This window comes from Thalassobellus sediminis, assembly GCF_044386045.1.
GTDB lineage: Bacteria > Bacteroidota > Bacteroidia > Flavobacteriales > Flavobacteriaceae > Thalassobellus > Thalassobellus sediminis.
The window spans coordinates 980,414-1,038,084 of record NZ_JBISCD010000040.1 but is presented as its reverse complement, the minus strand read 5'-3'; the positions used below and the strand labels follow the sequence as shown (position 1 = coordinate 1,038,084).

General features: G+C 31.1%; 49 protein-coding genes (2 of these 49 running past the window's edge). 26 read left to right on the top strand and 23 right to left on the bottom strand.

The features are described from left to right. The 3 genes from ACH5TW_RS11075 to ACH5TW_RS11065 all read right to left on the bottom strand — a co-directional run. Positions 1-160, bottom strand: partial view of an NADP(H)-dependent aldo-keto reductase gene (locus ACH5TW_RS11075; RefSeq protein ID WP_439336569.1) — the start only. The gene continues 878 nt to the left of window position 1, outside the view; the window shows 160 of its 1,038 coding nt (coding positions 1-160); its start codon is at positions 158-160; its stop codon lies beyond the left edge, outside the window. Positions 161-435: 275 nt separating this feature from the next. Continuing rightward, positions 436-1,395: an OmpA/MotB family protein gene (locus ACH5TW_RS11070; protein ID WP_439336568.1), complete on the bottom strand. Its 960-nt coding sequence runs from the start codon at positions 1,393-1,395 to the stop codon at positions 436-438. A 24-nt stretch (positions 1,396-1,419) separates the two neighbouring features. Then, entirely contained in the window at positions 1,420-2,181 is a 762-nt protein-coding gene (locus ACH5TW_RS11065) for an exodeoxyribonuclease III (RefSeq protein ID WP_439336567.1), read from the bottom strand. A 168-nt stretch (positions 2,182-2,349) separates the two neighbouring features. Here ACH5TW_RS11065 and ACH5TW_RS11060 point away from each other — a divergent pair, with 168 nt between their 5' ends. Beyond that, the gene (locus ACH5TW_RS11060) at positions 2,350-5,796 is read left to right on the top strand and encodes a DUF8818 domain-containing protein (RefSeq protein ID WP_439336566.1); all 3,447 of its coding nucleotides are present in this window, start codon (positions 2,350-2,352) and stop codon (positions 5,794-5,796) included. Here ACH5TW_RS11060 and ACH5TW_RS11055 read toward each other — a convergent pair. The 5 genes from ACH5TW_RS11055 to ACH5TW_RS11035 all read right to left on the bottom strand — a co-directional run bounded on the left by ACH5TW_RS11055 (position 5,793) and on the right by ACH5TW_RS11035 (position 12,171). Further along, positions 5,793-6,707, bottom strand: a complete 915-nt coding sequence (locus tag ACH5TW_RS11055) for a M28 family peptidase (protein WP_439336565.1) — start codon at positions 6,705-6,707, stop codon at positions 5,793-5,795. The two genes, ACH5TW_RS11060 and ACH5TW_RS11055, sit on opposite strands and share 4 nt — an antisense overlap. An 83-nt stretch (positions 6,708-6,790) precedes the next feature. Next, a complete protein-coding gene (locus ACH5TW_RS11050; RefSeq protein WP_439336564.1) occupies positions 6,791-7,531 on the bottom strand; it encodes a succinate dehydrogenase/fumarate reductase iron-sulfur subunit in 741 nt (246 codons plus the stop codon). 10 nt (positions 7,532-7,541) lie between these two features. Next, positions 7,542-9,554, bottom strand: a complete 2,013-nt coding sequence (locus ACH5TW_RS11045) for a fumarate reductase/succinate dehydrogenase flavoprotein subunit (protein WP_439336563.1) — start codon at positions 9,552-9,554, stop codon at positions 7,542-7,544. A gap of 12 nt (positions 9,555-9,566) precedes the next feature. After that, positions 9,567-10,226: a succinate dehydrogenase cytochrome b subunit gene (locus tag ACH5TW_RS11040; protein WP_439336562.1), complete on the bottom strand. Its 660-nt coding sequence runs from the start codon at positions 10,224-10,226 to the stop codon at positions 9,567-9,569. 118 nt (positions 10,227-10,344) lie between these two features. After that, a complete protein-coding gene (locus ACH5TW_RS11035; RefSeq protein ID WP_439336561.1) occupies positions 10,345-12,171 on the bottom strand; it encodes a T9SS type A sorting domain-containing protein in 1,827 nt (608 codons plus the stop codon). Positions 12,172-12,289: 118 nt separating this feature from the next. Between ACH5TW_RS11035 and ACH5TW_RS11030 the strand changes: the two genes are divergently transcribed. Continuing rightward, a complete protein-coding gene (locus tag ACH5TW_RS11030; protein ID WP_439336560.1) occupies positions 12,290-13,582 on the top strand; it encodes an aminopeptidase P N-terminal domain-containing protein in 1,293 nt (430 codons plus the stop codon). 63 nt (positions 13,583-13,645) lie between these two features. Here ACH5TW_RS11030 and ACH5TW_RS11025 read toward each other — a convergent pair whose 3' ends face one another. Further along, entirely contained in the window at positions 13,646-14,968 is a 1,323-nt protein-coding gene (locus ACH5TW_RS11025; RefSeq protein WP_439336559.1) for an aspartate kinase, read from the bottom strand. 185 nt (positions 14,969-15,153) lie between these two features. Here ACH5TW_RS11025 and ACH5TW_RS11020 point away from each other — a divergent pair, with 185 nt between their 5' ends. The 4 genes from ACH5TW_RS11020 to ACH5TW_RS11005 all read left to right on the top strand — a co-directional run bounded on the left by ACH5TW_RS11020 (position 15,154) and on the right by ACH5TW_RS11005 (position 17,245). Beyond that, positions 15,154-15,810 (top strand): hypothetical protein, encoded by a 657-nt coding sequence (locus tag ACH5TW_RS11020; RefSeq protein ID WP_439336558.1) that lies wholly within the window; start codon positions 15,154-15,156, stop codon positions 15,808-15,810. A 1-nt stretch (position 15,811) separates the two neighbouring features. Beyond that, entirely contained in the window at positions 15,812-16,597 is a 786-nt protein-coding gene (locus ACH5TW_RS11015; RefSeq protein WP_439336557.1) for an alpha/beta fold hydrolase, read from the top strand. Positions 16,598-16,647: 50 nt separating this feature from the next. Continuing rightward, a complete protein-coding gene (locus ACH5TW_RS11010) occupies positions 16,648-16,932 on the top strand; it encodes a DUF1660 family phage protein (RefSeq protein WP_439336556.1) in 285 nt (94 codons plus the stop codon). A 61-nt stretch (positions 16,933-16,993) separates the two neighbouring features. Beyond that, positions 16,994-17,245: a DUF1660 family phage protein gene (locus ACH5TW_RS11005; protein ID WP_439336555.1), complete on the top strand. Its 252-nt coding sequence runs from the start codon at positions 16,994-16,996 to the stop codon at positions 17,243-17,245. On the opposite strand, the gene thiL is transcribed toward ACH5TW_RS11005, so the two are convergent. Next, a complete protein-coding gene (gene thiL, locus ACH5TW_RS11000) occupies positions 17,235-18,281 on the bottom strand; it encodes a thiamine-phosphate kinase (protein WP_439336554.1) in 1,047 nt (348 codons plus the stop codon). The two genes, ACH5TW_RS11005 and thiL, sit on opposite strands and share 11 nt — an antisense overlap. Before the next feature lie 216 nt (positions 18,282-18,497). Between thiL and ACH5TW_RS10995 the strand changes: the two genes are divergently transcribed. The 17 genes from ACH5TW_RS10995 to ACH5TW_RS10915 all read left to right on the top strand — a co-directional run bounded on the left by ACH5TW_RS10995 (position 18,498) and on the right by ACH5TW_RS10915 (position 34,656). Beyond that, positions 18,498-18,827, top strand: a complete 330-nt coding sequence (locus ACH5TW_RS10995) for a HesB/IscA family protein (RefSeq protein WP_439336553.1) — start codon at positions 18,498-18,500, stop codon at positions 18,825-18,827. A 16-nt stretch (positions 18,828-18,843) separates the two neighbouring features. Next, the gene (sufB, locus tag ACH5TW_RS10990) at positions 18,844-20,292 is read left to right on the top strand and encodes a Fe-S cluster assembly protein SufB (RefSeq protein ID WP_439336552.1); all 1,449 of its coding nucleotides are present in this window, start codon (positions 18,844-18,846) and stop codon (positions 20,290-20,292) included. A gap of 57 nt (positions 20,293-20,349) precedes the next feature. Then, complete coding sequence (locus ACH5TW_RS10985) at positions 20,350-20,676, top strand: hypothetical protein (protein ID WP_439336551.1); 327 nt, start codon at positions 20,350-20,352, stop codon at positions 20,674-20,676. Positions 20,677-20,718: 42 nt separating this feature from the next. Beyond that, positions 20,719-21,471: a Fe-S cluster assembly ATPase SufC gene (sufC, locus tag ACH5TW_RS10980; RefSeq protein WP_439336550.1), complete on the top strand. Its 753-nt coding sequence runs from the start codon at positions 20,719-20,721 to the stop codon at positions 21,469-21,471. Positions 21,472-21,622: 151 nt separating this feature from the next. Beyond that, entirely contained in the window at positions 21,623-22,936 is a 1,314-nt protein-coding gene (sufD, locus tag ACH5TW_RS10975; protein WP_439336549.1) for a Fe-S cluster assembly protein SufD, read from the top strand. A gap of 91 nt (positions 22,937-23,027) precedes the next feature. Beyond that, positions 23,028-24,242, top strand: coding sequence for an aminotransferase class V-fold PLP-dependent enzyme (locus ACH5TW_RS10970; RefSeq protein WP_439336548.1), 1,215 nt, complete (start codon positions 23,028-23,030; stop codon positions 24,240-24,242). 57 nt (positions 24,243-24,299) lie between these two features. Continuing rightward, the gene (locus tag ACH5TW_RS10965; RefSeq protein ID WP_439336547.1) at positions 24,300-25,094 is read left to right on the top strand and encodes an META domain-containing protein; all 795 of its coding nucleotides are present in this window, start codon (positions 24,300-24,302) and stop codon (positions 25,092-25,094) included. Positions 25,095-25,132: 38 nt separating this feature from the next. After that, complete coding sequence (locus ACH5TW_RS10960; RefSeq protein WP_439336546.1) at positions 25,133-25,555, top strand: SufE family protein; 423 nt, start codon at positions 25,133-25,135, stop codon at positions 25,553-25,555. A gap of 75 nt (positions 25,556-25,630) precedes the next feature. Further along, positions 25,631-25,954, top strand: coding sequence for an SUF system Fe-S cluster assembly protein (locus ACH5TW_RS10955; RefSeq protein WP_439336545.1), 324 nt, complete (start codon positions 25,631-25,633; stop codon positions 25,952-25,954). A 17-nt stretch (positions 25,955-25,971) separates the two neighbouring features. After that, positions 25,972-26,307, top strand: a complete 336-nt coding sequence (locus ACH5TW_RS10950) for a cupin domain-containing protein (RefSeq protein WP_439336544.1) — start codon at positions 25,972-25,974, stop codon at positions 26,305-26,307. Between the two features lie 16 nt (positions 26,308-26,323). Next, positions 26,324-26,830, top strand: a complete 507-nt coding sequence (locus ACH5TW_RS10945; RefSeq protein WP_439336543.1) for a DUF2480 family protein — start codon at positions 26,324-26,326, stop codon at positions 26,828-26,830. A 73-nt stretch (positions 26,831-26,903) separates the two neighbouring features. Next, complete coding sequence (locus tag ACH5TW_RS10940) at positions 26,904-27,830, top strand: DUF3078 domain-containing protein (protein WP_439336542.1); 927 nt, start codon at positions 26,904-26,906, stop codon at positions 27,828-27,830. 213 nt (positions 27,831-28,043) lie between these two features. Beyond that, positions 28,044-28,415 (top strand): response regulator transcription factor, encoded by a 372-nt coding sequence (locus ACH5TW_RS10935; protein ID WP_439336541.1) that lies wholly within the window; start codon positions 28,044-28,046, stop codon positions 28,413-28,415. A 5-nt stretch (positions 28,416-28,420) separates the two neighbouring features. Next, positions 28,421-29,524 (top strand): HEAT repeat domain-containing protein, encoded by a 1,104-nt coding sequence (locus tag ACH5TW_RS10930; protein ID WP_439336540.1) that lies wholly within the window; start codon positions 28,421-28,423, stop codon positions 29,522-29,524. Positions 29,525-29,526: 2 nt separating this feature from the next. Then, complete coding sequence (locus tag ACH5TW_RS10925) at positions 29,527-30,957, top strand: glycosyltransferase family 2 protein (protein WP_439336539.1); 1,431 nt, start codon at positions 29,527-29,529, stop codon at positions 30,955-30,957. A gap of 21 nt (positions 30,958-30,978) precedes the next feature. Continuing rightward, the gene (locus tag ACH5TW_RS10920) at positions 30,979-33,393 is read left to right on the top strand and encodes a sulfatase-like hydrolase/transferase (protein WP_439336538.1); all 2,415 of its coding nucleotides are present in this window, start codon (positions 30,979-30,981) and stop codon (positions 33,391-33,393) included. Between the two features lie 12 nt (positions 33,394-33,405). Then, entirely contained in the window at positions 33,406-34,656 is a 1,251-nt protein-coding gene (locus ACH5TW_RS10915) for a YaiO family outer membrane beta-barrel protein (protein ID WP_439336537.1), read from the top strand. A 3-nt stretch (positions 34,657-34,659) separates the two neighbouring features. On the opposite strand, the gene hflX is transcribed toward ACH5TW_RS10915, so the two are convergent. Continuing rightward, positions 34,660-35,877 (bottom strand): GTPase HflX, encoded by a 1,218-nt coding sequence (hflX, locus tag ACH5TW_RS10910; RefSeq protein WP_439336536.1) that lies wholly within the window; start codon positions 35,875-35,877, stop codon positions 34,660-34,662. A gap of 174 nt (positions 35,878-36,051) precedes the next feature. Here hflX and ACH5TW_RS10905 point away from each other — a divergent pair, with 174 nt between their 5' ends. Further along, entirely contained in the window at positions 36,052-37,020 is a 969-nt protein-coding gene (locus ACH5TW_RS10905; protein ID WP_439336535.1) for an endonuclease/exonuclease/phosphatase family protein, read from the top strand. A gap of 113 nt (positions 37,021-37,133) precedes the next feature. Here ACH5TW_RS10905 and ACH5TW_RS10900 read toward each other — a convergent pair whose 3' ends face one another. The 3 genes from ACH5TW_RS10900 to ACH5TW_RS10890 are packed head-to-tail and all read right to left on the bottom strand — an operon-like array spanning position 37,134 to position 41,816. Next, on the bottom strand, positions 37,134-37,511 hold the full coding sequence (locus ACH5TW_RS10900; RefSeq protein WP_439336534.1) for a hypothetical protein: 378 nt from the start codon (positions 37,509-37,511) through the stop codon (positions 37,134-37,136). A 48-nt stretch (positions 37,512-37,559) separates the two neighbouring features. Then, on the bottom strand, positions 37,560-38,996 hold the full coding sequence (locus ACH5TW_RS10895) for a DUF5689 domain-containing protein (RefSeq protein WP_439336533.1): 1,437 nt from the start codon (positions 38,994-38,996) through the stop codon (positions 37,560-37,562). Positions 38,997-39,008: 12 nt separating this feature from the next. Continuing rightward, positions 39,009-41,816 carry a carboxypeptidase-like regulatory domain-containing protein gene (locus ACH5TW_RS10890; protein ID WP_439336532.1) on the bottom strand — a complete coding sequence of 936 codons (2,808 nt, stop codon included), beginning with the start codon at positions 41,814-41,816 and terminating at the stop codon, positions 39,009-39,011. Positions 41,817-41,938: 122 nt separating this feature from the next. Between ACH5TW_RS10890 and ACH5TW_RS10885 the strand changes: the two genes are divergently transcribed. Further along, complete coding sequence (locus ACH5TW_RS10885) at positions 41,939-43,012, top strand: endonuclease/exonuclease/phosphatase family protein (RefSeq protein ID WP_439336531.1); 1,074 nt, start codon at positions 41,939-41,941, stop codon at positions 43,010-43,012. A 19-nt stretch (positions 43,013-43,031) separates the two neighbouring features. Here the strand turns inward: ACH5TW_RS10885 and ACH5TW_RS10880 are convergent, their stop codons facing one another. Further along, entirely contained in the window at positions 43,032-43,466 is a 435-nt protein-coding gene (locus tag ACH5TW_RS10880) for a hypothetical protein (RefSeq protein WP_439336530.1), read from the bottom strand. Between the two features lie 270 nt (positions 43,467-43,736). On the opposite strand from ACH5TW_RS10880, the gene ACH5TW_RS10875 reads away from it, so the two are divergent. After that, complete coding sequence (locus ACH5TW_RS10875; RefSeq protein ID WP_439336529.1) at positions 43,737-45,638, top strand: endonuclease; 1,902 nt, start codon at positions 43,737-43,739, stop codon at positions 45,636-45,638. Between the two features lie 315 nt (positions 45,639-45,953). Here ACH5TW_RS10875 and ACH5TW_RS10870 read toward each other — a convergent pair whose 3' ends face one another. The 8 genes from ACH5TW_RS10870 to uvrC all read right to left on the bottom strand — a co-directional run. Beyond that, positions 45,954-47,780 (bottom strand): hypothetical protein, encoded by a 1,827-nt coding sequence (locus tag ACH5TW_RS10870; protein WP_439336528.1) that lies wholly within the window; start codon positions 47,778-47,780, stop codon positions 45,954-45,956. A 10-nt stretch (positions 47,781-47,790) separates the two neighbouring features. Then, complete coding sequence (locus ACH5TW_RS10865; RefSeq protein WP_439336527.1) at positions 47,791-50,340, bottom strand: TonB-dependent receptor; 2,550 nt, start codon at positions 50,338-50,340, stop codon at positions 47,791-47,793. 162 nt (positions 50,341-50,502) lie between these two features. Next, complete coding sequence (pgi, locus tag ACH5TW_RS10860) at positions 50,503-52,119, bottom strand: glucose-6-phosphate isomerase (protein WP_439336526.1); 1,617 nt, start codon at positions 52,117-52,119, stop codon at positions 50,503-50,505. 3 nt (positions 52,120-52,122) lie between these two features. After that, positions 52,123-53,439, bottom strand: coding sequence for a M23 family metallopeptidase (locus ACH5TW_RS10855; RefSeq protein ID WP_439336525.1), 1,317 nt, complete (start codon positions 53,437-53,439; stop codon positions 52,123-52,125). Then, the gene (locus ACH5TW_RS10850; protein WP_439336524.1) at positions 53,397-54,314 is read right to left on the bottom strand and encodes a tryptophan 2,3-dioxygenase family protein; all 918 of its coding nucleotides are present in this window, start codon (positions 54,312-54,314) and stop codon (positions 53,397-53,399) included. Before ACH5TW_RS10850 ends, ACH5TW_RS10855 begins: the two co-directional genes overlap by 43 nt. Positions 54,315-54,321: 7 nt before the next feature. Next, the gene (locus ACH5TW_RS10845) at positions 54,322-55,104 is read right to left on the bottom strand and encodes a DUF3108 domain-containing protein (RefSeq protein ID WP_439336523.1); all 783 of its coding nucleotides are present in this window, start codon (positions 55,102-55,104) and stop codon (positions 54,322-54,324) included. 190 nt (positions 55,105-55,294) lie between these two features. Next, a complete protein-coding gene (locus tag ACH5TW_RS10840) occupies positions 55,295-57,499 on the bottom strand; it encodes a patatin-like phospholipase family protein (RefSeq protein WP_439336522.1) in 2,205 nt (734 codons plus the stop codon). A gap of 46 nt (positions 57,500-57,545) precedes the next feature. After that, on the bottom strand, positions 57,546-57,671 hold the final stretch of the coding sequence (uvrC, locus tag ACH5TW_RS10835; RefSeq protein ID WP_439336521.1) for an excinuclease ABC subunit UvrC. Its footprint extends 1,668 nt past the window's final position; the window shows 126 of its 1,794 coding nt (coding positions 1,669-1,794); its start codon lies beyond the right edge, outside the window; its stop codon occupies positions 57,546-57,548.

The following is a 57,671-nucleotide window of genomic DNA, read 5'->3' as shown; positions in this document are numbered from 1 at the left end:
GATACACTTCGGCTGTATCAATAAAATTAACACCTTGGTCAAACGCATAATCTAATTGTTCGTGACCTTGTGCTTCGGTGTTTTGATTTCCCCAAGTCATTGACCCTAAACATATTTTACTAACTTTTATATTGGTATTTGGTAATGTTGTGTATTTCATTTCTTGATATTTTTATCATTTCCACGAAGGTGGAAATCTTTTAAATTAAACCTTAGTTCTAAACTATGGATTCCTGCATACGCAGGAATGACAAGTCTACTCTATTTTTACATGAAGTGTAAATATAAAAAACCTTTTAGAAATACATATTTCTAAAAGGTTTTTTATACGTTAGCGATTGCAACGTAAAGCCCACAGTGAGGTACGAACGAGGACTTGCAATGAAAAGCGTTACCTGTTCCTGAATTAATTCAGGAACAGGTAACGCCCAAAGACTAATTATCGTTTAACAAACGAGATAACTCATCTAATTTAGGGGTTAAAATAACTTCAATACGTCTATTTGTTGCGCGTCCTTCTGGTGTATCGTTAGTTGCAATTGGTGCAAATTCACCACGTCCTGCTGCTGTTAAATTTTCGGCATTAATAGCGTCATTTTCTCTTAAAATATTAACGATAGCTGTGGCACGTTTTGTTGACAAATCCCAGTTACCTTTTAATTGTCCGCTACCTTGATAAGGTACATTATCGGTATGCCCTTCAATTAAAACAGCAATATCTGGATTGTCACCTAATACGCTACCTAATTGTTTTACGGCGCGTCTTCCTTCAGCACCTACAGCCCAACTTCCGGAACTAAACAACAGTTTATTTTCCATAGACACATATACTTTACCATCGCGCTGTTCTACCGTTAAACCTTTACCTTCAAAATCGGTTAAAGCTTTTGAAATAGCATTTTTCAATGCTGTCATAGCAGCATCTTTAGAAGCTATAACATTTTCTAATTCGGCTACGCGATTAGAACGTTCTTCTAATGCTCTTTTAAGTTTTTCTAAACGTGCATTTTCGGCAGCTAAGGCTTGTTCTTTAGCTTCTAACTGTGCCAATAATTCTCTATTTTTTTGTGAATTGGCAGCAATGGCTTTCGAGCTATTTTTTTCTAAAGCATCATAAGAGGCTTTTAAATTATCTAAATTAGATTTTGTTGCATTATAATCGGCTTGCAATTTATCGCGTTCTGCTAAAGCTTCATCATAAGCAGATTTTAATTGCTTTAATTCATTTTCGGCTGCTGTTTTTGCACTTAAAAGCGATTCATTATCATCAGAAAGTTTACGATTTTCTTTCTTCAAATTATTATACTTCGATTCTAATTCTTTATAAACTTTTGGTGAAACACAAGAAGCTAAAAGTGTAATTGACAAGGCTAGTAATGAAATTTTTTTTATCATTTTATTAAATTCTATTTGGGTTATTTAATTTTCTATTTCTACTAAAATAGGACAATGGTCGCTATGTACTGCTTCCGATAGTATAACGGCTCTTTTTATGTTTTCTTGTAAAGGTTTTGATACCATAGCATAATCTAATCGCCAACCTTTATTGTTTGCTCTAGCATTAGCACGGTAACTCCACCAACTATATTGCTGTTTTTCTTGATTTAAATACCTAAAGGAATCTATAAATCCGCTATCAATAAATTCCCCTAACCATTCGCGTTCTTCTGGCAAAAACCCTGAAACACCTTTCATTTTTGGGTTATGAATATCTATTGCTTCATGACAAATATTATAATCGCCACAAACTACCAAATTTGGTATTTCTGCTCGTAATTCATTTAAATAATTATGAATCATATCCATATACTCAAACTTATGTTGTAAACGTGCATCGTTAGTTCCAGATGGTAAATACATGCTCATTACCGAAACACCATCAAAATCTGCACGAATATTTCTTCCTTCGAAGTCCATTGACTCAATTCCTGTGCCATACTCTACATGATTAGGTTCTATTTTACTTAAAATAGCAACACCACTATATCCTTTTTTTTGAGCACTAAACCAATAGTTGTATTTATAACCAGCTTCAATAAAAACATCTAAATCTAATTGCTCTTTTAATGCCTTAATTTCTTGCAAACAAATAACATCTGGATTGGCACTTTTTAACCAACCTATAAAGTCTTTTTTTAATGCTGCTCTTATTCCGTTTACGTTATAGGATATGATTTTCATAGTTTATTTCTTAAAGTTTGAAAAGATTCTGACCTACGTCAGGATAGATTTGTTTTATATTAAAAACAAATCTAATTTTAGCTAAAATAAATAATGCTTTACTTTTACACTATTATTTTGATTGCCTTTTAACAAAATATTTTAAACTATTTACAGTTTAAGTACCTCATGAAGTATACACTAACTTTTATTGGTTTACTTATTGGTTTTAGCGTTTTTTCGCAAAATCAATCTTCCAATTATAGAACTATAAAAGTTGCTGTAAAAGATTCTATTTATATTGATAGTGTTAGTATTAATTCAAGTTCATTTTCAATTAAAAGAAATGATGAAAGTAATATAGATTCAACATTATATCATGTTGATTTTGGAAAAGCACTTTTAACTTTCAAAAAACATATAGAAACCGATTCTATTATTATAAACTACCTAAAGTTTCCAGATTTTTTAACAAAAACCTATAAACAGTTAGACGAAAGTATTATTGTAGAAAACACAAATAATCTTCAAAAACTATATAAATTATCGCAACGCAATAATACTAAAAACACGATTCCTTTTGATGGTTTAACAACCTCTGGAAGTATTTCTCGTGGTGTTACAATAGGAAATAATCAAAACTCTGTTTTAAATAGCGAACTAGATCTTCAAATTACAGGAAAACTGAATGATAAAGTATCGCTTCGTGCTTCTATTCAAGATGCCAACATACCATTACAAGAAAGTGGATATTCGCAACGTTTAGATGAGTTTGATCAAGTATTTATTGAGCTATTTAGCGATAATTGGAATATTCGTGCAGGCGATATTGATTTACAAAACAACAACTCTTATTTTGCATCATTTTCTAAACGTGTTCAAGGTCTATCGGTAAATTTAAATCTAGGTGAAGACGATAAAAAAACAAATTTGTTCGCCGCAGGCGCCATAGTACGAGGGCAATTTACAACTAGCCAGTTTACGGCACAAGAAGGCAATCAAGGTCCTTATAAATTACAAGGGCAAAATGGCGAATTGTTTGTGCTTATTGTATCGGGTAGCGAAACCGTTTATGTAAATGGTATTCCTGCAAAACGAGGTGAAGACCAAGATTATATTATTGATTATAATGCTGGAGAAATTATTTTTAATTCCACCTACCCCATAACTTCTGAAATGCGAATAACTGTCGATTATCAATTTAGCGAACGTAATTATTCTCGATTAGTTGCTTATGGTGGTGGAAATTTTGAAAGTGAAAAATTAAAAATAGGTGTTTCTGTTTATTCTGAAAACGATTCTAAAAACCAACCGCTTCAACAAAACCTCTCTGAAGAACAGGTTCAAATTTTAGCAAATGCAGGCGATGATAAAACACAAATGGTAGCATCTTCTGAAATTAAAGAAGCTTTAAATGAAAATAGAATTCTATATAAAAAAGAACTTATTAATGGTGTTGAAGCCTTTGTTTTTTCAAATAATCCAGATGATGAATTGTACCGAGTTACTTTTACACAGGTTGGCACAAATCAAGGCGATTATAATTTAAGTAACATTAATGCCATTAATAATATTTATGAATACGCAGGTGTTTTACAAGGAAACTACGCCCCAATTATTCAACTTGTTGCCCCTACAAAACTTCAAATTGCCGTTGTTAATGGTAGCTATAAGCCAACAGAAAAAACACAAGTTAATTTTGAAGCTTCGGCTAGTAAGAATGATTTGAATTCGTTTTCTAATTTAAATGATGATGACAACGATGGATTTGCCGGAAAATTAAATTTTGAACAACGTATTATTAAAAACGATAGTCTTTGGAGCATAAACGCTTTTTTTGATAGCGACTATATTAGTGCTAATTATAGAAATATTGAAGGTTTATATAGCCCTGAATTTAATCGTGATTGGAATTTAGATCCATCGAATATTAATGGAATAGGAACTAATTTAGGAAATCAAACACTTTTAAATTCTGGAATCCGAATGTTCCATCCTAAAAAAGGTAGTCTTGATTATCAATTTGAACATTTAAATTATTCTGATGGTTTTTCAGGAAATAGACATATTGCTAATGCAAATTTACTTTTAAACAAACTAAGTATTATTTCATATTCAAGTTTCTTAAATGCCAATTCTAACACCAATACCTCAACGTTTTTAAGATCGTATAATACGATTACTTATGGCATGAAAAAAAGTTGGATAGGGACTAAACTAGCTATTGAAGACAACGAGCAAAAAAATATTTCAACTCAAGAATTAACAGCTTTAAGTCAGAAATTTAAATCGTACGAACTCTTTTTCGGAGTTGGAGATAGCACCAAAGTTTTTGCAGAAATTGGTTATAAAAACAGAGTAAATGATAGTATTAGAAATAACGAATTACAAAAAGTAAACACCTCTAATACTTTTTATTTAAACTCTAAATTAGTTCAAAATAAGAATACAAATTTGTCGCTTTACTTTAATTACAGAACACTAGATAATGAAGACGAAACTATTGATACTTCAACTTCGCTCAGTACAAGTGACGAGCGTTCCATAAACTCCAGACTGCAATACAATCAAAAACTATTTAAACAAATTATACAGTGGAATACTATTTTTGAAACCAATTCGGGCACATTGCCACAACAAGATTTTACGTATGTAGAAGTTGAAGCTGGACAAGGCACTTACACATGGATTGATTATAACGAAAATGGTATACAAGAATTAGAAGAGTTTGAAATTGCACAATTTCAAGACCAAGGCAAATATATTCGTGTGTTATTACCAAATCGAATTTTTATAAAAACGCATCAAAACAGATTAAGTCAAACACTTACTATAAATCCATCACAGTGGTCTGTAAGCGATAAAAAAACGCAAAAATTTTGGTCGCATTTTTATAATCAAACCTCCTATTTAATAGATAGAAAGTTAAAACGAAACAATAATAGCTTTAATTTAAATCCGTTTGAAACCAATTTAGAAAACCAATTAGGATTACAATTAAACTTTAGAAATGTCTTGTTTTTTAATCGTGGAAAACAAAATTACACAACGTCTTACACCTATTTATCTAACACTTCTAGAAACATACTATCTATTGGCTTTATTGAAAATAGTTTAAAAAGCCAGCAATTAAATTTTAACCATAAACTAGCTGAAAGTTGGTTGGTAAATCTTCTTACTGCTTTTGATACAAACGAAAGTATTAGCGAAAATTTTGCTAGCAAAAATTATAACTTTGAAGAAAGCCGTTTTAACCCAAAATTATCCTATTTATTTAACGATAATTCTCGTTTTGATATCTTTTATCAATATGCTTCAAAAGACAATACCATTGGTAGTTTAGAATCTTTAAAACAACAAAAGTATGGCGCTTCCTTTTCATTTGCTAACAAAGAAAAAGGTGCCATAAATGGTGAATTTAATTTTTTCTCTAACACATTTACAGGTAGTGCAAATACGCCTGTATCATACCAAATGCTAGAAGGATTACAACCTGGAAAAAACTTTACTTGGAGTTTATTGGCACAAAAAAAACTAACCAATTTTCTTGATCTTAACTTAACCTATTATGGAAGAAAAACCGAAACTAGCCAAACCATTCATACAGGTTCTGTTCAGTTAAAAGCTTATTTTTAAATTTTAGAATTGTCTATTTTTTCAAAAATTGAAATAATACCTTTAACAGCTTCTATATAAAATTCAGGATGAATATTTTCATAATCGTCTGTTGGTTCATGATAATCTTTATGGTCTTCAACTCCAAAATATAAGAAAGGAATCCCTTTTTTATAAAAATTAGCATGATCTGAAGCATACACCCAATTCTCTAAACCATCATATCCATCGTGTCCTAAAATAATTTTTATCTTTTCTGATTGCTTGACATTTTCAATAATATGTTTAAATAGTTTATTTATTGAAGCACCAACAGCAAATAATTCATTTTTATCGCTACGACTAATCATATCTAAATTAAGGTTTGCCTTAATTTGTTTTAACGGCACCACTGTTTGATTTACAAAATATTTAGAGCCTTGTAAATCTAACTCCTCACCATCAAAAGCTGCTAAAATTACCGAATGCTTTGGTGGATACTTTTTAAAATATTCAGCAAAGGCAAATAAGGCACTTATACCCGAAGCATTATCATCTGCGCCATTAAATATCTCTCCGTTTTTTATACCTTCATGATCGTAGTGCGCACTAATAACAATATATTCGTTAACTAATGCTGTTCCTTTAATAAGCCCTAAAACATTTGTTCCGTTATATTGTTTTCTATGGTTTATAAATGAAAAATGTTGCTCGTAAGATTTATTTATAGGTAAAACATCTAACTTAGAAAATTCATTAATAATAAACTTCTTAGCTCTTACTGCTCCTTGAGTACTGGTGCGTCTACCTTCATATAAATCTGAAGACAATGTTTTTAAATTCTGAAGTAGAGCTGCTTCACTAAAAGAAACAGTTTTTTCTTGAGTTAATGTTTGTCCGCTAATCTCAAAAAAAGAGAATAACAGAAAAAGACAAATTCCTTTTATATACATTAAAATAATTTAGATACTAAAGCTAAACAAAAAATCCCATACAAAATGTATGGGATTTTAATTTTATAAAATTAATAGCGTTTTTATAAGTTCGCTTTCATTAATTCTCTATTCATTCTAGCAATATTATCTAATGAAATTCCTTTAGGACATTCCACTTCACAAGCTCCTGTATTAGTACAGTTTCCAAAACCTTCTAAATCCATTTGAGCTACCATGTTTTTAACACGATCTGCAGCCTCAACTTGTCCTTGTGGTAATAATGCATATTGAGAAACTTTAGCACCTACAAATAACATTGCAGAAGAGTTTTTACAAGTAGCAACACAAGCACCACAACCAATACAAGTTGCAGCATCCATAGCTTCATCGGCAGCATGCTTAGAAATAGGTAGTGAATTTGCGTCTTGTGTATTACCTGATGTATTTACAGAAATGTAACCTCCGGCTTGTTGAATACGCTCAAAAGCCATTCTATCAACAATTAAATCTTTTATTACAGGAAAAGCTGCGGCTCTAAATGGTTCTATTGTAATAGTATCTCCATCTTTAAACATACGCATGTGTAACTGACAAGTAGTTACACCTCTATCAGGCCCATGTGCTTCACCGTTAATATACATAGAACACATTCCGCAAATACCTTCACGACAATCATGATCGAAAGCAACAGGCTCTTCTCCAGTATTTACTAATTGTTCATTTAGAACATCCATCATTTCTAAAAAAGACATATGCTCTGAAATATCAGTGACTTTATAATCGACCATTTGCCCCTTAGAAGAAGCGTCTTTTTGTCTCCAAATTTTAAGTGTTAAATTCATAGTGTCTTTATTATTTATATGAACGTTGTTTTAATTCGATATCTTTAAATTCTAATTCTTCTTTATGTAAAACCGCATCAGCTGGTTCTCCTTTATATTCCCAAGCAGATACAAAAGCGAAATCTTTATCATTACGTTTAGCTTCTCCTTTTTGTGGACCATCTTCCTCAGCAGATTCTTCTCTAAAATGCCCTCCACAAGATTCTTCTCTTGTTAAAGCATCTTTTGCAAATAACTCTCCTAACTCTAAGAAATCGGCAACACGTCCTGCTTTTTCAAGCTCTGTATTCATTTCATTAGCACTTCCAGGTACTTTAACTTCTTTCCAGAACTCTTCACGAATAGCTTTAATTTCTGCCATTGCTTCGGTTAACCCCTTAGCATTACGTGCCATCCCTACTTTATCCCACATTACTTTTCCAAGTTTTTTGTGGAAATAATCAACAGATTTTGTTCCTTTATTATTTACGAAGAAGTCAATTCTATCTTTTACTTCTTTTTCAACTTCATCAAATTCTGGAGTATCAGTTGGAATTTTTCCTGTTCTAATATCATCAGCTAAATAATCGCCAATTGTATATGGTAATACAAAATAACCATCGGCTAAACCTTGCATTAATGCAGAAGCTCCTAGTCTGTTTGCACCGTGATCAGAGAAATTAGCTTCTCCAATACAATAACATCCAGGAATGGTTGTCATTAAGTTATAATCAACCCAAACGCCGCCCATTGTATAATGAACTGCTGGATAAATCATCATAGGAGTTTTGTATGGATTTTGATCTACAATTTTCTCATACATTTGGAATAAGTTTCCATATTTAGCCTCTACTATGGCTTGACCTAATTCGTATATCTTTTCTGCAGATGCATTTTTAATATTATGAATTTTTGCTTGCTCTTTCCCGTAACGTTCAATAGCAGCTGCAAAATCTAAATACACCGCTTCTCCTGTTGCATTTACACCGTAACCAGCATCACAACGCTCTTTAGCAGCTCTTGATGCTACATCACGTGGCACTAAGTTACCAAATGCAGGATAACGACGCTCTAAATAATAATCTCTTTCATCTTCAGATAAGTCGGTTGGTTTTTTACTTCCTTCTCTTATCGCCTTTACATCTTCTATATTCTTAGGAACCCAAATACGTCCGTCATTACGTAACGATTCAGACATTAACGTCAATTTAGATTGGTAATCACCTGAACGTGGAATACATGTTGGGTGAATTTGCGTATAACATGGGTTAGCGAAATAAGCACCTTTTTTATGAATTTTCCAAGCAGCTGTTGCATTAGATCCCATAGCATTGGTTGATAAGAAATATACATTTCCGTATCCTCCTGAAGCAATAACTACAGCATGAGCAGAATGTCTTTCTATCTCCCCTGTAATTAAATTACGAGCTATAATACCTCTTGCTTTACCATCTACTTTTACAACATCTAGCATTTCATGACGGTTAAACATTTCAATTTTACCACGAGCAATTTGTCTATTCATTGCTGAATATGCTCCTAATAATAATTGTTGTCCTGTTTGACCTTTAGCGTAAAACGTTCTTGATACTAATACACCACCAAATGAACGGTTATCTAAAAGCCCTCCATAATCACGAGCAAAAGGAACACCTTGCGCTACACATTGATCGATAATATTTGCAGACACCTCAGCTAAACGATAAACGTTAGCTTCACGAGAACGGTAATCGCCTCCTTTTACGGTATCATAAAATAATCTGTATGTTGAATCACCATCACCTTGATAGTTTTTTGCTGCATTAATTCCACCTTGAGCTGCAATAGAATGCGCTCTACGTGGTGAATCTTGATAAGCAAATGCTTTTACATTATATCCTAACTCTGCTAATGTTGCAGCAGCTGAACCTCCAGCTAATCCTGTTCCAACAACAATAACATCTATATGACGTTTGTTTGCAGGATTAACAAGATTGATTTTATCTTTATAAGTTGTCCATTTATCTTTAATTGGACCTTTTGGTACTCTTGAATCTAAAGCCATACTATACTAAGATTAATGGTTAAAGTGATGAAAAAGTGCAATAATTATAAATCCTAAAGGAATTATAATTGAATACATTTTACCAATATTTTGTAATGTTTTCTTTCTTGATGCCGTAACTCCCATAGATTGGAATGCCGATGTAAAACCATGTGCTAAGTGTAACCCTAAAAACACGAATGCAACTACATATGCTGTTACTCTCCAGATAGGAACAAACTTATGCTGTAACTCACCAAAATATCTTGTTGGATCTTCTGGTAAAAACTCTATATATTTATGGTTTACCTCAGGCAACCAAAAATCAATAAAGTGTAAAAGTATAAATGCCAAAATGGCAAGACCACTATAAATCATATTTCTACTCATCCAAGTAGAATTTGCTGCACCATTATTTCTAGCATAAGCAACTCCTTGCGCTTTTTTATTTTTAATTTCTAATACAAAACCCAAAACAAAATGAAATACAACACCAAAAATTAAAACAGGTTGTAAAGCAAATTGCACTAATGGATTGGTTCCCATAAAATGGGATAACTCATTAAAAAGGTCTTCACTAAAAAGCGATGTTATATTAACCGCTAAATGAATAATTAAAAAGAAAATAAGGAAGAGAGCCGAAAGTGCCATGGCTACCTTTCTTCCAATTGAAGATTTAATAAATCCGCTCATATTTTATTAGTTATTTTATGTTATGCAAATGTAGGTCAGGGAGCTTTTATAGACAACAAACAATTGTCATGTTTTTGTTATTTAGAATGGTTTTAACTAAGTGTTTTGTTAACTCTTATTATTCAAAAACAATTTTTTTAGTAATAATAGCGTTCTCTGAATGGATGTTTACAAAATACATTCCTTTCGTAATACCTGTTAAATTAATTTCTTTTACTCTAGATGTATCGGAAATATTAATATTAGATATTAATCGTCCACTTACGTCATAAATAACTACTTTTTGTAAGTTAATAAAAGATTCATTTTTAATATAAAAACGCCCAAAACTTGGATTTGGATATACACTAATTGAATTAATTAATTCCTGATCTTCAACACTTAAGTTACAAGAATATTCTACCATTGGAGATTTTGATGAGAAGCATGAAAAAGAAGGAAGGTTTGACTCACTTCTACTTTGAACATCATTTGCTGCAGCAATATTATTTAACGACAATACTCTTTGTTGCTCATTTAAACCAATAGCGTAATGCATAACATCATTTCCATTATTACTAAAAGGGGAATTATCTATTACATGCCCTAATTGATGCGCATGTCCTAATTCATGAAGAGCCACACTCTCAAAATCAATTTTAAACCCCTGTGTACCTATACCATAGTACCAATCTTCTCCATCATCAAAAGCAATATCTATTTCAGCTGTATATACCTCAAAATCTTCAATTGTACTTCCGCAACCAGAAAAAGAATAGCTTGTTTGACCTAAAGTTCCTACAGGCAATTCCGATCCTACATCAAACCTTATAATATTTACACCATTTGAATCACTAGAAACAGTATTCCCAATGGTAAAATTTATTCCAGTTTCACATCTCCAAGTATCCAATGCTCTTAGAAATGCTGCTTTTGCAGATGTATTTGCATTAAAACTTGTTTGCATATTAAAAATATAACCTCCACTTCCATCATTATTAACATGCCTTGTTTGGTAAGCATAAATAATTCCAGAATCAGTAGGTAATTCAAATTCACCATTAATTTCTGAATAAGGAATCGTTAAATCTTCAACAGATGTTATACTATTTGAAGAATCATCAGTCACCATGATTTTTCCAGTACCTGCTCCAGATGGCACTTGAACAGTAATAGATGTGGAAGACCAGGTTACCTGTGTGTCTAAGGCGTCTATAAAAGTATCACCTCCATCATCTCCACTACTAAAACTTACCTTCCCTTTATTTACACCAAAATCTCCTGTTGAACCAGGAGGTATTGAAATTGTTATTGTTGATTTTGTTCCAGCAGTTATAGTTGTTGGAGAAAAACTAATAGCATTAGGAACTAATGTTTTACTTGTTTTTGAAGTTGTTTTAAGACTAGTATATTTTGATAATTCAGCATATTCTATGTATTCTTTTTTTGTAAGCTGCATAATATCATTATACAAAGTGCTTGAAGTGCTTTTTCCCGATTTAAATGGATGTATTATTTTATTATCATGCAGTTTATATTTATAAAATCCTTGCAAAGAACTATATACTGTAAAACTCTTTTTATTTGAAACTTTATTACTAAATGTAGTAGTATTATCATTTAATGTAAAAACACCTAAATCTCCTTTATTTAACTTTAAGTTAGGCACAATTAATTGATTTTGCATTCCTATAATACCTCCTCGAGTAATTATTTCTATTGTTTCTCTAGGTTGTCCTTTAAAAACCTTATATACTTTAACAATATTTGATGTAAATATCTTTTCATTTGTTTTGTCCCAAAATGATTTTTTAGATAGTACTTCTCCTTCTATAACTAGACTAGAATTCTCAATCTGTTGCTTTAAAGATACTTTTCTTAATAACTTTTGAGCATTTAAATTAGAACTAGCTAGAAAGACAAAACATAAAGCTATTATTAAAATTTGCGTAGTATTTCTTTTCATAATAATTAAAAACAATCATTTTGTTTAATTGTAATATTACCAAATATAACAATTATTAATATATTATTTATTTAGCTTTGTTTTTTAGTTAATGCATATTTAATATTTACAAGCAATTATGAAATACTTATCGATAAACAGCTCCCTTTTTGTAAAAAATAGAAAAAACTTTATCTCAAAAATGAAACCAAATAGTTTGGCTGTTTTTAATTCTAATGATATATATCCCATAAGTGCAGATAGCACTTTGCCTTTTCAACAACACAGAGATATTTTTTATTTAAGCGGTATAGATCAAGAAGAAAGTATTTTAATTTTATTTCCAGATTGTCCAAAAGAAAAACATCGTGAGATTTTATTTTTAAAAGAAACTAATGAACATATTGCTATATGGGAAGGTGAAAAACTAACTAAAGAAGCTGCTTTTATAACAAGTGGAATAAAAACTGTGTATTGGTTAAAAGACATGGAAAAAATTATGTTTGAATTAATGACTCAATGCGATACTCTTTACATAAACACAAATGAGCATTATAGATCATCGATTGATACCGAAACCAGAGAAGATCGCTACATAAAATGGTTAAAAAACAAATATCCAGCTCATTCTGTTGCTAAAAGTGCTCCTATTTTACAAAGACTACGTTCGGTTAAAAATCAAATTGAAATAGACTTAATACAACATGCTTGTAACATTACCGAAAAAGGGTTTCGTCGTGTGTTAAACTTTTTAAAACCTGATGTTTGGGAATATGAAATTGAAGCAGAATTTATGCATGAATTTTTACGCAATCGCTCAAAAGGGTTTGCTTACAGCCCCATTATTGCTTCTGGAAATAATGCGAATGTATTACACTACCTAGAGAACAATAAACAATGTAAGTCTGGCGACTTATTACTTCTAGATGTTGCTGCTGAATACGCCAACTATTCTAGTGATATGACACGTACAATTCCTGTTTCTGGTCGATATACACAACGACAAAAAGATGTCTACAATGCAGTAAACAGTGTGAAGATTGAAGCAACAAAAATGCTTATTCCTGGAACTGATTGGGCAGAATATCATGCAGAAGTCGGGAAAATAATGACTTCTGAACTTTTAGGTTTAGGACTACTTGACAAAGCAGATGTTCAAAATGAAAACCCTGATTGGCCAGCTTACAAAAAATATTTTATGCATGGAACATCTCATCATATGGGACTAGACACACATGACTACGGTATATTAACCGAGCCAATGCAAGCCAATATGGTATTTACTGTTGAACCTGGCATTTATATTCCTGAAGAAGGTTTTGGGATTCGTTTAGAAGACGATGTTGTTATTCAAAATTTTAGCGAGCCATTAAACCTTATGAAAAACATACCTATTGAAATTGAAGAAATTGAAGATTTAATGAATTCTTAAAAAAACAAAAGAGGGTTGTATTTTAAAATACAACCCTCTCGCTAGCAATACTAAAATTGTATTTTATAGAGTGACTAATTCAAATAAATAATCGTTTAGTTTTTGCAGCGTGTTAATTTTATCTTTAGAGTTTATTAACAAGGAAATATTATTATTACTTCCTCCATAAGATATCATTCTAATTTTAATATCCTGTAATATTTGAAATAACTTATAGGTGTTTTCATGGATAACCACTGAATGCCCAACAAGACAAACAATACTTTGGTTTTTATCCACTTCTACTGATGAAAACGCATCTAACTCAGCGACTATTTTATCTAAGTTTTTATCATCATCTATAGTTAACGACACTGCAACTTCCGATGTCGTAATCATATCAATAGAGGTTTCATAAACTTCAAAAATTTCAAATACTTTTCTTAAAAAACCATGAGCCTGTAACATTCTACCAGACTTAATTTTTATGGCAGTAATATTATCTTTTGCAGCAATGGCCTTAATCCCGTTTTCAGAAGTTTCACTTGAAATTAAAGTCCCATAAGCTTCTGGATCCATTGTATTCTTTAAACGCACAGGTATACAATCTTTTCTAACAGGCGTCACTGTTTGTGGGTGCAATATTTTAGCACCAAAATACGCTAATTCGGCAGCCTCATCAAATGATAAGTTAGAAATTGGCTTTGTATTTTCAACATATCTAGGATCGTTATTATGCATCCCATCAATATCTGTCCAAATCTGCACTTCTTCAGCCTTAATAACAGCACCTATAATTGTTGCTGTATAATCACTTCCACCGCGTTGCAAATTAGAAACTTCATCATTAGCATCTAAACAAATAAATCCTTGAGTAATATATATATCAGAATCTTCTGCATCATTTAAAACTGTTGCAAAATGTTCTTTTACATACTCAATGTTTGGCTCCTTTGCTTCATCAATACGCATAAAACTTAAAGCTGGTAATAATGCCGAACGAATCCCTTCTTGTTTTAAATATGCATTAAACATATAAGTAGAAAGTAACTCTCCTTGTGCAAGAATATTATTTTCTAAAACTGTTGAAAAAGACTTATAAGTACATTCAACTAAAAAATTGAAAATACTAGAAATATATTCTTTTACATTTTTATTTAAATCATCATTTATTATAAGACCATCAATTGTCTTATAATAAGTTTCATGTAAACCATTAATCTTATCAATAGCTTCATTAGGAAGCTTATCTTCAATATTTTTTGAAATAGATACTAAATGATTTGTTGTACCTGACATAGCAGACAATACAACAATCTTTTTTTTACCGTCGTTAATAATATTCTTAACGTTACATATATTTTCAATGGAGCCAACTGATGTGCCTCCAAATTTCAATACCTTCATTTTCATTAATTTGAGCGCTAAACTATAACTACTTTAAGCAATAAAGATATTTATTAAAAAAAAAGTATATTTTTGCACAAACTGTTAAATAATTAACATCTAGTATATTGTTTAAAGCTTAAAATGACTGAATAACTCAGAACAATAAAAGATGTAGACATTAAAAGACAATAAATATTATCCAAATGAAAACGGTATCAAACTGTGTTGAAGATATTTTAATAACACAACCTTATTTAGAAGAAGCACTATCAAGAAACATCATAAACTTTAGTGCTTTGGCTATTGAATTAACTGAGCCCATTAGCAGAATGCTAAAAAAGGAAGTTAAGCCAGGTGCTATTATGATGGCTTTAAGACGCTACAACCCTCCAGTAACACTTGGAAATTCGATAAAAATGAAAAAAGTGATTCAGAATTTAGGAGACATAACTGTTCGATCTAATCTTACTGATTTCACCATTAAAAACTCGGATACCATAATAGACAATCACGCTAAAATATTAGAAAAAATAAATCAAGAAACAAAACTATTTTACACGTTTACAAGAGGTATTCATGAAAGTAATATTATAATCTCCAGTATTTTAGATGACTTCACTAAAGAATGTTTTAAAAATGAAACGTTTCTAGCAACTCAAGACGGACTATCAGCTATTAGTGTAAATCTTCCACAAGACAACTCTAAAATAGCAGGTTTATACTATCAATTTTTTAAAAGATTAGCTTGGGAAGGTATAGTGCTTTACGAAGTTATTTCAACTACAAACGAATTCACAATCTTAGTTGAAGAAGAATTTGTAGATAAAGCTTTTTCTGCAATAAAAAAGGTAAAAGCTTAATATGAATATAATTTTCAAAGGAACCACTATTAATTACACTGATGAAGGCACAGGAAAAGCCATTGTATTGCTACATGGTTTTTTAGAAAACAGTAATATGTGGCTTCCATTTATCTCCGCATTATCAAAAAAAAACAGAGTCATTTGTATTGATTTATTAGGCCATGGTAAAACAGGTTGCCTAGGCTACATACATAGCATGGAACTTATGGCCGATGTTGTAGAGGCAGTTATTTCTCATTTGAAAATAAAAAAAGTAACATTTATTGGGCACTCAATGGGAGGCTATGTTGCACTCGCTTTCGCAGAAAAATACCCAAACAAAACAGAAGGTTTATGCCTTATGAATTCTACAGCACAAGCAGACTCTAAAGAAAAACAAATTAATAGAGACAGAGCTATTGCTGCTGTAAAACAAAACCATAAAACATTTATACAACTTGCTATATCTAATTTATTTATACCAAAAAACAGAACCATTTTTTCTAAAGAAATAAAACAAATAAAAAAGGAAGCATTAAAAACCCCATTACAAGGAATTATAGCCGCCTTAGAAGGCATGAAAATTAGAAAAAATAGAGATTTTTTATTACTTAATAATGATTATGAATTAATGATGATTATTAGTAAAAGAGATCCCGTATTAAATTATAATAATTTAGTAAGTCAAACAAAAAAATCACAAGTTAAAGTTGTTGAATTCCCAGACGGACACATGAGTCATATCGAAAATGAAAGTTGTTTCTTACAAGAAATAAATGTTTTCATCGAAAAAATAAGTTATTAAACGTGTTTGTTGTGTTTTTTTTCTATATTTAGGTCAAAATAGTTTTCATCATGGAAAAAAAAACTAATCAACCAACTTTAATTCCAAAAATATACTGTAGTGTTTTTGGACATGATTATCAAGTAACAAAAAAAGTTACTTATCATGTTAAAGAATATACTTGTTGTCATTGTAAAAAACAACTAACAACAAATAGTAATGGAAAATTAATTGAATTAACACCAAGGTTTAAAGAAATTAACGACATCCTTGAGCGTATTCACTCTAAAAGAATATTACGTTCAAAGACAAAAACAACCGCTTCATCGATTTACCTGCACGCAGTTAAAAATTAACGAATCTTTTTCAATACTTTAACATGCTCTAATTAAGGCTAATAAATAGTAAAGAAAATAAATGAAAAACATTCAGTGCAAAATGTTTGGTCACGACTTTCGTGTAACTAGAAATGTGACATATCATGTTAAAGAATACACCTGTAAAAACTGCAAAAAAGAACTTACTACAAATGGTAGTGGAAAATTAACAGAACTCACTCCCAAATTTAAAGAAATAAACGATGTGTTAGAACGCATTCATTACAAACGCAAAATTAGAACTAAAGAACAATCACTTATTAATAGTAAGTTATTAGTTTTTAGTCATTAATATTTTTCCAACCTTGTGCCTTTAAAGGTATTTTTGTATCTGCTCTTGTAACTAAATCAATACCTGAATTAGCTTCTTTCATAAAACCAATTACTGTAAAATTTGGATTTGCTTTAATTTTAGGAAAATCAGCTTGTGAAATTGTAAATAATAGCTCATAATCCTCTCCCCCATTTAAAGCTACTGTAGTACTATCAATATTAAATTCTTCACACACAGAAATCACTTGTGGATCTAACGGAATTTTAGTCTCATACAAATCGCACCCAACATTACTTTGCTTACATAAATGAATAATTTCAGAAGACAAACCATCACTAATATCAATCATAGCTGTTGGCTTTACATCTAAATCTTTCAATAACTCAATAATATCTTTACGAGCCTCAGGTTTTAATTGACGTTCCATTAAATAAGAATACATCTCTAAATCTGGTTGGTTATTAGGGTTTACTTTATACACTTCTTTTTCGCGTTCAAGCACTTGTAACCCCATATAAGCAGCTCCTAAATCACCAGTAACAACAAGTAAATCATTTGCTTTAGCGCCACTTCTATAAACCTCATTATCATGTTCAACTTCACCAATAGCAGTAATAGAAATTAATAACCCAGTAGTAGAAGATGTTGTATCACCTCCAACAACATCAATATTGTAAATACCTGCTGCCGTTTCAATTCCTGCATACAGAGCTTCAAGAGCTTCAAGCGGAAATCTATTAGAAACTGCAATAGATACAGTAATCTGTGTTGCTGTTGCATTCATAGCATATACATCGGAAAGGTTTACTACAACTGCTTTATACCCTAAGTGCTTTAATGGCACATAACTTAAATCGAAATGAACACCTTCAATAAGCAAATCGGTTGTTACAACAATTTTCTTTTTCTCAAATTCTAAAACTGCAGCATCATCACCAACACCTTTAATTGTTGACTGCTGTTTAATCATAAAATTTTTAGTCAAATGATCTATAAGTCCAAATTCGCCTAAATCACTTAATTGTGTCCGTTGTTGGTTTTTATCTTCTATCATGCTGCAAAAATAAGAAGCTTATTTTATAAACGAGTAATTTTTAGTAATTATGCTATTAAATGAATTTAACTTATCAGATCATTAGACAAACAGTGGTTTTTTAATCCATAACAAAAACCTATTAAACCATATGCTAATATAATGTTAGGTTGTATGGAAATCCATGACTTATATTGTATATTTGCAGTCTATTTAGACGAAATCTAATTAAAGATTATGATAAAAGTTTCTGATACAGCTAAGAAAAAGGTTATTGAATTAATGACTGATGACGGCTATAACCCAACCGAAGACTTTGTGCGCGTTGGTGTAAAAAGTGGTGGTTGTTCTGGATTGTCTTACGATTTAAAGTTTGATAACGAAAATAATGAAGGTGATAAAGTATTTGAAGACAATGGTGTAAAAATTATTGTTGACAAAAAAAGCTTTTTATATTTAATAGGAACTACACTAGAATATTCAGGAGGGTTAAACGGAACTGGTTTCGTATTTAATAACCCTAACGCAAACCGCACTTGTGGTTGTGGAGAATCGTTTTCATTATAAAAAATAAGAAGTAATTATGTCGAAGTATACAGAAGACGATTTACGCGAAGAGCTTAAAACAAAAGAATACGAATACGGTTTTTATACCGATATAGAATCTGAAACATTTCCTATTGGTTTAAATGAAGATATTGTGCGTGCTATTTCTAAAAAGAAAGAAGAACCACAATGGATGACAGATTGGAGATTAGAAGCCTTTAAGGTTTGGAAAGATATGACCGAACCAGAATGGGCGAATGTTAATTATGAAAAACCAGATTTTCAAGCAATAGCTTATTATTCTGCTCCAACAGCAGTCGATCCTAATAAAACATTAGACGATGTAGATCCAGATTTACTTGCTATGTACAAGAAATTAGGAATTTCGGTTGATGAACAGAAAAAAATGAACAATGTTGCTATGGATATTGTTGTAGATTCTGTGTCTGTTGCAACAACATTCAAGAAAACTTTAGGCGAAAAAGGCATTATTTTTATGAGTATTTCTGAAGCTATTAAAGAGCATCCAGAACTTGTGAAAAAATATTTAGGAACTATAGTTCCAACGAAAGACAACTTTTATGCAGCCTTAAATAGTGCTGTTTTTAGTGATGGTTCTTTCTGTTACATTCCAAAAGGCGTAAAATGTCCGATGGAATTATCAACCTATTTTAGAATTAACCAAGCAGGAACAGGACAATTTGAAAGAACTCTAGTTATTGCAGATGAAGGTAGTTATGTAAGTTACCTTGAAGGATGTACAGCTCCAAGCAGAGACGAAAATCAATTACACGCAGCCGTCGTAGAGCTTATTGCTTTAGATGATGCCGAAATAAAATATTCAACAGTACAAAACTGGTACCCTGGAAACGCAGAAGGAAAAGGTGGTGTTTACAACTTTGTAACCAAAAGAGGTTTATGCGAAAAAAACGCTAAAATTTCTTGGACACAAGTTGAAACAGGTTCTGCAGTTACTTGGAAATACCCATCATGTGTATTAAAAGGCGATAATTCAGTTGGTGAGTTTTACTCAATTGCAGTAACAAACAATTACCAACAAGCCGATACTGGTACAAAAATGATTCATTTAGGTAAAAACACGAAGTCAACCATTATTTCAAAAGGAATTTCGGCTGGGAAATCACAAAACAGTTATCGTGGTTTAGTTCAAATTAATTCAAGAGCTGATAATGCTCGTAACTTTTCGCAATGTGATAGTTTGTTAATGGGTAACGAATGTGGCGCACATACTTTCCCATATATAGAAGCTAAAAATAAATCAGCTAAAATTGAGCACGAAGCTACAACTAGCAAAATTGGTGAAGATCAAATTTTTTATTGCAACCAACGTGGTATAGATACAGAAAAAGCCATTGCATTAATTGTAAATGGTTTTAGTAAAGAAGTATTAAATAAGCTTCCTATGGAATTTGCTGTAGAAGCACAAAAACTATTAGAAATAAGTTTAGAAGGAAGTGTAGGTTAATTATCATTCCTGTGAAAGCAGGAATCTCATTATATTAAATCGGAAACATTGATTAAAATGAAAAAAGCATTTTTTATTGTATTTATTCTAACAACTATTTTAAGTTGTAAAAACGAAACCAAAGAAGTTAAAGAAGAAATAAAAACATTAAAAGGTAATTATGTTTTTTATGATGACGCTGCTGTTCTACAAACCAATTCAGAGATTTATGGCGTATTTTTAACAAACAAAACACAGGAACTTAACAGATTAACAGAAAAGCACAAAACAAAACCTACTGATATGGTTACTGTTGAATTAAAAGTAAAAATTACTAATAAAAAAGACGATAAAATTCTTTGGGATAATAAAATTGAAATTATCGAAATATTAAAAGTCAATTAAACCAACGAAATTAAAAATAGTAAAATTTAGGAAACAAATAGTATGTTAAAAATAACCAATTTACACGCAAGTGTTGAAGATAAAGCCATTTTAAGAGGCATTAATTTAGAAGTAAAACCAGGAGAAGTACATGCTATAATGGGGCCTAACGGCTCTGGAAAAAGTACTCTATCTGCTGTTATTGCAGGAAAAGAAGAATACGAAGTTACTGATGGTAATATTCTTTTTAACGAAGAAGACATTAATGAATTAGCCGCAGAAGAACGTGCTCACAAAGGTGTATTTTTATCATTTCAATATCCAGTTGAAATACCTGGAGTTTCTGTAACTAACTTTATAAAAACAGCTATTAACGAATCTCGTAAAGCAAAAGGTTTAGAAGATATGCCTGCTAAAGACATGCTAAAACTAATTCGTGAAAAAGCAGAATTGTTAGAAATCGATAGAAAATTTTTATCACGTTCTTTAAACGAAGGATTTTCTGGAGGCGAGAAAAAACGTAACGAAATTTTTCAAATGGCTATGCTAGAACCAAAACTAGCCATCCTTGATGAAACTGATTCAGGGTTAGATATTGATGCACTTCGTATTGTTGCTAATGGTGTAAACAAACTTAAAAGCAAAGAAAACGCTGTTATTGTAATTACACATTACCAACGTTTATTAGACTATATCGTTCCAGATTTTGTACACGTACTTTACAATGGTCGTATAGTAAAATCTGGCGGAAAAGAATTAGCACATGAGCTTGAAGAAAAAGGATACGATTGGATTAAAGAAGAAGTAAACGCATAATTAGTTTCAGTATTCAGTTAGCAGTTAGCAGTAGCTTCCTCAAATTCTGATTACTCTTACTAATCTATTAAATAATAAAACAGTTATAAATTATACAGACTTAGAAGTGCATTTAACTGCTTAATTAAGACTGACCACTGAAGACTGAAATATGGATTTAAAAGAAAAATTATTATCATCCTTTTTAATTGTTGATAATCAAGTAGACATAGAGTCCTATGTACACGATGTTAGAAACGATGCTATAAAAATATTTAAAGAAAAAGGCTTTCCATCTAAAAAAGAAGAAGCTTGGAAATACACCTCTTTAAATAAAATTTTAAAAGAAGACTATAGCGTTTTTCCTAAGCAAGAAAATGTTATTGAATATAGAAATGTTCAAAAATATTTTATTCATGAAATAGACACCTATAAAGTTGTGTTTGTTGACGGAAAATATGCGTCACATCTATCTAGTACAACGCACGATGGTATGGATGTTTGCCTTATGTCTTCAGCTTTAACAAAACCTAAATACCGTTTAATTATTGAAAACTATTTCAATAAAGCTGCAAGTACAGATAGTTTAACATCATTAAACACAGCATTTGCAAGCGAAGGTGCATACATATACATACCAAAAAACAAATTGGTAGATAAACCTATTCAAATTATAAATTTCTCTACAGGAAACGAATCGGCAACAATGTTACAACCACGTAACTTAATTGTTGTAGAAGAGAATTCGCATGTACAAATTATAGAGCGTCACCAAAGCTTAACCAAAAATGCGGTATTAACAAATAGTGTTACCGAAATTTTTACAAACAAACGTGCTATTGTAGATTATTATAAAATACAAAACGATAATAGCGACGCATCCTTAATAGACAACACCTTCATCAAACAAAAACGAGAAAGTGTAGCATCAGTACACACTTTTTCATTTGGAGGTAAATTAACACGTAACAACCTTAACTACTATCAAGAAGGCGAGCGAATCGATTCTATATTAAAAGGTGTAACCATTTTAGGAAACAAACAACATGTAGACCACAACACTTTGGTACATCATATCGAACCTAATTGCGAAAGTCATCAAGATTACAAAGGCATTTTTGGCGATAATTCAACAGGTGTTTTCAACGGAAAAATAGTTGTAGAAAAAGAAGCGCAAAAAACAAACGCCTTTCAATCTAACAACAATATTTTAGTAAGCGATAAAGCATCTATAAACACCAAACCACAACTAGAAATTTTTGCCGACGATGTAAAATGTTCTCACGGTTGTACCATTGGTCAATTAGACGAAAGCGCTATGTTTTACATGCGTTCGCGCGGTATTCCAGAAAAAGAAGCCAAAGCACTTTTAATGTATGCCTTTAGTAATAACGTATTAAGTTCGGTTAAAATACCAGAAATAAAACAACGTATCACCAAAATTATCGCTAAAAAATTAGGTGTTAATATTGGATTCGATCTATAAAATTATTTGAAGCTATTTCCCGCTATCCGCTATATCTTTTTTGAAAAAAACAAAAAAGGATGCCGCTACTATCGGGGCTAGACATAAAACTATGTTCAAGGTAAACGACATAAGAAAAGATTTCCCCATTCTTTCTCGCAAAGTAAACGGAAAACCATTAGTGTATTTCGATAATGCAGCAACATCACAAACACCACAACAAGTTATAGATGTTATTGTAGATTATTATTCAAACTACAACGCAAATATTCATCGTGGTGTACATACCTTAAGTCAAGAAGCAACCGATTTATACGAACAAGCACGTATTAAAATTCAAAAGCATTTCAATGCAAAACATGCGCATGAAATCATTTTAACATCAGGAACCACACACAGTATAAACCTAGTTGCAAACGGATTTTCTGCCTTATTAAAAAAAGGAGATGAGATTATAGTCTCAGCTTTAGAGCATCATAGTAATATTGTGCCTTGGCAGATGCTTTGCGAACGCACAGGAGCCAGTTTAAAAGTCATCCCAATAAACCAAGATGGTGAATTGGTCATGTCTGTATTTGATAAATTACTATCAGAAAACACAAAACTTGTTTTTGTAAATCACGTATCAAATGCTTTAGGCACTATAAACCCTATTGAGAACATTATAGAAAAAGCACACCAAGTAGGCGCAGCTGTTTTAATTGATGGCGCACAATCTGCTCCACATATAAAACCAGATGTTCAAAAATTAGATGTCGATTTTTACGTTACCTCAGCTCATAAAATGTGTGGACCAACAGGTGTTGGTATGTTGTATGGAAAAGAAGCATGGTTAAACAAATTACCACCCTATCAAGGCGGTGGCGAAATGATTGCCGAAGTCACATTCGAGAAAACAACCTACGCTGGTTTACCTCATAAATTTGAAGCTGGCACACCAAATATTTGTGGAGGTATTGCCTTTGGAGCTGCAATAGATTATATGAATACGATTGGTTTTAATGCTATTGCAGAGTATGAGCATAAACTTTTAGAATATGGTACTAAAAAACTTCTAGAAATAGAAGGTTTAAAAATTTACGGCACTTCAAAACAAAAAGCATCGGTTATTTCATTCAATCTAGAAGGTATACATCCTTACGATGTAGGCAGTATTCTAGATAAATTAGGTGTTGCCGTTAGAACAGGTCACCATTGTGCACAACCTATTATGAATTTCTATTGCATTCCAGGAACTGTTAGAGCTTCGTTTTCGTTTTATAACACAAAAGAAGAAATTAATATTTTAATTGAAGGCATTAAGAAAGCAAAAATGATGCTCTCTTAAATTAAGTTTGGCTTCTTTTTTGTACTTTCCTTTTTAAAATTAAAAACACCTTAGTATATGAAATTTTTTCTAATGCTTTTCAGCATGATTATATTACGATGCTGTGGAGATTCAACAGATTATTCTATGATGATACAAGAACAAAATGATGATACCCTTTTAAAAGAACTGCATGGCACATATCAAATAAACATATTAAATGAGAAAGATGTCTCATCAAGTAAACTCAACATAACGTTTAACGATAGTACGAAGCAAGTTTCAGGGTTTTCAGGATGTAATCGGTTTTTCGGATCTTATTCTTTAAACAATTTAGCATTAAAATTTAGTGATTTAGGCTCCACCAGAATGTTATGTGAAGAAAACAAGAACGATCTAGAAACTAATCTTCTTAAAGCATTTAAAAAAACCAATTTAGTAATTTTTACAGAAAACGGGTTTTCGTTTTATAATAAAAAAAAGTTGCTATTATCTGCTACTAAAGAAGTGGAAAATCAAACAACGAGTTTTGAATATTCTGCATCTTCAAGGGGTACATATAAATATATCAAGATTACTAAAAAAAGTATTTCTATAGCTTCAAAAAGAGATGGTAAACCTGTTATAAAGCAAACTAATAAAGAAAATTGGAACGCCATTTTAAAAACTATTAAAACATTAAATATTGAAGCCATTTCAACTCTTGAAGCACCAAGTAAAAAGTTTCAATTTGATGGTGCTGCATTAGCGCATTTAAAAATAACTAAAGGAGAAGTAACTTATGAATCATCCCCTTTCGATCATGGTAATCCGCCTAAAGAAATTGAAGCACTTGTTAAAGAAATTCTATCAATTTCAGAAAAGATTGAATAGGAACGTTTGATGTTGTATTTTTACATAAAATTTTAAGTATGAGTATTGAAGACATTCAAAACGAAATAATAGACGAATTCTCAATGTTTGAAGACTGGGAAGAACGTTATCAATACATGATTGATTTAGGTAAAGATTTACCTTTAATTGACGAACAATATAAAACCGACAGTAACATTATAAAAGGTTGCCAAAGCAAAGTATGGGTTCATGCAGAAATGAAAGGGGATAAAATAGAGTTTACTGCCGATAGTGACGCTATTATTACTAAAGGTATTATTGCTATTTTAATTCGTACGTTTTCAAATCAGCATCCAAAAGATATTATAGACGCTAATACCGATTTTATTGATCAAATTGGTTTAAAAGAACATTTATCACCAACTAGAGCAAATGGCTTAGTAAGCATGGTGAAACAATTAAAAATGTATGCCATAGCATACCAAACACAATTGAAATAAGGTTAATTCGTTTAACGTTTAGCTGTTTATAAAACCTCTAAACGACTAAACAAATAAACGCATAAACATTAAAAAATGAGCAACACAATAGACACTGCTGAATTAGGTGAAAAAATAGTAAATGTTTTAAAATCTATTTACGATCCAGAAATACCTGTAGACATCTACGAATTAGGTTTAATTTATGATGTTTTTGTAAACGAAGATTACGACGTAAAAATATTAATGACTTTAACAACGCCTAATTGTCCGGTAGCTGAAACTTTACCCTTAGAAGTTGAAGAAAAAGTAAAATCTTTAGACGCTGTAAAAAGCGCAGAAGTTGAGATTACTTTCGATCCGCCATGGACGCAAGAACTTATGAGTGAAGAGGCTAAATTAGAATTAGGAATGCTTTAAAATTAAAACTAAACACCATGATAAAAGAAGTTATAAAACAGGAAGAAGACGTTGTGGCATTAAGCCCTACTTTAAATAGAAAAGTGGTTCATTTAAAAGATTTAATGATTACTGTTATTGAGTTTACAAATGGACCTATGGCACAACCTGATCCACCACACAATCATCCGCATGAACAAATTTCATATGTTGCAAGTGGATCTCTTAAATTATTCATTGAAGATCGTGAATACCTTTTAAATGAAGGCGATGTTTTTAAAGTAGAATCTAATCTTAATCACTGTATTCAAACATTAACAGAGAATGTTAAACTTATTGACGGATTTGCTCCAATACGAGAAGATTTTCTTTAAAATTTAAAAACACATAATGCCAGACGAAATTATAAATCGCGTAGCGAATAGCAAATTAATAACTTTAAACCTTGAAGATTATTATCCTGAAGGTAAACGTATCCTTTTTGATATTAAGAATTGGTTATATGAAGGGTTTGTTTTGCGTGAAAAAGACTTTCGTAACCAAGTAACCGAATTTGATTGGTCGCAATACAAAGATTGTTATGTAGCATTAACTTGTACTTCAGATGCTATAATTCCTGGTTGGGCTTATATGCTTATAAGTATTCATTTAGAATCTTTTTCTAAAAAAACTGTTATTGGTAATCTTAACGCTTTAGAAACAGCTATATATCAAGATATCTTAAACAATTTAAATATTACCGAGTTTAAAGACAAACCTGTGATTATAAAAGGCTGCTCAAAAAAACCGGTGCCTCAGAATGCATATATTATGTTGGCGACAAAACTAAAACCTATTGCTAAGTCAATCATGTATGGTGAAGCTTGCTCTTCTGTTCCGCTTTACAAGAATAAATAATATTTAGTGTGACCAAATACTCCAATAAGGTGTCTAACTATTTATATTTGCAAAAAACATCAAACTTAAAAAAATGAAAAAAGTATTATTATTGCTTATCTTATTTATTGGAATTTCAACAATAAATGCACAAACTAAAGAAGAATTACAAACACAAAAAGCAGAAAAACAAGCTGTAGCAGATGCCGCTCAAGCAGAAGCAAATACTTTACAAGCTAAAATTGATGCCCTTCCAGGATGGAGAAAAGGTGCTTTTGGTACTATTGGCGGTAGTTTATCTAACTTCAATAATTGGTACTCTCAAGGGACGCCTAATAATGCCTCAGGTAATATTGGGTTTACTTTAAATGCCTATGCTAATTTAATCGAAGAAAAATTCTTTTGGAGAAACTCATTAAACACTAATTTGAATTGGGTAAAATTGGATAACAAAGATGATGCTACTGATGATGATAGCTTCAATCCAACAACTGATGTCTTTAATATTTCATCATTATACGGAAGAAACATAACTAAAACACTAGCAGCTTCTGGATTAATGGAATACAGAACAACGTTGCTAGACAACTTTAACGACCCTGGCTATTTAGATTTAGGTATTGGTGCAACTTGGACGCCTATTCAAAATTTAATAGTTGTTATTCATCCTTTAAACTATAACTTTGTTTTTAGCGATAATGATACTGTTTTTGAATCTTCATTAGGAGCCAAAATTGTTGCAGATTACACAAGACAAATAGGAGCTATAAACTTTAAAACAAACTTCTCTACGTTCCAAAGCTATAAAAGTAGCGATTTATCAAACTTTACATGGACAAACTCATTTGGTTATACTTTATGGAAAATGATTGGTGTTGGTTTTGATTTTGGTTTAAGAAGTAACAAACAAGAAGCTTTAAACTACGCTTTAACTCAAGTTCCTGCAACAGCAACTTCTTTTGATGATTTAGACAACAAATTACAAACCTATTATACTATTGGATTAAGCTATAAATTCTAATTAAAAAATATTTTTACTTAAAAGCGCACCTTATAAAGTGTGCTTTTTTTATATCTTAATATTAAGTATAATTAGAAAAAATATGTATTTTAACTGATTTATTTGCATTTAATCGAATTAACGTTTATATTGCGCTCGATTACTAAAGATTCATTTCTCTCTACTTTGGTTTCATATAACTGTTTTGCCCTGAACACTAAATGAACTTAACCGATGAATGAAAATAATACTACCATTGTTTTAGCAGAAGACAACACAACACTTTCCTTACTGCTAAAATTTAGATTAGAAAAAGAAGGATATCAATTATTCATAGCTAAAGACGGAAAAGAAGCTATAGAATTAATAGAAGAACATACACCTGATTTAATTATAACCGATATCATGATGCCCTTTATAAGCGGATTAGAGGTTATTAGTCACGTTAGAATAAAACTAGAAATGGACGCTCCAATAATAGTTTTTTCAGCGGCTGGTCAAGAAGAAATGGTTCTTAAAGCTTTTAATCTTGGCGCTAATGACTTTATGGGTAAGCCATTTAGTCCCAATGAATTAATGATACGTGTAAAACGACTTTTAGGATAAAATTTATGCTAGAATACGACACATATATTAACTACTTAAAAGACAGCCCAACACTGATAAAAGTTGCTTGGAGTACTAGCTGCTTTTTATTATTATTGATTGTGTTGCTCTCCATCTATTTAAAATCTGTAAGAACATATTTAAGAATAAAAGAGTTAGAAGATTTACAGTTTAAAAAAGAATATGAAGCATCACTAATTGAATATCTGTATTCAGGAGATGATAGTGGAAATATTAATTCAATACAAGAATCAATTATTGAAAACATTAAAGTTTCAGTAAACAACAAATCAAAACGAAAAATAATCATAACTGTTCTATATGATTTAATGAATGAAGTTTCAGGAGAAATGTCTGATTCAATAAAAACATTTTATTATAAAACAGGACTTATAAATGATGCACTAAAACGTTTAGAAAGTAAAAAATGGCATATTATAGCAAAAGGTATTGGAGAATTAACACGCTTTAAAATTAATGAGGTACATAATAATGTTTCAAAGTTTATAACGCACCCAAAAAAAGAGATCCGAAAAGAAACACAATTATACCTTGTAAGTCTATATAAATTTGAAGGGCTTTCATTTTTAAATAACATGACAACGGCTTTATCTGAATGGGCTCAAATACAATTACTTGAAATTTTACAAAACTTTGACGATCAACAAATTTGCGATATCAAACCTTGGCTAAAATCATCAAATGATAGCGTGGTATTATTTTCTTTAAAATTGGCGCAAATCTATAATCAATTTGAAGTTCAAGAAACTTTGATAGAATTACTATCGCACACAACTAAAAAAATTAGAATTTCGGCTATAGAAACTTTAACACATTTATATGGCCTTGAGGCAAAAGAAATGCTAAAAGCTAACTTTAATGAATTAAGCTTAGAAGAACAAATTTCATTCTTTGGTATGCTTGAAAAATTAGTAGTCCCTTCAGACGAACCTTTTGTAGAGAAATACTTATTTCATAAAAACTTTGAAATACAGCTTTTAGCTCTCAAAATATTAAAATCAATTAATCTTGATAAATATATGGGCTTAAGCAAAATGCCTATTGACGAAAAAAATTCTTCAATGTTAAAACTAGTAGACTCGTTATAATTATGGATACAAGTAGCGTTCAAATAATCTTAAAATTACTGCATTTTATCTTTTTTGGGTATGCATTTACAGCCATATTATCGTATATTATTTTATCAGTAATTTCAGGAAAAGAAACCATTGAGTATCTTAAAAAAAACAGCTTTGTTAATTATAAAGACATACTGTCTTCTACAATATCGCCTTCGATAACTATTATAGCCCCTGCATATAACGAAAGCCTTAATGTTGTAGAAAACGTAAGATCATTATTATCTAATCACTATGTTAATTACAGTGTTATTATTGTTAATGATGGCAGTAAAGATGATAGCTTAGAAAAGCTAATTGAAGCTTATGATTTAGAAAAAATAGAGTATTTAATTAATAATAAAATTAAAACGAAACCACTAAGAGCTGGAGTTTTTAAATCTAAAAACCCTGCTTTTGAAAAGTTAATGGTGGTTGATAAAGAAAATGGAGGAAAAGCAGATGCACTAAACATGGGCTTGAATATTAGTAAAACAAAATATGTAGCCTGTATAGATGTAGATTGTTTATTACTAGAAGATGCGCTTCAAAAAATGATAAAACCTTTTCTTGATGAAACAGGAACAAAAGTTATTGCTGCTGGAGGTGTTATTAGAATAGCAAATTCTTGTATTATAAAAGGCGGAAAATTAATAGATGTTAATTTACCAAAAAACCTACTTGTTCAATCTCAAATTTTAGAGTATTTACGAGCATTTCTCCTTGGAAGAATGGCTTGGAGCAGACTAAATGGATTGTTAGTAATTTCAGGAGCTTTTGGCATATTCGATAAAGAAATTGCCATAGCCGTTGGAGGTTACGATACTCAAACTGTTGGTGAAGATATGGAGATTATAGTTAGAATGCGACGCTATATGGAAGAACGAAATGAAAAATATAGAGTTTCATATATCCCAGATCCGTTATGTTGGACAGAAGCTCCAGACAGTTATAAAATATTTATATCGCAACGAAATAGATGGACACGTGGCACCATTGAAACTTTAAAAAAGCATAGAAAAATTGGTTTTAATAGAAAATATGGATCATTTGGATTATTAAGCTACCCATATTGGTTAATTTTTGAGCGCATGGCTCCAATTATTGAAACAGTAGGACTTATCTATTTTATTATTTTGGTTGCCTTGCGAGAAGTAAAATGGGAATATGCACTTTCATTTCTAGTATTATCATATTTATTTTCAGTATGCTTTTCTATTATCGCCATTTACTCTGAAGAATTAACTTTTCATCAATACAAAAAAAGAGGTACTGGATATAAACTAGTTTTACTAAGTGCGTTAGAACCTTTTGTATTACACCCATTCATATTATATGCAGCTATTCGAGGTAATTACGATTACTATTTTAATAAGAAAAAGAAATGGGGAAGCATGGTAAGAAAAGGATTGTCAACTGTTTAACTACTTTAAATAAAAATATTCATGCCATATCGTTTCCTAAATAAAGACATTTATAAATATATCAATCTAACCATGGCAATGATTGGTACATTTTGGTTTATGAGCTTATTTGAGCTTATTATGACTAAATCAAATCACACTAACTTTTTATTAGCAGTTATATTTAAGTTTATAAACGACTTTTGGTGTGGTATAATCATTGGATTATTACTATTTCCTATTTCATACTTATGTAATTTATTTCTAAAAAAACACGTTTTTACTTTAGTTAAAGTACTTTTTGTTCTTTTTGTAATTATTCAATTTTCATTAGTAAAGTATAGCTTAACTACATTACTAAACTTAGGAGCAGATCTTTTAGGATATTCCTTTGATGATATTTTTAATACAGTTTCAGCGTCAGAATCATTTTCGATTACTTATTTTATTCCTTATATAGCCTTTCCGCTTCTATTCTTCTTATTATTCTATTTAATAACAAAATATTCAAACGAACGCATCTTAATTGGTGCAGGCGTTATTGTTTTCTTACTATTTGGAAGTTTAAAATTAGTACTAACAAATATATCTGATGTTAATTATCAAAACAAAATAGTTTTTTTAACCTATGACATTTATAAATTTCAAAATGAAAAAAACAAATTAAATGCTTATACCACAGATAGAAATGACTACCCTTTACTAAAGCCTTTTAGTAATTCTAAAGATGTTTTATCTCCTTTTTTTAATACCAAAGAAGAAAAGCCAAATATTGTTGTTATAATAGTTGAAGGTTTGGGAAGCGAATTTATGAATAACGGAAGTTATAGTGGCTTTACACCTTATTTAGATGGGTTAGTTTCAAAATCGTTATACTGGAATAATTTTGTAAGTACTACAGGAAGAACATTTGGTGTTGTGCCATCATTGTTGGGCTCTTTACCATTTGGTGAATCAGGTTTTTTAGAATTACCTAAAACACCATCTCATATTTCATTAGTAAGTATTTTAAAAGCTAACGGATATTCAACTTCATTTTATTCTGGAGACCAATCTAGTTTTGATAAAAAAATAAACTTCTTTGAATATAATGACATTGATAATATTATAGACGAAAACAAATACGGTCCTGAATACACTAAAACACAAGCTAACTCTGGTGGGTTTTCTTGGGGCTACCCAGATTCCGAAATATTCAGAAAAACTTTAGCATCAATAGATAATACAGAAAAACCAAGATTAGATGTTATTATGACGCTTTCTAACCACGAGCCTTTTAATTTTCCTAACAAAGAACTTTACGAACTTAAAGTTGATAGTATTTTAAATACCAATAGAAATCTTAAAATTTCAAAAGAAGACGTATTAAATAATAAAAACATTTATACAAGTTTATATTACACAGATGCTTCTATAAAAGGTTTTATGACTACTTACGAAAAGCGTAAGGATTTCAATAATACTATTTTTATTATTACAGGAGATCACAGGCTTATCCCAATTTCACAAAAAGATAAATTATGCAGATTTCATGTACCATTATACATTTATAGCCCACTTTTAAAGCAAGCAGAAGTATTCAAATCGGTTTCATCACATTGGGATGTAACTCCTAGTATACTATCTTTTTTAATGAAAAATTATAAGTTTAACAACCTTCAAGAAACTGCTTGGATGAGCGAAGGTTTAGATACCGCCAAACAATTTAGAAACATTCACAAAATACCTTTAATGCGTTATAAAGGGAGTATTAACGATTATATATACAAAGACTATCTTTTTTCTGATGGTGAATTATATAAAATAAATGAAAACTTTGGCACATATAAAGTTCAAGAAGAAGCGCTTTCTAAAGAAATAGCAGATTCCTTAATGGCCTTCAAAAAAATGAATGCCTATGTTACACAACGAAATAAAATTTTCCCCGATTCATTAAATATATATGTAAAACCTCATATGGAGTTTTCAAAAGAACAATTAGCTATGATTAATACAATGGCAAAAGACTTAACTTTTGACCAAACTTTTGAAATAGCTAGAGAAAAAGCTTTTAACAAAAAACGTAAAGAATCTAGATTACTTTGTGATTATATTTTAAACGAACTCCCAAATCATTCAGATGCTAGAACTCTAAAAGGTAGAACTTATGCATGGGATGGTAATTACGAAAAATCCGAAACCGAATTATTAAACGTTATTAAAAGATCGCCTTTCTATTACGACAGTTATATGGCTCTTTTAGATTTATACTGGTGGTCTAGTCAAGATGAAAAATCGGAAACAATATACAAACAGGCATTAAAAAATAAAATAACAGAACCCGAACTTAGTCTTAAAATGGCTAAAGCTTATGTTAGAATGCAAAAAACAGAAAAAGCTATTAAATTAATGGATAGTATTACTAGTAAACACCCTAGCAATAGTGATTACAAAATTTTTAAATCTACCTTAAAATAAAAGGTTCCTACTATGAAAAAACACATCTCTATAATATTAATGCTTATTAGTTTTTGTTTTTACGGACAACAAAAAGTATATAATGGCAACCCAGATACTTCCTTTAAATTAGCAAGAGAGCTAGCATTTAATAACAATCGAAAACAAGCGCAAGACACCTTACTATCTATTTTAACAAAATACCCAAACTACAACGATATACGTTCTTTTCTAGGAAGCACTTATTCTTGGGATGGCAACTATAAAAAAGCAAAAGAAGCCTTTAGTTATGTTTTAAAGAATGACCCAAAAAGATTAGACACATGGGAAGCAGCAATTAAAAATGAATTGTATAGCGAAGCACCATTTAACGCATTAAAATTAGCAAACACTGGCTTAGAACATTTTCCTGAAAGCCCAGAATTACTGTACTTAAAAGCTAGTGCCGAAGAAGCTTCAAACAAACCTGAAGAAGCATTACAAACTATTGAAAAACTATTAGAAAACAACCCCAAAAACGAAAAAGCACTAAGTTATAAAACCACTTTATCCAACACTCTCAGACACAATATAGTGGGTATTAGAAATTCTTTAGAGCTATATTCTGATGTATTCGATCCGATGCAATATTATTTCTTCAAATATGTAAGACAAACTAAATATGGATCCTTACATGCTAAAGTAAATTTTAGTCGTCGATTTGCTTCTAACGGAGTACAATTTGAAGTTGATGCATACCCAAGGATTGCTGAAGGCATATATGCTTACTTAAATTTTGGAGTATCTAATTCTTTTCTGTTTCCAGATATTAGATATGGTGCCGAAATATATAAATCATTACCTAAAAGTTTCGAGGCATCATTAGGGTTTCGATCTTTAAAATATAGTGAAACTACAAATATTTACACAGGTTCTTTAGGTTGGTATACAGGCAATAATTATTGGTCTTTTAGAAGTTATGTTACACCAGGCGATTCAGGATCTAGTATGTCGGGAACACTTACCTTTAGAAGATATAGAAGTAATGCCGATAACTTTTTTAGCATAGAAGCAGGCATAGGCTTTTCTCCCGAAATTTATCTTTTTGAATTTGAAGGCAATGAAAACACTATTGTAAATTTAGATTCTCAAAAAGTAAATTTAGGCTACTTTTTTACTTCAAAAAACAATAAAAATGCTTGGGGTATACGCACAGGCATCGTACATCAAGAAATTAGTTTCGACCCAGGAACTTATTTCTGGATTTTTGATGTTGGTCTTTCTTGGGAACTTAAATTTAGATAAAATTTATTGCATCTCATTTACATCATAATCAGGATACAAGAATTTATTATAAGGAAAACGTGTAACATGAATTTCACGAACCTCATCGTAAACACGCTTTTTAAAGTCTTCTAAATTTTGCTTATTTAATGCCGAAATAAACAAGGCATTATTACCTACTTTACTCATCCACGTACTTTTCCATTCCTCTAACGAGTTATGTCTTTCGGTACGTTCTGTTTCTAAATCATCCTCATCAATATGCTCTTGCTGATACGCATCAATTTTATTAAAAACCATAATGGTTGGTTTATCACCACTTTTTATTTCACCTAAAATTTTCTCAACAGACGCAATATGCTCTTCAAAATTAGGATGAGAAATATCAACTACGTGTAATAATAAATCGGCTTCTCTAACTTCATCAAGTGTACTTTTAAAACTATCTACCAATTGCGTTGGTAGCTTTCTTATAAATCCAACTGTGTCAGTTAATAAAAATGGTAAGTTTTGTATCACCACTTTTCTAACGGTAGTATCTAAAGTTGCAAACAATTTATTTTCGGCAAAAACTTCACTTTTGCTTATTACATTCATTAAAGTAGACTTCCCAACGTTAGTATACCCAACTAATGCCACACGCACCATTTTACCACGATTACCACGTTGCACAGACATTTGTTTATCAATGGTTTTTATTCGCTTTTTTAGTAAAGCAATTTTATCGCGTACAATACGTCTATCAGTCTCAATTTCAGTTTCACCAGGACCACGCATTCCAATTCCCCCTTTTTGACGTTCAAGGTGTGTCCACATACCACGTAATCTAGGTAACAAATACTCACATTGCGCCAATTCTACTTGGGTTCTTGCATAACTTGTTTGCGCACGTTGTGCAAAAATATCAAGGATTAAGTTGGTTCTATCTAAAACCTTAACATTAAGAATTTTACTAATATTTCGTTCTTGCGCTGCCGATAATTCATCATCAAAAATAGCGGTTCCAATATCATTTTCTTCAATAAACACGCGAACATCTTCCATTTTACCGGTACCTATAAACGTTTTAGAATTAGGCATGTCCATTTTTTGAGTAAAGCGTTTAATCGCATACCCACCCGCAGTGAATGTTAAAAACTCCAACTCATCTAAATATTCTTTAGACTTTTCTTCATTTTGTTCTTTAGTTATAACACCTATTAAAACAGCGCGTTCTAAAGATAAATCTTTCTCTTCTATCATATAAATAAGTAATATGCAAAGTTACATAATTGTGAGCGTTTTATTTGAAAAAGGACTCCAAGATATAAAACATCAACGTTTCCTTTAAAATTGTTATTCTCGCTAAAGCGGAAATCTAAAATATAGAATTTAAGAAAATTATATTTTTAATATTTTTAAACCTATTTTTGATCTATGACAGAAACTTTTGAAGACATTCCGGTAAGACCCGATTTACAAACCATTGCTTTTTATAATATTGAAAATTTATTTGACATTTACGATGATAAGCTTACTAATGACAACGACTTCCTGCCTACTTCTGTAAAAAAGTGGACACCAAAACGTTATGATAATAAACTTAGAAAACTAAGTTTTGCCATTTCTAATATTGGAAAAAAAGAAACAGGTAAACACCCTGCACTTATTGGACTAGCTGAAGTTGAAAATGCTAAAGTTATTGAAGATTTAATAAGCTCAAAACATCTTGAAGATTGTAATTATGGCTATGTACATTACGATTCGTTAGACGAACGAGGTATTGACGTAGCGCTGTTATACGATAAAAATGCTTTTGATGTATTAACATCTGAACCTTTTACTATTGAATTAACTGATGATGATGGATCGCCTGATTACACAAGAGACATACTACTTGTTACAGGTTTATTAGATGGCGAAAAAATACACGTACTTGTTAATCATTGGTCGTCTAGACGTGAAGGCGAAAAGGAAACCGAATTTAAACGCATTGCTTCTTCTGATAAAGCAGGAGAAATTATTTCTAACATACGCTTTGAAGATGAAAACGCTAAAATTGTAGTAATAGGCGATTTTAACGATGACCCTTCAAGCAATAGTATTAAACGTTTGGTAGAAGGTTTTGATTTGTTTAACCCTATGGAAACTTTACGTTCTTATAACCGAGGGACCACAAACTACAACCGCCAATGGAACTTATTCGATCAAATAATAATTTCTACTAATTTTTTTAAAAGCTCTGATAATTTATTTGAATACAGTACTGCCAATATTTTTGATGAAGATTTTCTAAAACTTTTTAACGGAAAATTTAAAGGCACGCCTTTTAGAACCTACGTTGGTAAAAAATATAAAGGAGGTTATAGCGATCATTTTCCTGTGTATGCTATTTTTAAGAAGTAATTTATAAAACCTATAATGCAGTTTTTGTCATGTCGACGTAAGGAGACATCGCATCTGGCATATAACCCTTATTATGTGATGTCTCCTTGCGTCGACATAACAAAAAACGTCATTTAAATAGCCATAGAAAGTACATAAGCCAACCCTAAAACAAGAATAGGCAGCAAGAATAATAACCAAATATTATACGTGCTAGACTTCTTTTTATTCATTTTTGCATTAATCATCATGCGGCGTTTACCAGTATATACTAGCCAGTTTTTAAAGCATACAAAGCCTGAAACCAAAACAAATATAATCCACGCTTTTTCCTGAGACATGGTACTCACATGCATTTGACTAAAAAAACCTGTAAAAAAAAGACCTAAAAGCAATAACAATGCGCATTGTACAACAGACACATATAGTATAGCAATAGTATTAGCTTTTTGCTTGTATTTAGGTTTGAAATATGAAAAGATATTGTAAAATAGTATGTCGAATGTGTTCATTTAAAATATTTCAAGCGAAAATACTATTAAAATTTATAAAGCTTATTATCATTCCACATAATCAACACTCACTTCATCCAACTCATAAACCCCATCAAAAGTATCTTGACCGCTACCTGTAAATTTAAAGGCTACATACATAATTCCCATAGCACAAGATAAATCAACCGTTCCAGAATTAAACCATGGTACAAACGAATCGGAATCTTTAACCACATAGGCATCAGAAAGCACACCCCAAGTTGCAGAGATAATATTTTCTTCGGTACCATCCCAATCTAACGAATACAAGACTTCCATAAAACTACTATCAGCTAAACTATTTGAAGTTTTAAAACGAAGAGTAACACTGTTATAAGTATCTAAATTAATGGCTGGCGTAATTAACCAACCTATGTTACTAGCATCACCAGAACTAGCCGATTGAAATCTTGCCGATCTTCCTAAAGACGCATTAGAACTTGTAGAGGAGAATCCTTCCCATGCTTCCCTTCCTGCTTCTATATAATTTGTCCAATCATCAATTGTTATAGGTTTATTGTTTTTTTGAGATTCAAAATCTTCATAAAACAAATTACTACTTCCTATACTTGATGCTAATCCGCAATTTAATTCCATAGGATCGCACCGTTCACTACTATCAAGATTTACATCTGTAACACTATTTACAATTATTACGTTAAAATCATCTCCAAAATCTCTACTAAAAACACCAGTAATAGATCCTTTCCCTTGCGGCACAATAACCGATTTAAAATCTGAAAACGTGCTAGTTTGCATAAGTATGAAAACTCCAGAATCGCAACTTTCTAGATTACGCAAGCCATCATATTCATCAATAGATTCGCTAGCATACGAAGCGCCTAATTCAAACCTATTAAGTTGCATATTGTCTAGTTGTATTAAAGTGTTTAAATCAGCATCCGTTAAATTTTCGGGACTTACTATTTTCGGAACTATAGTTGCCACCTCATTCGTTCTTATAACAATATCGCGATATTCGGCTGGTTGAATTTGTTTTACTTTAACGGCATCGCCTTTTCCTATGGTTATCACACCGTTTGTTTCACCAATGGTTAAACCTGCTAATTTGATATATACTTTTCTTCCAAATTCATAAGTATCAGACAAGCTACTCACATTAATATCGACCTTTAATCCTAATCTTGGATCGGCATCTGTACTGCTGCCATCTATTTTATTTTGAATAATCAATTCTTTAAAAAAGTTACCAGCAGCATCACTTGAAACTACGTAGCCTTCAATATAAATATCTTCATCGTCATAAATTCGAGCAATTAAATCGCCGTTATTTACAGCTTGCTTATATCGTTGATGAATAACTCTAAACGTGGTTAATTTATTACCTGGAATGCTTATATTTTCTGAATCACTGGGTGATGGAATATTATAATCGTCATCATTTACACAAGATGTTATCATTAAAATACCTAAAAAAATAAATAGTTTATATACCTGTTTCATACTCTTATCTTTTTAAAATCTCACATTCAAATTAAGGAAATAGGTTGCCCCACGTCCGTACCAATATTTAGATCCAAATACAGGTTTATCAAGTGCTTTATCATCTCGTAATTGTCTATAATTAGCATTCCGACCTTGTTCGAAACCACCTGTTTTGTAAACTTCATCTAACAAATTATTTACACTTGCAAAAAGGCCAATATAATAGCCACCAACGAGCCACGATTTACCTCCGGTTAAGTTTACAGACATATAATTATCAAAGGCTTCTTGTTTTAAAAGGTCTTTAGCAATGACTTCATCATAATCTATAAAAGGTTGTCCATCAACATCGGTATAAAAATTATTGGTTCGCGTTAACGGACTAATATCTATATATGTTTTATCGAAAAAATTAACTGTAGCACCAAACCACCAATAATCAGGATCACGATACTCGAATCCAACCGAATACGCTTGATGTGGTCCCACCGCTAACTTATAATCTTTTAAATATGATTTACCTAAATACACATTCTCGAATCTGTCTGAAGACAGATATAAATCGGGATTATTAGCATAAGTATATTGTCCGTAGGCCACCGCACCTTTTAATTTAATTGTAGTTGTAACTTGTGCTTCAATACCTAATTCGGCACCTAAATGGTTTTTATCAACGCCCTGCAAAATTTCTTGAATAAACTCAGTATCATCATTTCCAGATTGTTGTGTTCCCGACTCTGCAATAACATTTCCAATACCATCGGCGAAGAAAAATGAAATTTCGTTAGCGTCTTTCAACATTGTATAAAATCCTGTTAATTTTGCTTTTACAATAGCAGACCGATAAATATAACTCGCATCAAAAGACATGATTTTCTCTTCAGTAATATTTGGCACAATGTTATGATTAGATCTAGAATTTGAATAACTATTTCTAATGGAAGGCGCTTTGGTAATATATCCTGCATTTAAATCTATAATATGCTTTCCTGATATTTTATAGGTTGTTCCTGCTTTCAAACCCATTCCCAAAAAAGATAAACTTTCTCCTTTACCTAAAGAATTATTTGCAAACGATTCATTTTGAAACAAACCTTCTCTTTGATATTGTGTATTTGCAACATTAGCCGAAGCATAAAAATCAACTTTATTATATTTAAATTGTGCTTGTACATAGCCCGAAAAAACACTAGCAAACATATTGTAATTGTAACCATAGGTATCGCCTACTTGTGCAATAGCATTGGGTTTTTGTAAATCGTACTGAATACCATCAAAACTATCGACATTTAAAAAGCCTGTACCTCCTAGTAAATCTAAAACCTCTGCATAATTTTCAGATTTTAAAGTTTTATAATTCAACGCAGCATTAAATAATAGATGCTCATTAATATCATTTTTATAAACCGTATTTATTGATAGTTGTTTATCATCTACTCTATCTTCATACAACATGTATGTGGCATTTCTTCCTAAGGATGTATTAATTGCATTAGCTTCATATAATTGTTGCCAATTAAGTTGTCCGTTATTTAAAAATTCTTGTTGCGCTTGGTATGCAAAACCTAAATCGTTTGGAAAATTTCGTTCAAAATAACTTGGTAGTTTTTGGTAATAACTAGGGCTTGGATTTGTGCCGCCACTTTCAAAAGTATCTTGCCCATCGTTTGTAGTAACTAGATTCGCACCACCATAAGCCAATCGGCTATTTCCAAATTTCCCAAATTGATAACCAATGTTTGTATTTAATGATGCTTTTGAATTGATGTTCCAATAATGATTTAGCATCATAATAGGCTCAATGACTTCTTTAATACGTGAATTTCGTTTTTCACCATTTTGATAGCCCCAATATTCATTATACTTAATGCCTTTTAAATCGTAAACTTCTTGTGTATTGGCAGATGATTTCCCGCGTCTGTTAGGTGCATAAATCCCTGTAAAACTTAAACTGTGTTTCTCATTGAATTTCTTTTCCGCGGAAGCGAAAAATGAATTAGAATCGTAAAGTGTCGCATCTTGATAACCTTCATTTCCCCAACGGCGACCTAAAGACAGCGTGTATGCCCAACCACTTTTTAAAAGCCCTGAGGCATAAGTTGCAATAAGTCTGTTTGAATAACTTCTGTTTGAAGATGAATAGGTAATACGTCCGCCAGATCTCATTTGAGAAGCTCTTGTATTCATATTATTTGTTCCTAAAAGTCCTCCAAAATTATAGTTTGATGGCGTTAACCCCGTGGTTAATTCTTGATTACGCAAAACATCATTCATACCGCCCCAATTACTCCATTGCGGGCGACCGTTATATATTTTGTTCATTTCAATACCATTAATTAAAACAGAACTATTATCTGAATCTAAACCTCGAACCCTGAAAAAAGAGGAGCTAAACTCGAAGGCTGCAGTGCGTTGAAAAACATCTAAAGATGATGAAAGTAAACCAGAAATATTACCGTAACCACTTTCGTCTCCATCTAATTCATCATCAGATAATGTAATAGTAAACACATCTTTAGAAGACGTGTCAAGATCTAAAGTCATATCCGTAATATTGACTATTTCACCTTCATTTACAATAATTGGATATCGTTTTGTAAGGTATCCTAGCTTAGAAATTTTCAGAACTTGTTCTCCCAAAGGCAAATTTTCAATAAACTGAAACGTACCTAGTTCATTGGTTAATTGTATTTGTTTAGTAGCTTCAATAGTAATTGTAACATTTGAGATAGGTTGAAAAGAATCGCCATCAATAACACTCCCTTTTATTAAGGTTTGTTGTGAACTAGCAATAGTTGTAAACTGCCAAAAAAACAAAAAGAACAAAAGTTTATTCATACTAAATTCAAACACAAATTGTTTTAAAAACAACTACAAAAGTAAGAAATTTATATTAAATAAATATTTTTGAAATAAATTTTGTATTATAGAGACTACAAATAAAGTAATATCTTGTTAATATGAATTGTATTAAACCATATGTTTTCCTTATCTTTTTATGTGTAATTATTAGCATAAATGCACAAGAAAAAAGATTCAAAATCCATACCATAGCATTCTATAATTTAGAAAACTTATTTGATACCATAAACGACCCAAATAAATTTGATGAGTACAGTCCAATGATGGAACTTAAAACAGGTAGAAGTGAGGTTTACAAAAAGAAAGTAAAGAATATGGCGCGTGTTATATCTGAAATTGGATTAGATATAACGAATAACGCTCCTGCTATAATTGGGGTTTCAGAAATTGAAAACAGACAAGTTTTAAATGATTTAGTGAACGATTCATTATTATTAGCTAAAAATTATAGCATTGTTCATTTTGATTCTCCAGATGCTAGAGGTATTGATGTAGCTTTACTATATCAGCAAAAATTGTTCACCCCCATTTCAACTAGTAAACATGAATTAAGAATTTATGATAGTGAAACTAGAAAACGAATTTACACCAGAGATCAATTATTAGTTAGCGGAAACTTAGATGGTGAACTAATTCATGTTATTGTTAACCATTGGCCCTCGCGTCGTGGTGGTGAAGTACGAAGCAGAGCAAAACGTGTTGCTGCTGCTAAAGTTAGTAAACATTTAGTCGATTCGCTTCAGGTAATAAACCCATACGCTAAAGTTTTTATTATGGGAGATTTAAACGACAACCCAACAAATAAAAGTGTAAAAGATATTTTAAAAGCTAAAAAAGACAGAAAAAAAGTGGGATTAAAAGGCATTTATAATCCTTTTGAAAGGATTTTTAAAGATGGTGTTGGAACAACAGCTTATAGAGATTCATGGAGCTTATTCGATCAAATTATGTTTACCAAACCATTACTAGAGAAAGATTATTCGTCTTTTAGATATTATAAAGCCGGGATCTATAACAAAAATTACTTAATTACTAATAATGGGAAATACAAAGGCTATCCTCACAGAAGTTGGTCTAATGGCGGTTTTGATAATGGTTTTAGCGACCATTTTCCTGTTTATACTTATATAATAAAGGAAGTCCCTTTATTCTCAAATAACAAAGAAAACTAATGCTTAAATAGTTTCGAAATTACATCCAAGTACTCCAAGGAATTCTAGACAACAATAACACTAAAGCAATTGTGTAAGAAACAGCAATGGTTTTTAATTTTGCATTAGATGTTAATTTATTTTTATGTTTAGAGTAACCAATAGTTATTAATGCTACTGCAATAATATTTACAAACGGATGTTCAACAAGGTATAATCTTGCAATAGAATTACTCATAACGCCACCTCCTAGCTCACTCCATAATTCAAATCGAGGTGAGACAAAATAAAGTATCAAACCAATTAGTAATTGAATATGAGACACTATTAAAGTGAACAATGATATTCTGAAATCTTTTGCTTCGTATTCTTTATCTCCTAAAGTTTTAATTAAAGCATTTGCAACAGCTATAATTAAAATAAAAAGCACCAAATATGCCCAATATGAATGAATTGATAATATAATTTCGTACATATATAACCTTTTTTTAATTAGAATAACAAATGTAATAATTAAAAGTATAAAAAAACCGCTTCGATTGAAGCGGTTTTAAAATTCATTATAAAGTTGCAAAATTATTCTTATACTTTTTATAGCTTAATTACTATTTAAAATAAAATCACATATAAACACAGGCTAATATTATATTAAAAGGTATAAATAATTAAAATAATTAATTAATTTAAAGATATAAACAATAAATTTGTAACAACTACATAGTCTAATTAACTTAAGATTCATTTCATGAAAAACCTATTCATTTATGCACTCATATTTTTATGCACAATTTCTTCTTTTAGTCAAATTCAATCTTATTATAATGGCCTCGATTTGACAAACACAGGTGAAGATTTGTTTATAGAATTATCAACTAGAGTAAAATCGACTCATATATCAATTCCTTACACATCTTCAGCCACTGATACTTGGGATGTTTTAAAGCAAGCGGAAGAAGACCCAAATAATCCTTCTAATGTATTATTGATTTATGGTTTTGATGATACAGATGGCGATTATAAAACAGATAGAACAAGATTAAAATCTGAGACTGACACTGGAGGAGGTGTTCCAGGTAAATGGAATAGAGAACATATTTTCGCCAAGTCTCTAGCAAAACCTGTTTTAGTAACTGATGATCCAGGTCCAGGAACAGATGTACACAATTTAAGACCAGCTGATTCAGAATGGAACTCTCTACGTAGTAATCGTAAGTTTGCAGATGGAAATGGGGATTCTAAAATTATAGCAGGCAATGGAGGTTGGTATCCTGGTGATGAATGGAAAGGAGATGTTGCACGTGCTATTATGTACATGTATTTACGGTACAATGGTGATGGATCTAAGACTTCTGAAACACAATGTTTACCAAAAGACATAGGTTATGGAAATATACTATCTGCAGACATAAATATGATAGATTTATTTTTAAAATGGAATGCTGAAGACCCTGTCTCAGGTTTTGAAGACCAACATAACCCTGTTGCAGAAGGAATTCAAGGTAATAGAAATCCTTTTATTGATAATCCTTATTTAGCTACACTTATTTGGGGAGGTTTAATTGCTGAAGATCGTTGGAATTTAAATGATAATTCAGATACAGAAGCTCCAAGTATTCCTCAAAACTTAATAGCAACAACTATTAAAGATGATGAAATTGAAATTAGCTGGGATACTTCTACAGATAATGTTAATGTCATTGATTATTTAATTTATTTAGATGGTGTGTATTTACAGTCGACATCATCAACTTCTAGTTTAATTGAAAATTTAACCGCAAACACAACATATCAAATTACTATTAAAGCTAGAGACAATTCTTCTAACTTGTCTGCTGCCAGTGAGATTTTAAATACTACAACCTTACAAGGACCAATAGTTTTATTTTCAGAAGATTTTGAAAACTGTAATGATTTAAATTTCATTACATATAGTGAAAGCAGTACTAAAGATTGGGCGTGTAGCCCACAATATGGAGAGAATAATTCAGGTTCTATTGGGATTAATGGCTACCAACAGGTAACTTTAAGTAAAGACTGGCTAATCACATCTAGTCCAATTGATTTTGATACAAGTTCTGGAGAAAAATTGAGTTTTTATACTGATGCCGCTTACGGGACATCTACATTAGAATTGGTGTATTCATCAGATTATGATAATACCGATAGTCCTGAAAAATCGACTTGGATAGCTGTACCAAATGTTACAATTCCTTTACATTCTGATGGTTCTGGAACCGAGGAAGTGTATACCTTTGAAGATATAGATATTAGCGAAATTATTGGTTCTGTTTACTTTGCATTTAAATACTATTCAAACAACGAGCCTACTCGTTGGACTGTTGATAGTTTTGAAATTATAGCTGGCAGTTTACTTGGTATTGATGATTTAAATACTGAAAATCTTAGAGTAAAAGCCTACCCAAACCCAAGCAATGGTAGTTTTAGCATTTCAGTTCCTCAAACCGAAAAAGTAGTAACTATTGAATTATACTCTATACAATCACAGTTAATTTCTAAAAAAACATACAACGTTGAAAACGGAAAGGTAGAAATGGATATACAAGATGAACCAGCTGGCTTATACATAGTTAAAGTGAATTCAAAAAACAAACGTAATAATGCCACTCTTAAACTAGTAAAAGGATAAAACTATTTCTAGTATGTTAATACTGCTAAAATATAAAAAAGCCCATTTGTTACAAATGGGCTTTTTTAATTAATTAAACAGAATAAAAGTAAATTAAAGCTTAACATTCAAAAAGTATTCAACTACTACTAAGAATATGGTACAACATAATCAAATAGGTATTATATTTTTTTAAGATTTATAAATTTAGTCTACTTACTAAAAATTAGTTTAACCTAGAACTGAATTATTATTTAGTTTAAAATAAATAATTACAATATAAATAAAAAGACCGTCTTAAAGACGGTCTTTTCTATTGTTTAATAGAATTGTAAATTATTCATTAACAACCCACTCACCACCAGTTTTAATAAGACTGAAATTCTCAACCCCACTACTTCCGTTATAAATATCTACAGAAACGATATATTTTTGGCCTTCAGCAGCACTAGGGTCTAAACTATCTAGTACAACTCCAATACCAGTAATCATCTGATCATCTGTCCAGCCAGAATTACCTCCTGTTCTATTAAAGTTTCCAAAATTTGATAAATTTCCAGCAGCATTTTCAAAACCAGATACGTTTAGTAAAGTTTCTCCAACCAAAGTATAATCATCTGATGTAAAAGTATACCTAATAGTATTATCTGGTACCCAAACCCCTGATTCTAAACCAAACTGAAGTTTTGAGTCAATTGTTGATTCATAAGCAACCCATTCTCCTTCTATTTTTGTGTATAAATTACCTCTTGTCTGTGCTCCACTTGAGCTAGATACATAACCATAAATTACATTTAATGCTTCACCTTCTAATGCATATGGAAATTTAATATTTAAAAATGTTGGTAAATAATTATCTGGTTGCGTGGAACTTCCAAAAGTTTCAATACCCATAGAGGCAAAATCTTCATCATTTACTAAGTAAACCCCATCAGTAGCTATTTCCCATACGTCCTCTGTAAAAGTATAAATTACTTTATTAGAGGTTTTATTTCCAACTATCTCATCTTCTAATACATCATTGGTCATAATTGCCGACCATGTATTTGCTACACGAATACCATCTATTAGAGCAGTTGGTCCACCACCACCTTGACGAATTCCGATTCTATTTGCTGTGTTACCAGCAACACCTGTGTTTGTTGCTTCTGGTGTTGTAGGTTCTGTAGCTTCTGGTGCAGTTAAAACATATAAATTTGATGTGCCTGTAGCCGTATCATAAGTTGAAACTATTAAGTAAGTTGTATTTAAGTCAAAAGGAGTAGCACCATATGATAATGAACTTGAGCTTGCCCCTATACCAAATAAAATATTTCCAGACCCATCACTTTTAGCTCCAACTCTTGCAGAATAACTGAAACTACCATCTTCTTCCATTAAATGGAAAAAATAAGTTCCATCACCAACTTCACTTAAATTTATTAAAGCACTCGCGTAAACTGTTCCAGTAGATATTATTGATGTAAGCGAAGTATTAACATCTTCAGAACCTGAACTAGATATAGCTAAAGCGCCTCCTAAATTAGTACTAGGATAATCTGCCATAGATAAACTTGTAGTTGCAAACATTAATTGGTTAGAAGCTCCTGAGTGATTTGTCCAACTTCCCCCCGAAATAGTTGTTAAGTCTCCTGCTGCAGCTCCATAATCAAAATTTTCTTCAAGAGAAACAGTTGGAGTAACGGTATATGCACTTCCTGTAAATTGAAAATATGAAGCAGCAACATAATCGCCTTCTTTAGGAGAACTATAATTATTACTAAGAATATCAGCAATATAATCTTCTGGTGTTGCATCAGATTGAAAACCTAATAAATCACTTCCACTTAAAGCATAATCTTCTTGCTTTAAGCTATAATCTCTTAACCAAAATGCATTACCAATATATAATCTAAAATCCACAGTTACAGACGACCCATTACTTAAATATGGATATAATTTAGATAAATAATCTGGTAACATTGATTTAGCATCATCTTCTGAACTAAAACTGCCAAATGATAAATCTAATTCATCATAGTCATCATCACTAAGTGTTAATTCAACTTCTTCAACAACACCTGGATTATTAGCATTAGCGTCATCATAAATATCTTCTAGAGGATTACAACCAACAATGATTGTTCCTAATAAAACTGTATATAAATAAAATATTTTTTTCATTGCTCTTTTTTTAAAAATTTACTTTTAATCCTACACTATAGGTTCTACCTGCTCCAAAATACACTAAAGCAGTTCCTGCAGTTCCATCTACATCATTTGCATCTGACACATATTCTGTATTAAACACATTATTAATTTTACCATTTAATACAGCTTCAAATGAACCTATATTAAATACATGGCTTATACCAGCATCAAATAAGCCATATTCAGGAACCTCCCATGTATCTGGAAGACCTTCTGTACCTCTATTTGTAACTTGATAAGAAGCAAACATATCTCCTGCATAGTTATAATCTACATAAAGATTTGATTTTTTAGCAAATTTATAATTTGCTCCTAAAGCAAACGTGGTTTGTGCAGCATCACCAACTTTTAAATCTTTTGCAAAAACATCAACTTCTCCTACAGGTGTGCCATCCTGAGTTCTTACTATAGCAGACACATTGCTTTTCCATTGCCAATCTCCTAAAGAAGCCATCCCTGTAAAAGATAATTTATCTGAAAATTTATATCTAAAATCAATTTCTACTCCTTGGTGCAAAGCATCCATACCAAGTAAGTTATATAAAACCCTTTCATCTCCAGGATTTGCGCCTGGTAAAGATCCATTTATCCCTTTATCTAACCAACTAGTACGATAAAGATTAACATTGGCAGAAAATTTTTCACTTCTATATCCATAACCTAATTCTACACTAAATACTTTTTCGTTTTCAGCCTCTTCATTAACATCTAATAAATCATCATCCTGAAACGCAACACCGTCTAAAAATGGTGCTTTAGAAAAATACCCAACATTAACAAATACATTATTATTAATATCTAGGTTATAGTTACCACCACCTTTAACTCCAAATCCAAAAAAGTTAACATCGTCTGATTTCCTATCATTAAGTGGAATATCAGAGTTCATAAATTCCTCTTTTTTATAATTGGTATTAGAAATATCTGCAGCCATAAATAAATTTAAAGACTCATTAACTTGATACTCTGCCTGACCAAAAATACCTGATCTTAAAACAATACCATCATAATCTTTATTATAACGATCTCCAACTCTTAAAGGCTTACCAAAAGCAAAAGTATCACTCTCATTATCTAAGAAAAATTGTCCACCTAATAAATCTTCTACTTCATACCAGTGATGTCCAATATAAGAACGCGCATCTAAACCTCCTGAAATAGTTAACTTATCATTAATTCTGTTTTTATAAGTAGATAATATACCATACCATTCATGTGAGTTTCTTGAAGCAGAAATTATATCTGTAGAACCAGCAGCGCCATTTGCAATATTTTCCGCTACAATTCTATCAAAATCTATAGGTTGTAATCCTGAACTTCCTGTTCTATAATCATCAGAACCAATTTTAGAACCTTCATCTCTACGTCCACCACCAGAACCAAATGACGCATATAAAGCTGTTGATAAAACTGAACTATCATTAATATTCCATAAATGATTTAATGAAATTTGAGGTTTATGATAAAAATTATAAGATTGATGATACACCTCTCCATTTTTATAACCCCAATCTTTATTAGCCTTTTGTGGTCCAGAATCTGTATCTAACAATTCAGAAATTGTAGAACGATTGAAACGTTGACCATGAGTTTGTTGTGCTCCAAATGCAGTAAATGTTAATCTGTGACTTTCATTTATTTGCTGTGCTAAACTTATAAAGTAATTGTAACCTGAAAATTCACCCCCATCTATATATCCATCTCCGGAAATTTTTGAAGCACTAACCGTAGCTGCAAAACCTTTATCTGATAATCCAGTAGAATATGTCATTCCATATTTTAAGTAGCCATCATTTGCAATCCCAGTAAAAAAGTTACCACCTTCTTCTGCATCAGTACTTTTGGTTAAAATATTTATTGTACCACCTATAGAAGGCACTGCTACTTTTGAAGCACCCAAACCTCTTTGTACTTGCATTGAAGAAGTAACATCTCCTAATCCTGCCCAGTTAGACCAATAAACACGTCCGTTTTCCATATCATTAACAGGAACTCCGTTAATCATTACAGCTACATTTTCAGAACTAAAACCTCTCAAAGAAACTCTACCGTCACCATAACCTCCACCAGCTCTAGTTGCATAAACCCCTGGAGTTGCTTTTAATATTTCAGGAAATTCTTGTGTACTTAACTTTAAAGAGATGTCTGCTGCTTTAATAGTAGAAACTGCAACTGGAGTTTTTCGATCTACAGCCACAGATGCAATAATTTGAATTTCTTCTAAACCAACTTGACTAGATTCAAGTTCTATATTACCCATAGCTTTATCTCCTGAAAAAGAAATAGTTTTAGAAGTGTAACCTATGTAAGTAATTACAATTTCTCCTGAGCTAGATTGTGTCTTTATAGAAAAGTTGCCATCAAAATCGGTTACAACACCATTTGATGTCCCTTTTTCAACAACATTGGCTCCTGGTAAAGACATGTTCGTTCCAGCTTCTATAATAGTACCTGATATAGTACTTTGAGCCATTAATACTGTAGAAAACAAAAATCCTACAGTCAACATTAAAAAATGCGTAGTTTTTTTCATAATTAATTATTTGAAATTAGTCAGGACAAAAATACGCAGAATTAAAGTATTTATATTATCCAATTGTTAAGAAAATTAACAATTGTTAATAAAAAAAAGGTGATAGTAATTTAATTACTATCACCTTTTTTTGGTTTTTAATGAGAATTATTTTGAGATTATCTAAAATCGCTTATAATAATTCAACAAATTATGAGTTGATGAATCATGTTCATTTTCCACGCTATTGTTAAATTCGTGTAAAATTTTATTAGCTAATTGCTTACCTAATTCTACACCAAATTGATCATAACTAAAGATATTCCAAATAATGCCTTGAACAAATATTTTATGCTCATACAGAGCTATTAATTCACCTAAACTTTTTGGTGATAACCTGTTAATAAATATAGTATTTGTTGGTTTATTACCTTGAAATACTTTAAAAGGTGTTAAATCTTTACTAGCTCCTTCTGCAATAACCTCTTCTTTAGACTTACCATTTAACAATGCTTCTGTTTGCGCAAAGAAATTTGACATTAATTTATCTTGATGATCTTGGTTACCATGCAATGACTTAGCAAAACCAATAAAATCGGCAGGAATTAATTTAGTTCCTTGATGGATTAATTGAAAAAAAGCATGTTGCGAATTAGTTCCTGGCTCTCCCCAAATAATGGTTCCAGTTTGATAATCTATAGGATTACCGTTTCTATCAACGCTTTTACCATTACTCTCCATGATTCCTTGCTGTAAATAGGTTGCAAACTGATTTAAATATTGAGAATAAGGAATAATTGCTTCGCTTTCAGCCTTAAAAAAGTTATTATACCAAACACTTATTAATGCTAAAACTACTGGTATGTTACTTTTAAATTCTTCATTTTTAAAATGGTCATCCATTTTGTTAGCTCCTATTAATAAGCTATCAAAATTATTATAACCTACAGCTAAACTAATACTTAAACCTACAGCACTCCAAAGTGAAAAACGGCCACCTACCCAATCCCACATTGGAAAAATATTGTTTTCATCTACTCCAAAAGCTTTAACATTTGCTATATTAGTTGATACTGCTACAAAATGCTTTGCAATAGCTTCTTCTGAAGCCGATTGTAAAAACCAGTCTTTTAATGTATTCGCATTAGAAAGCGTTTCTTGTGTAGTAAATGTTTTTGAAACCACGACAAAAAGCGTTGTTTCTGGATCTAATTTTTTGATAACTTCATTAACATGGTCGCCATCTACATTACTAACAAAGTGCGTTGTTAAGTGATTTTTATAATATTGAAGTGAATCTACAACCATTGCGGGCCCTAAATCAGAACCTCCAATACCAATATTAACAACATCGGTAAACGCTTTACCTGTAAAACCTTTTCTTTCACCATTAACAACCTCATTAGTAAATGCTTCTATTTTCTGCTTTACTTGATAAATCTCTGGCATAACATTAACACCATCAACAGTAAAATCTGAATTCTTAGGCGCGCGTAATGCAGTATGCAAAACCGCTCTTCCTTCAGTTTCATTAATTATTTCACCTGAAAACTGACTTTTAATAGCATCTTTTAACTTAACCTCATCGGCTAATTCAATTAAAAGCATTAATGTTTCTTCTGTAATTCTATTTTTTGAAAAATCCACATAGAAATCTTCCCATTTAATTGTAAACTTATTTGCTCGCTCTTTATCTTGATCAAACAAATCTTTCATATGAACATCTTTTACTGTATTAAAATGTTCTTGAAGTTTTTTCCAGGCTTCAGTTGTTGTAGGGTTTATATTTGGTAAGGCCATAAACTAATGATTAAATGTGACTAAATTATTATTTAATGTTTCTTCTTCTAATTTAGGTTCATCAAAAGGAATAGCATCCAATTGAGTTTTTATAGGTTGTATAAAATCTAAATATTTTACTTTCAATGAATCTGAAATAGGTTTCGCTTCTGGTAATTTTTGTTTAAATGGATCGACCTGTCTACCATTTTTCCAAAAACGATAGCATACATGCGGCCCACCGGTATTTCCTGTCATACCTACCCAACCTATTACATCTCCTTGTTTTACAAACTGACCTACTTTAACATTACGCTTTTTCATATGTAAGTATTGAGTTTCGTAAGTAGCGTTATGCCTAATTTTTACATAATTCCCATTACCTCCAGTATAACTAGATTTTGTAACGGTACCATTGGCAGTTGCCATTATAGGCGTTCCTATATCTGCCGCAAAATCAGTTCCTTTATGTGGGCGCACTTTATATCCATAAACTGCAATTCTTCTTTTTAAATTATATCTAGATGATATTCGTTTAAATTTTACTGGCGCTTTTAAAAAGGCACGACGTAAATTTTTAGCTTCATTATTAAAATAATCAACAATACCTTTTACAGAATCTGTTTGAAATCGAAATGCATAAAAGACCTCTTTATTATGTTCAAAAAGTACAGCTTTTACTTCATGAACACCAGCATAAATACTGTCATCAATGTATTTGTCAGAGTAAATAACTTTAAAGCGATCTCCAGGCTGAAGACGTCTAAAATCAATAGTCCAAGCATATATTTCATCAGCTAATTTATTAGTTAACACAGCACTTACACCTTTTTCGTCTAAAGTTTGAGAAATACTACTATTAATAACGCCTGATAATTCTTTTTGAACATATTTTATAGGCTTACTTCTATTGTATGCATGAATAGAATCTTTAAAATTAATAACGACATACTCTATCTTGTTTTTTTGATAAATAAAAGATTCTGGAAGTTCTAATGAATCTTTAGAACATAATAATGTATACGGTTTACCAACTTGAAGGCGTCTAATATCAAAACTATCTTTGGCTTTTTCGGCAATATGAAATATTTTAGGATATCCAATTTTATTTCTTTCAAGAATCTCACCAAAACTATCACCTTTTCTTATAGTATCTCTTTTAACCACATAATCACTTAATTTAAAGCCAAATTCATATAATTCTTTAGGTTTTTCAGCAACCGCTATGTCTTCTTCAACTAAATTAGATGTTGAATCGTCTTTACAGCTAATAAATAATAATGCTAATAGTGGTAATATTAAATATCTGTTCCCCAATCTTCTATTTCTTGCTTTGTCCATAACTCTGGAAAAAATATTCTCTTTTGATATTTTGGATGCATGTATTTTACCCATTCACTTCCTCCTGTTGCTTCGGCAGTTTTTCCGCCAATATTTAAATAATGATTTGCTGTATTGTAATGTGCCATAACCCATTTTATATTAACGGTATAATCGTAATGGCGCATGGCATCAACTAAGTCTTTGTTTTCTCTTGCTTCTTTTGGAAGCGCTTTAAATTTAGAATACAAATTATTAGTTTTATAAAATTTCGCAAATCTAATAAATTCGTCTTTATATCTCTCTTCAAAAACTGTTAATGTATAGCTTTTATTGCCTGTAGCATAATCTTTTCCTGCAGCTTGCCAATACAAATGCTCAAACGCATTTTCACAAGATGAATTTTCATCAAAATCATCTCTAAACCTTTTATCTATAAGATTAAATAATTCAGTTGAGGCAAACTCTACTTTTCTATATTGCGCACTTTGAAATCCGCTTGCCGGTGTTAGTGTAGTTCTAAACTTATTATAATCGTCTATATCCATACCATCTTTCATAATACTAAAAGACGATGTAAGCATATCGAAATATCGACTAATACGCATTAATTTTGAAGTAAAAAGGTCTGCATCAACCTCATTGGTTTTTGCTACCTGATCTATTTCCCAAAGTATCATTTTAAATAAAAGTTCATTTATTTGATGATACATGATGAAAACCATTTCATCTTTAAAAACTGTACGCTGTACTTGAAGATTTAACAACGCATCTGTTTGAATATAATCCCAATAGTTTATAGGCTTACTATTTAATAAACCTTCAAGATAATCTTCAGAATCTTGACCTATGGCTTCGTATTTTTCTTTAAGTTGGTTTTCTATTTTAGACTTCAAAATTCATTTAATTATCTACAACAATTCTAAAAGGATGTTTAAGCCCTTTAAAAGCCTCAAGATCTGCTCTTAAAGAACCAACAGCTAAATCGGCTTTGATTCGTAAAGGTAATTTATTTTTGTCTTTTGAAACCCAAAGCGTCAAACTTTCTTCTTCTTTAAAAACACGACCTGCCATAACATACGGTCTAAATTTTAATGACTTAATATCTCCAAACTGAGTACTTATGGTTTCTTCACCTAAATATTTAAGTTTAAATCCGTAATTTTCTTCATCAAAAAACATATCGATACGTACTTCATCACCAATTTTTAAATTACTTGTGTCTAAGTTATTACGTAAATAATAAAATGTAGATACCATATCTTGAATATTAGGCTTGGTATCTATTACCGATTTTTTATTATGCTTCTTATCATTAACGTAAGCCTTATTATTTTCTTGATCGAAATCTATTTCTAAATCTTTAGTATGCCCACCTTCATCAATATTTCTAACAAACTTATATGGCATATTGGTTTTTTTATCAAAATAGCTCTCATACCTATCTTTTACTTTAAAAAACCATTTTATCATACCTGTAGTCCAGCCTTTACCCACTACATGATATACATCTTTATCTCCAAGTTTAGAATCTTTAACGGTAAGTGTTGCATTTCCGGCTTTCATCCAGCCGCTATAGCTCATTTTAAATTTAAACCATTCGCCATCTCCATACGCAGATTCTTGCTGTGAAAAAGACATTTGTATGGTAAAAATGACTATTATTATAAGTAGTATATTCTTCATTTGTTATGGGTCGTTGACATGTAACTTCTTAAGTTTACATTTATTGTTTATAAGTAAGAAATTACAATTACTATTCCAAAAATATAAAAATTCTTAAGACATCATGTTTATATAAGAAGTTCTTAACGTTAATTTGTTACAAAAACCATCATTTTAATTTAAATAAAGTTAAGAATAATACTGAAAACATTTAAAACCAAAACCCTATATTAAAGAACCAAATACTTTGCTTTTGTTCTGGCGAGTAACTATATTTTACTTGAACAGGACCAACTAAAGTTTCCATAGCATAGCCTAAGCTATAACCTCGATAATCTGGAAGCGTAAACCATTCCCCTGTCTCAAAAAGATCATCTTCTATATTTGCCCAATTTCCTTCTAAAGTTATATGGTGTTTTTTATAAATCTCATAGTCTGCACTAAAAGATGCTTTAACATAACTATCTCCAGTAAGGGAAATAAAATCATACCCCAAAAATGGGATAAAATTATTTATTAAATTATTACCATAACCTCCTAGAGCAAAATCTAATGATTTGGTCGATTTTTCTCCAAATTTAAAACCGCCACTACTTCCTATATTAAAGGCTAGTTTATCAGATACACTAAAGGCATATCCTAAATCTGCTTTTACAATTGCAAAATTGTCAAAATCTTTATTAAAGCTAGAAGCATAATAATAGTTATGAACATCGCCATTAAAACACACACCACTTTTAGGAAAATACTTATTATCGTAAGTATCTAATTTTAAATTCGCAAAAACACTTAAATAACTTGTTTTTTCAAATATAAAATCATCATTCGGATTGGTTACTGAAAGCGTTTCCGATTTCACCTCCAACCGTTTATGTTCTAACCCCAAACTTAATGCAAAATCCTTTCTAAACAATGTTTGCAGGTAAAACTGATTGGTTTGATCTTGTATATTTGCATCAATTTTATTTAATCCGGTAGTAATTATTTCAGAATCTTCTAGAAATAACTGGGCACTTATATTCTTATTAAATGTATTATATCTGGACCTTAAGCCTATACTCCAATAAAAACCTTTATCTATTAAATACTCAAAATTATATCTAACATGATCTCCTAAAATAAAGTCTAATGAAGCCACATCATTATCAAATAATAAACGTTTTTGAGTAACATTAATTAAGGCTGCACTTTTATATAAATCGTCAAAATGTATCCCTAATTTTAAAAACGTTGTGTTTTTTGTTTCTTTTAATTTTGCAATTAAATGATATCTTTCATCATCCTTATTCTTAATTAATTTATATTGAAATGAATCAAAATTATTAGTCGCTACAAGGTTATCTATTCCTTTTCCAAAATCATTATAACTTATTTTTTCATTAGCTTTTAATTTCAACTTTCCTAAAACATAAGCCCTTGTATAGTTTTTTATTCCTTCAAAGTAAAAAGAACTTATAGAGAGGCTATCTTGAGCTTTCATCATTACATGTGCATTTTCATTAGTATTAAAAAAAGGTTTTAATATTTCATATTTTAAAATAGCAGCTTCTCTTCCTTTTTCAATAATTTTTGAACCTTCATCAAAAGATACCACGGAGTAGTCTTTAATATCTGGTTTTATATAAATATCGGTTTGTTTTGCTTTAGTCTCCATAGACTTTATGGTTCTAAAGTTATTTATTTGGATTAAAACATCTGGCGCTGATGTTAACTCGTCTCTATTTAACAACCCATCTTGCACATCTACTCCAATAATAATATCCATTCCTTTTGCTCGTAACTCATCAATAGGATAATTATTTACTACACCTCCATCTATTAACACTTGACCATTAATATTAACGGGTTGAAAAACCGACGGTAGTGCGCTACTTGCCAAAATAGATTGCGTTAAATCGCCTTTATCTAACAACACTTGCTTACCTGTTTCTACATTAGTTGCTATACAGAAAAACGGAATAGGCAACGCATCAAAACTATCAATATCGTTAATAGGCAATAACAATCTAGAAAGTAGGCTATAGGTATTTTGACCTCTTGACAACGCCGAAGGTAACTTAACTTTAAAATGATCGAACGGTAGTGTTAATGCATATTTTTCAGAATTATCGCGTTCATGAAATGCTTTTGAAGCTCTTGGCAAATCATCATTCATAATTTTATCAAAATCTACTTCTTTAAAAATAGAATCGAGTTCTTTTCCAGAATAGCCAGAAGCATACAAGGCTCCTAAAACAGCACCCATACTTGTACCTGCTATATAATCAACCTTTACGCCTAAACTATCAATAACCTTTAACACACCTATATGCGCCAATCCTTTTGCGCCACCACCACTTAATACTAAACCAACTTTTTGGGTATTCTTTTGTGTTTCATTTTGCGCTTTCGCGGAAAGAGAAACGATTATAAACAAGACTAATATGATGGTTTTAAAGTTCAAAATTTTTTTTTATTCTATATTACTTCTCATGAAAATAATTATAAACTTTCTCAGCACGAGACACACCAACAACAGATTCCAACTCATCTAATTTTGCATTAGCAACACGTTTTGCCGACTTAAAATGTTTCAATAAATCTACAAT

What these genes read in the sequence shown, in the direction of transcription:
- ACH5TW_RS11070 (WP_439336568.1), bottom strand. Translation starts at nt 1,395, where the DNA reads ATGATAAAAAAAATTTCATTACTAGCCTTGTCAATTACACTTTTAGCT.
- ACH5TW_RS11065 (WP_439336567.1), bottom strand. Translation starts at nt 2,181, where the DNA reads ATGAAAATCATATCCTATAACGTAAACGGAATAAGAGCAGCATTAAAA.
- ACH5TW_RS11060 (WP_439336566.1), top strand. Translation starts at nt 2,350, where the DNA reads ATGAAGTATACACTAACTTTTATTGGTTTACTTATTGGTTTTAGCGTT.
- ACH5TW_RS11055 (WP_439336565.1), bottom strand. Translation starts at nt 6,707, where the DNA reads ATGTATATAAAAGGAATTTGTCTTTTTCTGTTATTCTCTTTTTTTGAG.
- ACH5TW_RS11050 (WP_439336564.1), bottom strand. Translation starts at nt 7,531, where the DNA reads ATGAATTTAACACTTAAAATTTGGAGACAAAAAGACGCTTCTTCTAAG.
- ACH5TW_RS11045 (WP_439336563.1), bottom strand. Translation starts at nt 9,554, where the DNA reads ATGGCTTTAGATTCAAGAGTACCAAAAGGTCCAATTAAAGATAAATGG.
- ACH5TW_RS11040 (WP_439336562.1), bottom strand. Translation starts at nt 10,226, where the DNA reads ATGAGCGGATTTATTAAATCTTCAATTGGAAGAAAGGTAGCCATGGCA.
- ACH5TW_RS11035 (WP_439336561.1), bottom strand. Translation starts at nt 12,171, where the DNA reads ATGAAAAGAAATACTACGCAAATTTTAATAATAGCTTTATGTTTTGTC.
- ACH5TW_RS11030 (WP_439336560.1), top strand. Translation starts at nt 12,290, where the DNA reads ATGAAATACTTATCGATAAACAGCTCCCTTTTTGTAAAAAATAGAAAA.
- ACH5TW_RS11025 (WP_439336559.1), bottom strand. Translation starts at nt 14,968, where the DNA reads ATGAAGGTATTGAAATTTGGAGGCACATCAGTTGGCTCCATTGAAAAT.
- ACH5TW_RS11020 (WP_439336558.1), top strand. Translation starts at nt 15,154, where the DNA reads ATGAAAACGGTATCAAACTGTGTTGAAGATATTTTAATAACACAACCT.
- ACH5TW_RS11015 (WP_439336557.1), top strand. Translation starts at nt 15,812, where the DNA reads ATGAATATAATTTTCAAAGGAACCACTATTAATTACACTGATGAAGGC.
- ACH5TW_RS11010 (WP_439336556.1), top strand. Translation starts at nt 16,648, where the DNA reads ATGGAAAAAAAAACTAATCAACCAACTTTAATTCCAAAAATATACTGT.
- ACH5TW_RS11005 (WP_439336555.1), top strand. Translation starts at nt 16,994, where the DNA reads ATGAAAAACATTCAGTGCAAAATGTTTGGTCACGACTTTCGTGTAACT.
- thiL (WP_439336554.1), bottom strand. Translation starts at nt 18,281, where the DNA reads ATGATAGAAGATAAAAACCAACAACGGACACAATTAAGTGATTTAGGC.
- ACH5TW_RS10995 (WP_439336553.1), top strand. Translation starts at nt 18,498, where the DNA reads ATGATAAAAGTTTCTGATACAGCTAAGAAAAAGGTTATTGAATTAATG.
- sufB (WP_439336552.1), top strand. Translation starts at nt 18,844, where the DNA reads ATGTCGAAGTATACAGAAGACGATTTACGCGAAGAGCTTAAAACAAAA.
- ACH5TW_RS10985 (WP_439336551.1), top strand. Translation starts at nt 20,350, where the DNA reads ATGAAAAAAGCATTTTTTATTGTATTTATTCTAACAACTATTTTAAGT.
- sufC (WP_439336550.1), top strand. Translation starts at nt 20,719, where the DNA reads ATGTTAAAAATAACCAATTTACACGCAAGTGTTGAAGATAAAGCCATT.
- sufD (WP_439336549.1), top strand. Translation starts at nt 21,623, where the DNA reads ATGGATTTAAAAGAAAAATTATTATCATCCTTTTTAATTGTTGATAAT.
- ACH5TW_RS10970 (WP_439336548.1), top strand. Translation starts at nt 23,028, where the DNA reads ATGTTCAAGGTAAACGACATAAGAAAAGATTTCCCCATTCTTTCTCGC.
- ACH5TW_RS10965 (WP_439336547.1), top strand. Translation starts at nt 24,300, where the DNA reads ATGAAATTTTTTCTAATGCTTTTCAGCATGATTATATTACGATGCTGT.
- ACH5TW_RS10960 (WP_439336546.1), top strand. Translation starts at nt 25,133, where the DNA reads ATGAGTATTGAAGACATTCAAAACGAAATAATAGACGAATTCTCAATG.
- ACH5TW_RS10955 (WP_439336545.1), top strand. Translation starts at nt 25,631, where the DNA reads ATGAGCAACACAATAGACACTGCTGAATTAGGTGAAAAAATAGTAAAT.
- ACH5TW_RS10950 (WP_439336544.1), top strand. Translation starts at nt 25,972, where the DNA reads ATGATAAAAGAAGTTATAAAACAGGAAGAAGACGTTGTGGCATTAAGC.
- ACH5TW_RS10945 (WP_439336543.1), top strand. Translation starts at nt 26,324, where the DNA reads ATGCCAGACGAAATTATAAATCGCGTAGCGAATAGCAAATTAATAACT.
- ACH5TW_RS10940 (WP_439336542.1), top strand. Translation starts at nt 26,904, where the DNA reads ATGAAAAAAGTATTATTATTGCTTATCTTATTTATTGGAATTTCAACA.
- ACH5TW_RS10935 (WP_439336541.1), top strand. Translation starts at nt 28,044, where the DNA reads ATGAATGAAAATAATACTACCATTGTTTTAGCAGAAGACAACACAACA.
- ACH5TW_RS10930 (WP_439336540.1), top strand. Translation starts at nt 28,421, where the DNA reads ATGCTAGAATACGACACATATATTAACTACTTAAAAGACAGCCCAACA.
- ACH5TW_RS10925 (WP_439336539.1), top strand. Translation starts at nt 29,527, where the DNA reads ATGGATACAAGTAGCGTTCAAATAATCTTAAAATTACTGCATTTTATC.
- ACH5TW_RS10920 (WP_439336538.1), top strand. Translation starts at nt 30,979, where the DNA reads ATGCCATATCGTTTCCTAAATAAAGACATTTATAAATATATCAATCTA.
- ACH5TW_RS10915 (WP_439336537.1), top strand. Translation starts at nt 33,406, where the DNA reads ATGAAAAAACACATCTCTATAATATTAATGCTTATTAGTTTTTGTTTT.
- hflX (WP_439336536.1), bottom strand. Translation starts at nt 35,877, where the DNA reads ATGATAGAAGAGAAAGATTTATCTTTAGAACGCGCTGTTTTAATAGGT.
- ACH5TW_RS10905 (WP_439336535.1), top strand. Translation starts at nt 36,052, where the DNA reads ATGACAGAAACTTTTGAAGACATTCCGGTAAGACCCGATTTACAAACC.
- ACH5TW_RS10900 (WP_439336534.1), bottom strand. Translation starts at nt 37,511, where the DNA reads ATGAACACATTCGACATACTATTTTACAATATCTTTTCATATTTCAAA.
- ACH5TW_RS10895 (WP_439336533.1), bottom strand. Translation starts at nt 38,996, where the DNA reads ATGAAACAGGTATATAAACTATTTATTTTTTTAGGTATTTTAATGATA.
- ACH5TW_RS10890 (WP_439336532.1), bottom strand. Translation starts at nt 41,816, where the DNA reads ATGAATAAACTTTTGTTCTTTTTGTTTTTTTGGCAGTTTACAACTATT.
- ACH5TW_RS10885 (WP_439336531.1), top strand. Translation starts at nt 41,939, where the DNA reads ATGAATTGTATTAAACCATATGTTTTCCTTATCTTTTTATGTGTAATT.
- ACH5TW_RS10880 (WP_439336530.1), bottom strand. Translation starts at nt 43,466, where the DNA reads ATGTACGAAATTATATTATCAATTCATTCATATTGGGCATATTTGGTG.
- ACH5TW_RS10875 (WP_439336529.1), top strand. Translation starts at nt 43,737, where the DNA reads ATGAAAAACCTATTCATTTATGCACTCATATTTTTATGCACAATTTCT.
- ACH5TW_RS10870 (WP_439336528.1), bottom strand. Translation starts at nt 47,780, where the DNA reads ATGAAAAAAATATTTTATTTATATACAGTTTTATTAGGAACAATCATT.
- ACH5TW_RS10865 (WP_439336527.1), bottom strand. Translation starts at nt 50,340, where the DNA reads ATGAAAAAAACTACGCATTTTTTAATGTTGACTGTAGGATTTTTGTTT.
- pgi (WP_439336526.1), bottom strand. Translation starts at nt 52,119, where the DNA reads ATGGCCTTACCAAATATAAACCCTACAACAACTGAAGCCTGGAAAAAA.
- ACH5TW_RS10855 (WP_439336525.1), bottom strand. Translation starts at nt 53,439, where the DNA reads ATGGACAAAGCAAGAAATAGAAGATTGGGGAACAGATATTTAATATTA.
- ACH5TW_RS10845 (WP_439336523.1), bottom strand. Translation starts at nt 55,104, where the DNA reads ATGAAGAATATACTACTTATAATAATAGTCATTTTTACCATACAAATG.